The sequence below is a fragment of the Leptolyngbya sp. Heron Island J genome (assembly GCF_000482245.1).
Lineage (GTDB): Bacteria > Cyanobacteriota > Cyanobacteriia > Phormidesmidales > Phormidesmidaceae > Leptothoe.
Map to the genome: position 1 here is coordinate 1 of NZ_AWNH01000010.1, position 48,347 is coordinate 48,347.

Genomic DNA, 48,347 nt, shown 5'->3' on the forward strand with positions numbered 1-48,347 from the left:
TTTGGGACTATGAAATTCTCGGTCTCCTATCACCAATGTTGGATAGGGTTTCAATAATTTTAGAGCGATTTTTAAGACTCGTTTTTGGGTCCTCAGATTACTGTTGCCTATATGGTCTAATAGCTCCCAATAGAGCGGTAATGCATGAGTCCCCCATACCAGGGTCACCATAAACAGATTACGTCCTTTCCATTGCGTTCGGTCTATCGCAATCAACCAATACCCATACTTCTGATGCGTCTTTTTTTTAGCTGACGACGATGCTCTCGATTGAGACGATGCCCCGTTTGAGCTTGTCGAATCCAATATTTGAGCAACGGAAACCACAACACTTTAAGGCTCAAACGAGGCAGGACTAAAAACCGTTGCAGGTTCCGTTTTCGACTCGCATATTTGATCGGTTGAGGAAATAGACTGGCTAAGGCTCCAAGAGTGACTTGACGATGCGCTTGTATCAAAAGTAACACTAATTCCAGCGTTAGATACTGCTGCTCGTTCAGATGCTTACGGCAAATCGTTTGGTATACTTGAGGCAACATTTTATTTTTTGTGGGGGATCCATAGTCCCCTATTTTTTTGCCGTTTTATTTTCCCAAATCATTGCCAACTATAGGCTTGAAGTTCCTTGTCACCGTCTAAGATTTCAGGCACCAAATAGCCATAGCTTTAGACCGGTTGATCTCTTAAAATCAGCGATCGCAAAAATTTTGCCTGGACAACTAAGTTAAACAGATGTTTAATGCTTAATGGATTAGTTTTAGTTTGATAGATCAATGGGATGCCGATAGCTTGGCTGACCGGTAGAATACAGAACAACTATCAAACGGATGATCAAATGGGCTCTGCAGCTGTTACAAAGCAGCGAATCTTAGATGCGGCTGAACGCGCATTCGGCACCTATGGTTTTTCTCAGACAACCCTCCGCAGCATCGTCAAGGATGCGGGAGTGAATCTGGCCTTGGTGAATTATCACTTTGGTTCCAAGGAAGAGCTGTATCAGGCAGTTGTTGCTCGTATGGCTGAACCCATTATTGAACGCCAGTTGGCGGCATTAAGTCAGATTAACCTTGCTGCCGAGAAACCATCTTTAGAAGCTGTCTTAGACGCCTACATCAGACCAGGAATAGACTATTTACTACAGGACCAACAGTTAGTATTAAAACGGGCAAATTTTTTTGCTCGGTATTTTATGGAACCGATATCCGTTCAAAAGCTGACCGAATACGAGTTTGCCGAGAGCGACGCTCGGTTTTTGGATATATTGCAACGAGCAGTTCCAGAACAGTCTCGCATACAGCTAACTTGGAAGTTAGATGCTATTGTGCTGCTCTTAGTACGAGCCATGGGGCAAATTGGACAGCCCCACGCTCTGATCAAAAGCTACTCCAAAACAGATATCAATGCAGCCATTGCTGAGCTAGTGTCTTTTTCTGCCTACGGCATAAAAGGAGAATAACCATGTGAGAGACCTAAGACCGATCAACAACAAAGAGACCCACCCATTCCTGATGATGAACTTTACTAAAAGCGGTGACATTACTCAGGTATTACCTTCGGGGCCGCTGATCTCAAGTCAGCCAGGGCAGTGGCATGGTATTCATTTAGGGTACTATCATCACCCTGCCTACGAAATCCCTAAAATTATCTCTAAACAACACCTTATTTTGGTACACCTGGCGGTATCAACTCAAGTAGACCAATATTTAGGGCAACAGATTCAGACAATCCACTTACACCCAGGTAGTGTTCTGATTATTCCAGCCTACACCCCTCACTACGCCACTTGGGACACCGAAAATTATTACTTACTCCTTAGCATTGATCCGGCTGCGTTGCTTAATACGGTGCAGTCTGCTGGCGAAGCTGAGCTAATGCCCCATTTTGTTACCGCCGATCCTTTAGTTCATGGCATAGGGTTATCGCTTAAAACTGAGCTGGAGTCAGACAGCTTAGGCGGACGGCTGTATGCCGATTCCCTATGTACAGCACTATTTACCCACCTGGTACGTCACTACACGACAAAAGCGACACTACCATTTCAGACGACTGGAGGATTACCACGCTATCAGCTACGACAAGTGCTTGACTATATAGACGCCTGTCTTAGTCAAGAGTTAGCCTTGGCAGACCTGGCCGCATTGGTCAACCTCAGTCCAAACCACTTTACACGGTTATTTAAGCAGGCGACTGGTTTTACCCCCCACCAATATGTGATTAAACAGCGAGTTGAAAGAGCAAAGCAACGTTTGCTAGAAGGTCGATTAACTCTGGCTGAGGTCGCCCTTGATGTAGGATTTGCTCACCAAAGTCATCTTAATCGCCACTTTAAACGATGGGTCGGGTTTACGCCTAAAGCGTTTCTCAATAATCAGTGAGAATGTGCAAAAAATCGGAGAAAGCGGCAAGATCTGCCCTTCAGGTTCACGGCATACTTTAACTGTCTGTTGATCTATCCATAATTCCATGCCCCACATTCTTCATCTCGACTCCAGTCCACGGGGAAGTCGTTCAACATCACGCGCTCTTACAAAAGAATTTGTATCCGATTGGATACAGGTCCATCCCCAAGATACGGTCACCTATCGTGACATTGGCAAATATCCTGTGCCTCCCGTTGATGAATCATGGATTGCCGCTGCTTTTAACAAAGCTAACACCCTGCCAACTGAGCTGACCGGTGCCCTGACGATATCTGACGAGCTAATTGCCGAATTATTACAGGCCGATCGCTATGTATTTGGCGTTCCTATGTATAACTTTAGTATTCCAGCTAATTTCAAGGCGTATATCGACCAGGTGGTGAGAATCCACCGTACTTTTAATGCTGCGTGGGAAGGGCTATTAACTAACAAAAAAATGCTGATCGTCACATCGCGAGGTGATAGCTATGGTGAAGGTTCAGCCCTAGCCAGCTATGACTTTCAAGAACCCTATTTACGAACAGTCTTTGGGTTTATAGGGATTACTGATATCACCGTTTTCCATGCAGAGAACCTAAATGAGGGAAAAGATTCTCGTCAACAGGCTATCGCCCAGGTTCGTCATGCCATGCAGCAACTCATAGTCAGCTGGTGAGACTGGCGAGCTCGTTAGACTATGCTCATCGTCATCAGGAGATTATTGTTCAATTTGGTCGATTTCCCCATCGCAACGACATTTTAGGTCGTCAGGGCACTGCAGAAGAAATTGCTTTTCTGCAACAGCCAGAGTCCCGTTTTTAGATCCTGGTGGCTGTTCATTTTTCACTGGTTTAAATTGCTTCAAATGTCATCATCAGCGTTGCCATATCATTGGTTGCCAACGTGATCTCATCACGCTGCTCAACCTCGCCTCTGGATGTATCAAATCCCTCCATTGGAGGAGTAACTGGGCTCGACGTACTTTCTGATTACTGCCACTAAATATCTTGACTACTGACGTTAGGTGACGAAGTTCATCATCGCTCAGGCGGACAACATACTTTCTTCTGCATGGACCTTTGGTGTGCTCCATACAGCTTACTCCAACATTCTTCTAAATCCCAATTCTTAGCTTTGACGTTGCACTAGTTTCCTAAAACACCTATTGAGCCAAAAATAAGATAGATGAGGTTTAGCTCCAGTACCAGATTTTTTCCCAGGACCGATCAAAGGATAGGAAGCCACCTAGCGTGATGCGAGCTGTCGAGCCTACTACGGGGGTGATTCGGTGCAGACACCGACCGGAGGAAAATACAACCAGATCTCCAATTTCAGGATGGAGCCGAACCGAGTGATACTATTCAGCGATTTGCTCTGGATCCCATCTGCCATTCGGTAATGTCGGCTTATTGGGGTTTTCCAAGGTCAGCGCATAAACAATAAGTTCCCCCCCCCCCCGATTGAGACAGATAAGGGAGTGATAAAGCTGAGAAGGGTACTTGTATCTGCTTGCCTCTCTAATGATTGGTAGGCAGATAGGAAGAAGTGATGTCGTGGTGAATACCTATGCCTTGTCCGTGATGGAGCGATCGTACCGTATAGGGAATATAGGAACGTCCATCAATACTACAAGGAATTTCTACAGGTCTTCCGCCTGAGATTTTTCCGAGCACCCTTTCGATCTCGTGCTGGGGATTAAATGACGGGTCGAATAGACGATCGATCATCTCACGGTATAATCGATTTTTATCAAGGTAAGTATCTAATGATTGACCTGTGGGGCTTTTCCCACTAGGCGTGAGAGAAACCCCGAGAACTCGAATGTTCTCACCGTCTATTTCCGATGAATTGGTTTGGAGCCACTCTAGATCGACTGCTCCGGACTCAGCTCGCGAGTCTGCCAACCGTGAACGTTTAGGACAGAACGCACGCCGAACGAGCAACACATCAATCTGATCGAGGTAGAGATCCTCAAGGGCCATGGGAAAGTCCTCAATTTGGGCAAAATCTATTTCAATCACCCTCACCATTCGTTTTAGAAATTCAGTAGCAATCATCGTTGTTCTTCTCGTGTGTGCTTCACTGGATTCAATTTTTGCAACAAAAACTCCCTCAGAGCTCTTTGTTTTCAATTCTTTTAGAGTTGTTTTCTCGCCACCTGAAGTGATTGCGATCTAATTTTTTCAAAAAAACGTTACTGTCCCACCATAGCAAATCGGCTTAGGTTAACCATCGAAATAGGCACATCATTTCTCTAATTGTCGAGGTTTAGAGACTTATTTTCTATATTGAGTGTGATTTTAATGTATGTACGGTGAGGCATATGAAAACATGCATCTATACAATACATTTAAAGGCTCTTTTGTATAAAAGAGCCTCGCATTTCATGTTTTGTATTGTGAAACACCCTATGTTTTACGTTTTATGTAAAATCAGTTTTTCTTGATGGATTGCCGATGTAGCCTTTTAGGTATAACGAAATGTGGCTTTTTGGAAATAATTGATTTGTTGGGCAGTGCGCTAATCCAGCCCTCAAATCAGACATGATGTTACAGAATCAATCTTTTTCTCTGTGGAAGGTGAACTTTTCCCTCGACACAGAGCAGAGATCGCTTGCACTATTCAAATCAAAGGAGAATATTATGGCGAAAGACATCACTGTTTTGCCAGGCGAAATCTATATTGTTACGGATCAAGATCGAGATTTTGGTACCGTTACAATTCAGCTTGGAGGTCAGCTTAAGATCTCAACAGCGGCTCAAGTCACTATCCAAAAGCTCATCAAGGAGACATAGAATCCAAGTCTGCCGGGCTAAGTAAGCTAGTTGTGCTTGCTAGTCCGTAAGTTTTTGCTGACTAATAAGTTTATTGACGGATATTTCTGTTTGCAGAGAAAGAACAACAGTTTCTGGACAGAGCTGTTGAGGTTTTGTGTTGCCGGAATCGGTATCAGTCAGAAATATCCTAGAACCCAAGTTTCTCAACAACAAGACATTAGACCACTAGTAAAACGATTAGGAGTTTAACGAACCAATGGAAATGCATTCTTTAATCGCTGAGGCGGTCGCCTTAGGTCAATCAACACCAGATATCGCCATTATGGGCGACCAGGGTAGTGCAGGCAGTCATGGGCAAGACGGTAATGCTGGACAGTCTGGAGTTGATGGAAGAAATGGTAGTTGTAATTGGAAGACTGGGTGTAGTGGTAGTTCAGCTGGCACAGGCGGCGGCAATGGCGGCAATGGTGGTGATGCCTCCAAGGGTCGCGAAGGAGGAGATGCGCTACCAGCTAAGATTTATGTTGGTGAACTCACCGGAACTATCTTTGTCGCTGGACGAGGTGGTAACGGTGGCGATGGTGGTGTTGGTGGTGCTGGCGGTGCTGGCGGCAAAGGTGGTAAAGGTGGCAATGGTGCCTCAGATGGTGCTTATCACACTGGCCCGTCTTCCGGTGGCAACGGTGGCGATGGTGGCGATGGTGGCGATGGTGGTAACGGTGGCAACGGTGGTAACGGTAGCCTCGTGGAAATCGTATATGGGAAGCTCAATGACAGTAGTGGATTTGTTCCTATCTCCGAGCCAAGCCAGCCAGGCAGTGGCGGTGCTGGTGGCGTAGGTGGCAGCGCTGGAGCTGGCGGTCAGGGTGGTAGCCCGAACGGTGGTAATGGTAGTCCGGGAGATACAGGTAACACGGGGGTATCTGGGCATAAAGGCTCCTCCGGTGGAACACCGAGTACCTTCAGTATTCGTCAGGGCACGTTAGCTACGCTGAGCTAGAAGCCACTTTATTGCTCTATTTGGAGGGTATCTCCTACCTGATTAGGAGATACTCACCCCCTACAATTTATTCAACAACACTCAGATATGGGTGTCCTAGCTTCGGAGAATGACGAGTTTTCAGTTGCTAGAAGTACAAAATTAACTCTTTGCAATCCCAACGGAATGGATTATGCTTTCTTATTCGGCTCGTCTTAGACGTAAAGTTAATCGTCTTTGCATAGCTACGGAAGGTCTTTCTGGCACAGTCGAGTCAGCAAAAAACTTGTGTCAAAATCTCCTGGCTGCCCCCCTGGGTGGCCAGAATTATCTTGCCGGTGCTTCAGCTCTTAATAATGATGGGGTGCCGCTTCAGCTTTGTCTTTCTTCCTCTAGACGCGGAATTGCACTGCGGGTGATTGGTGATCCAGGTACACATTACGACAACTTAGAAGCTCGCTACCAGTGTTCTCGTGAGACTCTTGAGCGCTGCATGGAGTTGGCTGATTCATCTTCAATCTCACCGCTTGTCACCAATACGCTGACACATCTAATTCCATCGTCAGAGGTGCAACGTGCCCAATACTCTAATGGCTTTATATGGATTGCTGCAAGTCCAGTCTTGCCAGGACTTGCAGTCTATATTGATACGGCTCCGCTGGGTAAGGCTGGGGCATGGAAAAAAATTGAGGAGTGGCTGAGTGAAGTACTGCCTTGTACTGATGAAGCTACTAGAATACTAGCAACACTCCGCCAGTGTACTGTTCCTGCAAGTGCAGGGCTAGAAGGCCATACAAAATCTAATTTGAGGGCAAAAGTTTACTTCCGGCTGACAGAGTCGCTGAGGCTTGAACAGCTTAATGTCGATCTGTTTGCTGATCGTCGGATCTTTGAATTTCTACAAATTGCCATGGGGCGTTTCGGCGTTGACCGTGATGGCTTGGTTCTCAGTGTTGGATTTAGAGTGGAAACTGGCGAACTTGCCGATGTCAAAGTAGATCTATGTGGCCATTGTCTTACCTATGAAAACAATGAGTGGCTTGAAATTATAAATCAGTTGAGCAGTCAGTTTGGGCTGACATCCCTGCCAGTTGATGCTGCTTTAAATGAATACGGTTGCCGAGTAGCGTTTATTGGATTTGGCCTTGATCGAGCTCAGAAATGTCGTCTTAATCTATATTTGAATGCAGCCGAATCCCAAGATGAACCGTTACAAGACGAACTTGAAGCTGCCCTTACCGACGGTGTTCGTTATTTATGCGCACTCCAAGACCAAGACGGACACTGGGCAGACTACCAACTACCTGTGGGTGTATCCGATCAATGGATCACTGCCTATGTTGGTTTAGCGCTAGCCAGAGTTGGAAACTATTGGAAAAATAAGACAGCACTTTTAGCTGCGGAGCGAGCCGCAGATTGGTTATGCTCAGAGCGTTCTTATCCTGCTGGTTGGGGCTACAATGCGACCACTGGACCTGATGCAGACTCTACAGCCATGGCAATTGGTTTGCTCAGAGAATTAGGACGATTGATTCAACCTGAAGACCAATCTTTTCTATATGACCACTGGCGGGTTGAAGGTGGATTGGCAACTTACGATGGTCCACAGGCTTGGGGGGTAGCCCATTGGGATGTTACTCCATTTGGGTATCTCGGTCTCAACTCAGAACAACAGAACGAGTTACGGGATAGCTTTATGACTGCGCTGAAAGCTAATCTCACAGAAAATGGCATGTGGAGAGCCTACTGGTGGCGCAACCCTTACTACAGTACGTTTTTGACTCTGGAAGTGCTGGCTGAGCTTGGTATTCAGGAACCTGAACAAGAAAGAGAAGACAATCGTTTTGAAGTTACCAATCCCTTTGATCTGGCTTGTGTGATCGGTATCCACCACCTACGGGCGATTCCATCGGATTGGCAGCGGTCTCCTTTACGTGGTCTTCTCAACTGGCAACAAAACGATGGACGTTGGCTAGGGCATCCCAATTTGAGGGTCACAGATGATAGCTGTTTTGAGCCTTGGGATAAACCAATCGGAGAGTACTACACAGATCATGCTGCGACAGTAACTACTGCCACCGTTATCCGTGTACTGACATCTATTCTGACAAAGTAGTAAGTGAGCATTATGCCTGGCATCTTTTACTCTCACTGATTTGTAAAGGTTACAATCTCTCATTTGAACATCATAATATCTAAAGATAAGGAACTTGTTTTAGATGCCTCGAAGAATTTTTAATCATGCGGATGACGATGCTGCTTTTCGTGAGCAAGGTTTTGTCATGCTTGACCTATTAAAGCCTACTGACATTCAATCTCTAAGTTGTTTCTATGAAGATGTCGATGGTCTGCATGACAGTGAATTTTCGGCAACGGTCCTAACGGATTGTTTTGATATGCGGCAGCGTGTGCATCAAAAAGTAAGCAGCGTTTTTCGCGAACGTCTGCTTCCTGTCCTTAATAACTACCGTATTGTGGTAGGGAGCTTTGCCGTAAAGAGGGCCAACAGCAATTTCAGCAAGGTAGGTCTCCATCAAGATTTAACATTTGTCAAAAATGAAGGTGAGGAAGTAGGCCTCAGTTTATGGTGTCCACTCTCAGAGGTGAATGCAGAAAATGGGTATCTGGGAGTGGTTCCTGGTAGTCACCGATTTAATAGCAACTATCGTGAGCCGTGCTCTCTGCCTTATCCAGAGCTGATCAATTTGATTGAGGAAAAATTCGTAACTTATATTCCTATGCGACCTGGTCAAGTGCTGTTTTTAGATAATCGTATGTTCCATTGTTCTCCTCGCAATACAACAGAACATAATCGGGTAGTTGCTGCCGGGATTGCAGTTCCTCGAGAATCTCAACTCATCTATTGTCATCGAGACCTTGAGGTTGATACCGACATTCTCGAGATCTATGAAGTTACTGATGATTTTTGGTTAAGCAATTTGGTTGGCGAACGCCCCCACGAGGGCTGTTGTATTGGCAAAGTGCCGCGCATCGTATCCAAATTAACAGTCGCTGATTTAGCAACTGAAACATCAAACGCTGTTCCTATCTAGATAGTTATATATGTAAACGCTCATATATTTACATCGCTTTCATTCTCTGCAGACCAAGGAATTTGTCCCATGACCAACCAGTCTTTAGCCAACAATCCCACCGGTCCAAGCCGCTCTCAGATTCCAGAGATCCGCTCTTTCCAGTTTGACAAGGCGGCTATTGGCGATATTAAGAGTAGTGTTAACTACTTTCGTGGCAATATTCAACTGCCGATTGATTTTCTCACACTAACGGGGCGAGAGGGACTTGAAGTCAAGGTCTCCGCTATGTACAGCAGCACTATTAAAAAACAGGTCACAACTTGGAACTCTGAAGCGCCCACAAGTGTACTTGGGCTTGGGTGGGATATGCCCCTCAATTATATTGAAGTCTATAAAGCAAGCAGCGGCTCTGTCACGTCCGATACCTATTATTTAGTTGCTAACGGATCAGCCAATCCATTGGTCAAAACGCAGCAAATTAGTAGCACTGTATGGGCTTTTCAAACTAGAAATTATGAGTTCTGGGATATTCAATACGATACTCTCAATGAGACTTGGCAAATCATTAAAGAAGATGGATTTGTTTACTCATATGGCAGCAGCAGCCACAGTAATGCTATCCAATACGGTGTTAAATGGGGTAACTGGATCGGTAGTAGTAATCAACTTGCCGGGCAGGAACAATATTGTGCGGCTTGGAACCTGGCATCGATCGAATCACCCTGGGGACACCGTGTCACTTACACCTATCATAATGTCGAGCAATCCGTTGGTTCTGGTGGCCAAAAATTTACTCAGGCATCTTATGTCAAAACTTTGGTTGATAGCTATGGCAGAACAATTACCTTCAACTATGGAGAAAAGTACGGAGTTAATAACCCAAGCCAGCTTGGCATTTTAGAATACCAAGCTGCAAATGCTCAATTCCCAGAGCCAAATGCGTATCAGGATAGGTATGAAACCCTATTTCTAGATTCTGTTGATGTTAGTAATGCCGATGGTCTCGAACTTTATCGATTGAAGTGTGTTTATGATTTTGTTAACACAGCAGTAACGAGTGATCCAGCATATAATCTGTTGTGGAAACGCTGCCTCAAGTCTGTTTATCAGTATGCTGCGGATGGAACGTCGTTGCCGGGAATGCAGTTTGAATATGCTGAACAGAACGAGGTGAACCCTGGAGCACTCAAGTCAGTTACTTACCCCTCAGGGGGGATTGCGCACATAAAATATAAGAAGAATTTTATTAACGCCCCAAAACGTGTCACAGTTACTAACCCTCTACCAGGTAGTACACCGGGTGTTTGGCATGGTGACGATTACGTTGTATTCACATTCTGTCAGCCAGATAAAGCAGGTATCAATGTGCTTGTTCGGTCTTGGGATGGTCGCTGGGTCGAGTCAGATATTACTGCTCCCAATATGAATGGTATTCAAGCCGATCCCAAGAGTGTAACAGTCCTGACTCAGACAGATTTTATTGCTGTGTCATTGCGAAATCAAAATGCGTCACAAGATGAGATTTATATCTATCAACGTGATAAAACAGGTTTTGGCGGTTGGACGCTTTATAATCAGCAACCGTTTCTATTGAGACTTAATGCCAATGCAGGAGCTTCTATAGTTACAGCTGGCACAGATTTTGTTATTGCTTACAACCAAGATTACGCTGTGAGTGCCATTCAAGGCTTTTCCTACAGTTGGAAAACACAGCAATGGACGTCGCCGAGTATAGGACCGGACATAGGTGGAGAGACGGGCGCAACAATTGCAGCGCTACAGAATTACTACATAGTGGTTCGCTATTTTCATGATCAACAACGAGCTGAGTTTCAGATTCTGTATCGTGACTTGGAAAATAATTGGCAACGTGCACAATCGTGGACAGTCAGTTCTTTTGATGTCGTGGAATCAGAAGGACGTTTATTGTTTGCTGTGGCTCCCAATCCGACCTATGTTGCGGTTACCCATGTAACTCTCTACGAAAGCAGTAAAATCTCCTATCGGATTGATAGTTTTGACTGGAATGAAGGGTTTGATGTTCTTAACGCTAGGAATCCAGCACAAGTCGATCTTGAGTCACCCATTGATAATGGAAAGTCTGTCTATAACGTCTTTAGAACCCTCACGACTGGATCGTTTGTTAACAATAATATTGCTAACCTCCGTAAACTTGGAGAATATGGCAACAATGCCGGTGTGCAGTGGGTCCAACAAGAATTTACTAAACCAGCGGCTAGCTCCACAATTCAGACAGCAGCTGGTGAAGATTTCGCCTTATTGTGCGAAACTGCAAATACCGTGCAAAAGAATCAACTGTTGACGTTTAACCCTAACTTTCCAACAGCGGGGTGGCAGTTCCCCTCTGTTACGAATACCGGTAGCTATCCAACTGCTAGCAGCAACTATCTGACGGTGGGCAAGACCATCTACCATCGCAACTTTGAAGGTCAATGGCTCCCAATGAGACAGGAACTCAGTAACCTCAGGGCAGAAGAAACTGTTCAAAATCAGGGGCCTAACTATATTGCCTATCAAGATACTGCTACAGCTGGTAGTAAGACTTATTTCGTCGCTCTTAAAAATGGTCAGGTATCGACACCCACTGAACTGCCGGGGGGTGCACAAAGAATCTATGTACCCACTGACGAAGCTTGCGTCGGTCCAGGCACAAATTTAGCAGGTCCAAGATTTCTGATCAGCTACGCGTCTACATCATTTTGTGATGCGGATAAGCTCTATTTGCAAAATCTGGATGAGGGAGATATCCAGGACTACGCATACGACTATCCAGTGGCCTATGTTGAGATTGAAGATGCCTATGACTCTGCTCAGTCTTTCTCTCAATCATACTTTTATGCTAATTCGAGCGATGCTCAAATTGGCTATAATACCCAAACTGGTCTAACCCAATACCCCCTCGTTTACGAAGTTCCTGGCATTCAATCAGCATCAGATTCACCCCCATCTACACAACCTGATGGTCGTAGTGAGCGCTATTTCTCAAATGGCTTGTCGCCACAGCGGGGACTGTATCCTACGACGTGGGTATACAACTATCAATATCTGCTCAATGGCATGCTTCTGGCTCAAAAGGACTTCGATGCCGATAACAACTTGGTATCGTCACAACTTAACTATTGGCAGGTGTTTACCAATGATGCTAATGCTAGCAGCAAACTTTACGGTGGCTATGCTCGCCTAATGCGCCAAACAGCGGTTATCGATGGTGTGATCAGCGATTCGACCAGTACATATGACGAGACAACTGGGGTGCAGCTATGGCAGGAACAGCAATATTATGACAGCGAAGGAACTGCTAAAAAACTGCGATCCGAGACGAAATATGCCTGGCAGGTACCAGCATATAAATCCACCTTCCTCAATCAACATATCTATACAGCTGTTGTAGAAGAAACACAAAGTGTGATTGACGACAATGCAGATACTCGTAATTACATCAACAGTGAGGTAACAACTTATCGAAATTGGGCTGAGCAGACACCAAGTATCCAATGTCTAAATAATGCTGGTGATAGCTGTAAGCTTGCCCCTTATCAAAAATATACGTGGACCACACCAGGGTCTTCGCCTCCTGAGTTTGATTTTTTGTTTGGTGCTGAGCGTCCAGGATGGTTGTTAACTACTGAAATCCTACAGCGATCGCAAACGGAAGGTGTGATTGAAGAACAACGGGATGTCAATGGCGTTTCTAAGTCATTCCTTTATGACCAGTTTGAACGCTACAAGGTTGCCGAGTTCCCAGATGGAAGTTTGACCGGAGATGAGATTAGTTATTATGGTTTCGAAAGCTATGAAGGTGAGACTGGCTGGGCATTAGGGGCTGGCGCACAGATTGTACCCAATGCAGAAGATACCGTTGTTGATGCCCATACCGGGTCGTATAGCTTGAAACTGAGTGCATCGACGACCGGCAACGCCGGTATTTCCCAGACTTTTCTACCTGCACGTCAAGGCATCAGCTATATCTTCTCTGCCTGGGTCAAGAAACCCGAGGGCTTTGATAAGGATAAAGGCAATAGCTGTTGGCAGATAGATGTGGCAGGTGGACAAACTATCACCCTTGAGTTTCCCGATACTGTTGGGCAATGGGTCTACGTTTATCAGGTTTTCAACGTACCAGACGATACTACTGGAGTTACGATTTCAGGAGAGAATTTCAATTCCGCTAGTGATATTCTGATTGATGACATTCGCTTCTCACCATTGAGTTGTCAATTCGAGGGGACCGGATACAATGTCCGCCTGTGGTTGCCAAATGCGGGGTTGGGGGCAAACGGTGAATCCGATCGTAAGGTCCATAGTCGATTGCTACAATCTGTAATCGAGACGAATAGTGCAGATCTAGTCACAAAACTGACTTCTCAGTATTTTTCACGGTCAGGCAATCAGGGCAAATTTGTACTCTCTGATCCTAACAAAGACGTGACCCTGCGAGCTGCTGCAGGGGGAAGCCTGTACACATTCAATCGAGGGTCCGAATGGCAACAGTTGTGGCAAGCACAATCTAATGTTTGGGTGGTGGAAGCAGAATATCTTACCCAAAAAACAGCTGGTCTTTCTGGCACTTTATCAATTACAGATACACGATATCGTTCAGACTACATGATCGATGTTGGTTTTGCGACGCTTGAGGCTGTCAGTCAACCACTCGGCATTCGCTTCGGTCAGCTGCTGGCTGCTCAATGGAACCCCAAAACATTGGTTTGGGAGCTACTCGATTGTCAAGATGAATCAGTGCTTGATTCAGTTTCAACAACATTGTTTACGATTCCCACCGAACCATTCAAAGATGAATTAGAGCAGGGGATTGTGAGCGACAACCTGCAAACCCTATTCGATATGGCCAACTATCCGCTGCCAGCCAATGCAACGGTCAGTCCTGGCAATGTCGCGAATCAAAGCTGGGTGCTGGCAAGTGCAACGGATCGCTTCCGCTATCAATTGTTAGAGGAGGGAGACTCTATCGGCGTGCATCGTGTGGCGGGTGACTGGACGGTGATCGTTGCCGATCGCATGGTGATCTTTCAAGTAGAAGGCCGATCAATATTCAGCTACGCAGCTCCTAACCTGTTAACCGAGGCGGCACCAGAGCTTTTCTTTGGAAATCATGTGGCTATTTCGCGCTTAGCCACTAGCTTGGCTCCACAGGTAGAAACGAGTTTCCAAGATTCCTGTGGTAATGAGATTCAATTACAAGCCCTTGCCGACAATCGTATGGTGGTGAGCCAAACTATTTGGGATAGTATGGGGCGCTCGGCGGTTCGAACCAAGTCTGCCTACATTACACCAGATGTTAATCCGCTGTTGACTTACTGTACCCAATTCGCCAGTCTCAACTGGACTACTGGTCAGATGACCGGCCTGGTGAACGATGCTTACCCAGATGATGAGGGTTTTCCCTATGCTCGCGAAAGATATGAGCCATCGCCCCTCGCCCGCGTGGTTGAACAAGGTGCACCCGGAAAGCTTTTTAGTATTGGAGCTCACAGCACAAGTATTGCATACACAGGAGACGACGAAAAATTCCTCAAAAATACGACCACCAACCCGAACGGTGATGTGTTCTTTGAACTTCAAAATGGCCTTGATCAAACAGTGTCCCGAGTTGCTATTGGTCAGGAAGACAATGTCGAAAATCAAACAATTTTTGATGATGCGGGTAACCCTGGGCAACAGCGTTCACCGAATTACTTCTCTCCCCCAACAGATTCTACTGCAGCTGATTGGGTTGATACACAAACATTCGATTATGGCGGGCGAGTCATATCTTCCCAATCGGGAAAGCAGGGCACGACTTACTATATCTATGATCCTGCAGGGAATCTACGCTTCATGCAAGATCCCCAAGGGGCACAATCTGGCCATTTCAATTATGTGAAATATGATGTGCTTAACAGATCGATTGAAACTGGCTATTTGGTGGGGCAGTGGGATGCTCAGACCCTTCAAAAATATGCTGACACCCAACCAGACTGGCCGTCAACGCCACTCACCTGGCGCAAGAAATATGATTACGATGGGGGACAAACTATTAAATTTGCCATTGGTCGAATCACCCAAGTACAAGTCAATAATACCGACGATGGTAAAGCTGATATTATTGAACAATTCCGCTATGACATTCTTGGAAATACGACGACTAAAACTATAATTGCTGAAGACTTCGACAGTGGCGTTCAACATTCTGTAGACTATGAATACAACAATCTCGGTATGGTCACCCGAATTATCTATCCTGCCACATCCGCTGATGAACGTTTTAGTCTTTACTATCGCAGCAATCGCTTACAACAATTAAGTGCGATCGCTGAAACGGCAGATTTCTCGCAGCCAATGGCCACTTTCTCTTATAGAGCCAATGGCCAGCCACTGGAAGAGACTATGCTTCTAGGTGATGAGTTAGTCAAGCAAACATTTGACTTTAACTCTCCTCTCTGGCTCAAAAATATTAAGCAAGAGAATTCTGCTAATGAAACCCTATTTGGTGAAACGTTGTCCTATACAGAAGGTGGTTTTAATGACGCTCAGTATTATGATGGTACGATCGCGTCTACAACCTTCACGGGGACATCGGATGACGCGTATAAGTATTCTTACAACAACCTTGGGGCGATCGAAAATGCTGACAACCAAAAACAAGAGCATGACACCCTCGGAGTTACGAAGAGTGTGGAATATGACGCCAACGGTAACTTTGACCTGTTTGTTCGTGGAGCTGTGGAAAGACAGTATAACTATGTCAGCGGTACCCAGAGAGTCCAGACCGTTTGCGATGTAGCTGATGACTCTGTGCTTGCCAGTTATAGCTATGATCAAAATGGTAATACCACAACAGCCAAGACGACAGCGTCTGGTTTGTCATCCGCACAGGATCTGACATTTACCTATGATCCAGGAATAAAGATGACAACTCAGATTGTCAATGCCGTTAGTGGAGGCAAAACTCTGGCGTTTCGCTATGGACATGATAACGGACGTGTTCAGAAAGATGTTTGGCAAAACTCACAATTGATCGAGAAGAAACTGTACATCCGAGACCTTAATGGGATGCCGCTATGTGAGTTAACAACCGATGTCAGTAGTCAAGTGACTGCTCCGACAGTTTACATCTACAGTCCAAGTGGTGTGATGATGATGCGCAGGGATGATCAGACCTATGGCATCTTGAAGGATCACCTGGGCTCAGTTCGAGTTGTTCTAGATCAAAAAGCAACTATCGTAGCAAAATACGATTACTTACCCTTTGGTATGCTCTCTGCTTTCGATGAACCATCAGAAGGGTTTATGTCGTATTTGTTTACAGGTCAGGAGTTTGATTGGGAGTGTGGACTTTACAACTATCGTGCTCGATTCTACTCGGCTGAACTGGGTCGTTTTTTAGAGGTTGATCCTCAGAAACAGTTCTTCAGCCCATATATCTATTCAGCAAATAACCCTGTGCTGTTTGTTGACCCAACAGGTTCAATTTCAACTTGGGCACGGGTATTGTTTGGTGTGGGAATGGCAATTGTAGGCGTAGGCGTAATTGTTGCAACAATAGCCACAGGAGGAGCCGCATCCCCTGCTGTGGCAGCTTGGGCCGCAGGCCTCGGTGCAAGTGCTACAGTAGCCAGTGCAGCTGGAACTGTAGCTGCTGTGGCAGTATCAGCCACCCTGGGAGCTGCATCTGGTGCTGCCCTCGGCAGTGCTTTCTATGCGTTAGGTACCAGTAATGAGGATTTCAGTTGGTCAACTCTCGGACAGCAAGCTGCACTTGGAGCGATCGCGGGGGCTATTACTGGCGGTGTTGGCCAAGGTCTGTCAATTGGTGGTCAGGCTATTGCCACAGCAGCGACCGGTATTAGCGAAACCGGATCACAGTGGGCTGCCTCATTGACAAACCAAGCATTGATCAGCCACGCAACTCGAACAGCCATTGTCGGAGGCCTATCCAGTGCTATTGCAGGAGCCACCGCATCAGGGGTCAGTGGTGCGATATCGAATGTTTGGGGTTTAACGGACTTGAGTCCTAGTGACATGGCCTTTTCCATCTTGGGCGGTTTGGGTAAAGGTGCAGTTAAAGGCGCAGGCGGTGGAGTTGGAGGAGCTGCATTTAGTGCACGCATCAAGGCTCCAGCTTTGAGAGTATGGGCATCACTGTCCACTAAACAAACAGCGGTAGGAGGAACTATAGGCGGTGTAGCTGGAGTAGCAACTGTAGGAGGAGCCTATGGATACCTGTATAACCGAGAGTTGGAGAGAGAAGGGGCATAGGATTGTGCCTGGTGTGTCAATGTTTTAGAGGAATGGAGAATGGACTATAAGCAAGATCTTGAAATGGGGGAAGGGTGTGCCGTTTGAGTTCTTCTTTCCCAAGACGTTTTACTATCGAGATGATTTGCTCTCAGAAAAGGCTAATAATACGCTGGTGGACGTTGCTCTTGCCTTAAGACAGGAGATTCCCAACTCGACCAGGCAGAACTTATATACAACCTTTGGTTCTGTCGCCAATTTATTAACGCGCGAGCCCTTTCACGCATTGCGTGACGCTCTACGCGATGAAGTTGTCTTATATCTAGAGCAAATCGAGACGCGATCGGATAAGCAATGGATGATTAGTGATTCATGGGTTAGTATCTCCTCTCCAGGAAATTACGAGCGGATGCACACCCATCCGGGAGCCTATATTAGCGGTGTTTACTACATTAAGGCACCGCCTGAGAGTGGCAAGATATTTTTCGAAAACCTGGAAGACAACTTATATTATTCAGGGCGTTCTCGGAGGGAGAATTATAATGTTGTTAGCTATGAACCGTGGAATCGTCGTCTTATCCTTTTCAATAGTAAAGTTCCTCATCATGTTGGGCAAAATCTATCAGATTCTGAGCGAATTGCTCTAAGCTTCAACGTTACAGCGTTATAGTTGCTGAAGTTAGGTCTGTCATTTCAATCGTTGTTACGGATGATTAGGTTATCTTTGCTTAATACAACAGCAGACAATATGATTGGAGCTAGCACGCTGACAATGGATAAACGCATTTGATGGTTACAAGTGATAAGTAGCTTTCAGAGAAGCTTTACAGTATTACATCAAGTATTCTGACTGTTGCCTAACTAATCGCTATAAACTGTTACCAATCAAATAATTGAGTTTACGATCGCTCGGCTGAAAAATCTTTCCTCCATCTGCCGCCCGAATCCGCAGGCTACCTCGGGTGCCGCCCCCGGCATAGCAGCTATCTAACACAGCGGTAACATTATCCGTATCCAGAGCCGACATTAACAAAAACAAGGTGCGCCCCATAATGTCATCCACCGTATTGATTTCATCATCGATGTCACCGGGGACAAAGGTGCTATTGAGGTCGTCATCATCGGCAGGTTCTGGGTCAATGACCTGTGGAGCCGTGGCCAGAAAACCGAAATAAGACCGCATCGCCGGGTTTGGTTGGCTTAATCAGATGGTCTTCAAAGGTGGTGAGAATATTATCGCGGGGTAAGAAAGACGCACAAGCTTTCTCTCTATTTAATTGAAACACACTTATAGCCTATGAGCAAGTTCCCTCAAGTATACTCACAGGGCCAGAAGGTGAGAGAATCTCTGTTAGATGAAAGCCAGCCGATTGGAAGATTTCCCTATATTCATTTTCAGTACGCTCTTTAGCACCAGTATCTATAATCATCAATTCTAAATCTAGAAGCTTATTGAAGCAAGGTTCATTTCCTTCAGGAATAACTGCTTGAATCACCAACAATTTACCGTCTTCTTTCATGCTTCGACGAATATTCTTGAGGATTCGAATGCAAGACTCGTCGTTGAAATTATGTAGGATTTGTGACAGTATATACGCGTCTCCATTAGTGGGGACAGAGATAAAAAAGTCTCCACTCACTATCTCACAGCGATTTGTAATACCCGCTTCTTCCATCAAGGTTCCAGCATCATTGACTACTTGAGGCAAGTCGAAAAGTATACCCTGAATTTGCGAATTCTCAATGAGTATTGGAGTAATAAGAGCACCATAGCTACCTCCTATATCAACGAGCGTTTCGACATCAGAAAAATCATAGGTCTCAAGAACCACAGGAACAATTGTGTTTCTTGTAAAATCAGTCATAGCGTTGCTGAATATCTTATTAGACTCAGGATTTTCCGCAAAATAGGCATAGGCATTCTCAGCCTGGTATAGATCTTCTAACGGTAGTTTATCAGTTTGGATGATGTCGAACATCTTTCCCCATGACTGCCAGCTCCACTCATCGCCTATGGCCATTGATAGAGAGCGCAAAGAGTGAGTGCTGTCACTCCTGAGATACTCAGCGTGCTCGTTTAATGAAAATTTTCTTGGCTCAACTTCAGTAAAAATATCAACACTAGCAAGCGCACGGAGTAATCGATATAATCTAGATGCTTTGGCACCTGTTAATTTTGATAGCTCGTCAACGTGTTTCTCGCCCTCTATTAGAAGATCAGAAATTCCTAAATGGGCCGCGACGTAGATAGCTTGAGACACCCAAGCCCCTGTAATTTTATGAATCATATCTGTTGCTACTGATTCTTCAAGTTTTTGAGAAGAACTTGACATAATTAATTCCTGAGTTTGCATGCTAAATACCTCATATATAGAACTAGTAGCATTTTAGAGAAGTCTTCCCTCTAAAAAACTTTGGATACAAATCACTAAAAGAGATAACTATTTTTTCTTCTGTTGAGTTATGGTTTGTTTCAACACTTGAGTGCTTATTCTAGGGTGAAACAGCGTGCTAAAAGGCTTCACTCGGTGCATTACTTCTAGAAAACACTGATGTGCATATTCACTTTCAACACTGAGCGATAACACTCGTTCCATATACAACTGAGTAAACTGAGTCGCTAAGGTTGGCGTTTTACCTTTTGTCTCAGGCCAGCGAAAATCTTCTCCTGTCGTCATATACCAAGATTTTGAAATTTCTCTGCTAAGCTTTTTCTGGAAGTCCTGAGATAAGCCAGCTAAAATCTGGTTATGTTGCTTTGACGAGCGGTGTTTCAAACAATAGTCTAAGATTAAGGCAGCGGAGGCAGCTACTGTCATGCCCTGTCCATAGACCGGATTAAAGGAGCAAACAGCATCACCCACAATCACGAAGTGACCTGGAAATCTAGAGCACTTCTCGTAGTGGCGCAATCGATTCGCCATTCCTCTATAGGCACAGATACTAGAAACAGGCTTCGCCTCTTTAATGGCTTTAGATAGGACCGACGAATGTAAACCTCTAGCAAACGAGAGAAACTCAGACTCCTCGGTAGGCGGATAATCTCGGCCAGCACCAGCTAGAGTAACAATCCAACGATCATTTTCTGCTGGATAAATGACCGCACTTCTAGTACTAGGGGACTTTGCATCCACGTATAAACACTTCCACTCAGAACTTAAGGAGTCTGGGCGTTCATACCAACGACTAGCATAACCAGAAAAAGAGTCCACAATTGTTTCTTGCGGCACTGGATAGCCGAACTCTGCTAGCCACTTTGGCGCAGAGGAATTTCGTCCGCTTGCATCAACTATAAAATCACTATGTAGACTTATTTGAGACTTATTATGAAGTTGAACTCGTACGCCATCAACATTGGTCTTATTGACATCCATGAGTAGTCCGACGACACTTGCTGACGGCATAAAGACTATAGAATCATTAGCTGCTAATCTACGGCGGATAATTAATTCCAATAAATTTCTGCTGCACGCTAATGTAGTCAGCCCGGACGTAAATTGAGGTGCGCAACCACCCGTTCCTAGCCACTGCACGTCCGCAGTCCAGTCAATGACAGGAACATTTGCCTTAAGCAAATCGGCTTCGATACCAGGAAAGACTTGTTCTAAAATCTGTTGACCACGCTTGAGAAGCACGTGTACATGGTGTGACTGCGGCACACCTCGCCTATGGTAAGGTTCTGAGACAAGAATATCACGCTCAACAATAGTTACTTTGTCAAAATACTTGGTCAATATCTGAGCTGATAGAAGACCTGCAATACCACCACCAATCACAATCGCGTGACTAAAGAGGCGATGGCTATCTGTAGATATGGAAACTTTGGACTGAAGCATACTATGTCTTATACCAACACTTTTCTACAAAATAACTCAAGCTCTTCACCTTTCCGTTGTGCTTACGAATGATATATGATAAAAAGTTCAGAAAATCTCTAAATTCTCTTGAGCGCTAAGCTAACGCCGTCAGCGATGGGTAGTTGGGACAGCACTATTCGCTTATCGTCTTGCAACTTTTTATTAAGATCTCTAATAGCTCTAGTCTCCTGATCTTGAATAGATGAATCAACAACTTTACCCAGCCATAGAGTATTATCGATCATTATAATTCCACCTGAGCGGACTAGCTGCAAACATAGCTCGTAATATTCCGCATAGTTTTCTTTGTCTGCATCTATAAACGCAAAATCGAAAGTTCCCTTCTGCCCAGATGCTAGTAACTGATTGAGAGTCTTTATTGCTGGAGCTAGCCGCAAATCGATTTTATCGATAACGCCTGCCTGTTGCCAGTATTTCTGAGCGACTAAAGTATCTTCTTCACTTACATCACAAGCCACAATCTCTCCGTCCGGGGGTAAGGCTAACGCTACACAGAGCGAACTGTAGCCTGTGAACACACCTATGTCTAATGTTCTCTTTGCTTTCATTAGCTGTACTAGAAGTGCCATAAAATGACCCTGTTCGCGTGCAATTTGCATTACACCCATGGAGTGCTTAGCTGTTTCTTGCCGTAGATTGAACAAAGCTGCGTGCTCCTGTGGACAGATAGACAGCAGATATTTATGAAGGCTCTCATCTAAGCCAATAGTAGAACCGGCAGTCTGAATATCAAGATCTATCATTAGTAATCTCTCCATTACTTAAGATTGTATTTAAAACGAAACAGTCAAATAATCTTCAACTACATAAATTATTGAACGATATCACTCCAAAATCTTTCAGCTTTTTCCTTTTTACTAACAAGTTTCTACGATCATAATCTTCCTGCTATAGAGTCTAGACCTGTTGCGAAATCAGCAGTTAAAATAGCAAGGCTGCCGCTTTTCAGTTAAGTACAACATCCCTATGCTAGACATCAAACGAGCGCTCAATAATGGCCGTGTGATGTGCGTCTTGACTAGCTCTAATCGGGCTGCTTTCGAGCAGTTGCTGCTAAGCTTCAGCGCTGCTTACGAGGAAGCGCACCCGGTCCGAAGACCCGAAGACGAGCGGTTGGTGGCGGCAGACAACCTACCCTCAAACGCACGCCAGAGAAGTTGTTCTTCGTGCTTTTCTACATCAAAGTTATCCCACCTTTGATTTGGTTGGATTGCTGTCCGATGTTGACCGCTCTCAGTCCAATCGCTGGCTACACAAGCTACAGCCGATACTAGAAACTGCGCTTGGCAAAGAAATGGTACTGCCCGAGCGTCGAATTAAAAGTATGGCTGAGTTCATAGAACGCTTTCCTGAGGCAGAAAGTGTTATCATAGACGGCGTAGAGCGTTCAATTCAGCGACCCTAAAATAAAGAACGGCAACACCGAACCTACTCAGGGAAGAAGAAGCACAACACCCGTAAGCAGATAGGTGCCTGTGGCCCAGACAAGGGTGCTCTAGTGCTTACTCCGACGCACGACGGCAAGTTCCACGACAGATATCTGCTGGACTGTACCATTCTGGTTGAGCATATTCCTAGTGAGATTCCGAGTCAAGGAAACCTGGCCTTCAAAGGATTAGAAGAAGAGTATGAGAACATTCGCCTACCGCATTTTGCCAATGGAGCAAGTCTCAGTCAAGTCATTACTACTGGGCTGAAGACATTTTATATCAGACAGTAAGAACTTGAAAGAGTATAGGAAAATCCTGCAAGAAATAATTCTCATTCTGTAGATAATGGGAATAGATTCGACATCTGAAAGCTATGCGTATCTTAGATAGAACAGAAATTACACCTTCTAATTCTGAAAGCGAGAGTGCATTAGATAATTTTGTCAGTTTCCCAAATAGTGTTAAGGAATACTTTCGTCAGCGAAAGAAGAGCGAAAGTATTCCTGGACTCAACAAGCCCCATATATGGTCAGGAAATCTTAGAGATATTGAGAAAAGCGGTGGAATAAATAATTTTCTTCCAGCATTGCATAGAAGTTACGGATCTGTAGCTAAGTTTTGGATGGGCCCATGGGATCTATGTGTATCGCTGAGTGATCCGGACCATATCTCACAGATTTCAAAGCTTCCTTATACGCCAAATTCATTGCAAAAACCGATGAAGTGGATGGGAAACGTTTTCTGGGTTGGTCGCTCTAGCGATAATATCGAAAGTGTAAGGCACGCGCGCGCTAAGCTAACGCCACTATTAGAAAGCTTGTTGACTTATTTATGCGAAAACGAGAAATACATACTCCATATGCTAGGTCGTTGGCAAGAAAACCGATGCCCTATCGATATAAAAGAAGATTTGAGCAAATCCATGTTTCAGACAACAGGAGTATCTATAATAGGAGAACAATTCGAACAATTTAGCAAAGAACTCCACCAATATCTTTCGTATATAGTCCAGGGAACACAAAACCGGGCAGAAGAGACATTTCCTCCTATTTGGAACCTTGATTACTGGAGATGGAAAATTTGTGTTTTTCGCATGCACCAGATAATAAGATATTTCGTCCGCAAAGAGCGAAAAAATAATGACACATATTTAAAAGAAAACTTTTTGTGCACGTTGGCATCTCAAAAAGACAAAGATGGAAAACCACTCTTTAAAGATAGTGAAATTCAGGGTTATCTAATTGACCTTCTTTTTGATTCAGGATTGCAGGCCACCCCTAGTGCTCTTACCTGGGTTTGTTATTCTATTGCTAAGAACCCAGATGTACAAAAAGCCATTCAAAATGAAATTGACTGCACCATAGCTCGTCGCTCTCCAAAGTGCAAGGATTTACAGAAGCTAACATACCTAAGTCAGGTTATTAAAGAGTCTATGCGTATGAACACACCCGTATCTTCTACAATGAGACGAGCTCATACAGATATAGATGTTGGAGGATATCTAATTCCTAAAGGAGCGAGTATTTGTATTCCCATTTGTGCCCTCCATCAAAGCCAGAGCCTTTGGGAAAACCCAAAGGATTTCAAACCAGAACGTTTTGATAGTTCTGCCATCAAGAAGCAACATCGTTATGCTTACTTGCCATTCGGCTTTGGAGAAAGAGGTTGTATTGGAGCAAGATATGCAGTTGCTGAAATGCAATGGGTTATCGCGATGATTTTACAGAAATTCTCATTTAGGCTTGAGAAAGAAGAAGATGTCATTTCTGAAATGAAGAATCTATCTTTGCAGCCTAGAGCTAGTTTGAGGCTGTTTATAGAACCAAGAAGTCAATAGACAGTTTCTTTTTATTAGATATTCGGACGGCCAGATAGGAGCTCTTATCCGATAAGACCCTTTGTTCCAAGGTATATAGGGTCGCTCTCTCAAATTTAGCAACCATTCGTTCAATTTATAGGTTTTCTAGAAACCTATAAGATTCCATCGCTATTGTTGACGTTTCTCAGGTTTTACAATGAAGGAAATTCTAGCATTCATACAAGCTAAGCAGCATAACTTCTCTCGTCTCCCGTTATTTTCATTTTTAAGAGATACAGGAATACCACCAAGAGACAGATTGAATTTTGGCCCTAGCTTTGCTGTCTTCGCAATGAATTTCAAGGAGCTCAATTCTCATATCTTATACAAAGAGTGCTCCGAGAATAATGAGATACAACGAATGATCAACCAGCATGCCAGAGAAGATGCTTTGCATTGGGAATGGATCCTAGAAGATTTTGACAAGCTCGGTTTTAATTCTGAATCAACTATAAACGATGCTTTACGGTTATTTTGGGGAGCAGAAACAAAAGCTTCAAGACAACATTTCTACGATATGGTGCGCCTTATTTATGAGTCAGAGCCTGTCTTTGTGTTGGTAATAATAGAAGCGATTGAAGCGACAGGAAATGTCTTCTTTAGTGCGCTTACTAGAGTAGCGAAAGAACTTCAAGTCGTAACTGAAGAGGACTATCGGTACTATGGAAAACATCATCTATCGGTAGAAACCGGACATGCTATAGGTACGGCAGATATAGAAAATATACTGGATTCAATCTCTTTAACTAATGAAGAGATTGAAAAAGCATTTATCCTAGTTGATAAAATATTTTCAGGTTTTTCTGAGTTGCTCAACGAATATCACACTTATGCAAAGACACATGCACCTGCTCGTTCAAGTATTGCGAGCATTTGAAAGTATTTTACGAATTGAAGACTACAAGAGCGGTATATGTACGAATCAATAACTGCGTTCTCGACACGGTTTATTTCCTGGATTCCTATGGAATTTTTATTTCTCCTAGCTGCTGGTTGCTTAGGGTTCAGGTTATATTCATTTGTTAGATGGAAATATGTTGGCAATCAATTACCAGGCCCACCATCAGATATGTGGTTCGGAAACCTCAGAGAAATCAAACAATACGCGGGTTTCTTTGATTATCTGCCGAGCATGCATAAGCAATACGGAAAAATATTCAGATTCTGGATGGGGCCAACCAACTTAATAGTATCAATCAACGACCAGGAGATTCTTGCAGAGACAGTTCCTCTTCTACACCAGCGTCCTGAAACAGCGAGAAAAGAACTGGGATGGCTAGGTAAAGAAAGTCCTACATTTAAGTGTCACGAAGAATTGCGAGAGATTAGAACAACGATCATGCCCTTGCTAGTAGGAAAATCTCTTGATTATCTATGCTTAGTTGGTCGAGGTCGTATGGAGAAGATGTTAGATAATTGGGCAATTTCTCCTCATGGCATTCGAGCTGAAGATGTACTAAGAGACACAACCTTTGACATCATCGGCGTTACGCTATTTGGCCAAGAATTTATCAGTACAAGTTTAGGACGGTCTTTTAGAAGTCTGTTTGTAGAGGTAATGAGAGAAGCTCACCCTAGATCTCAAGAAATAATTCCTGCTGTTTGGGATTATCGTTATTGGCGGTGGAAACAAAAGATCAGAAAGCTTCACAGCTGCGCAGAAGAGTTGATCAAACAGCGTAGATGTTCCTCTAAGACTTCGAAAAGAAAAGATTTATTATCATTGCTTCTCAATGAAAAAGATGAAAACAGAGAACTTCTCTTTTCAGATGAGCAAGCGCGTGCGACAATTGTGACTTTTGTGTTTGCTGGGTTCGATACTTCTGCTGCCTCTCTAACATGGATTCTTTACTTGCTTGCGACACATACTGATGCTCAGAGAAAAGCTCAGAGAGAGATCGACTGCATACTAGCTGGCAGACCTCCACAGCTTGAAGATTTAGCGAGCATGAGCTATCTCACTTGTGTAGTTAAAGAGGGACTGAGAATGTATCCTCCTGTGCCTGAAGCACTTAGAAAGATTGATTTCGATATTCAGAGAGAAAAATACTTCATTCCCAACGGTGCTACTCTTGTAATTCCTATATCCACACTTCACGCAGATGCCGAAAATTGGGAGAAGCCTTATTCGTTTGTGCCAGAACGTTTTGATTCTATGCATGAGCGAAAGCAACCTCGCTACAGCTATCTTCCATTCGGAGCAGGCCCGAAAAGCTGCATGGGAGCAAGATTTGCAATGACAGAAATTCGCTTAATGCTATCTATGATTCTACAACGATTTTCAGTTGAACTAGCTCCAAATCAAGATGTTGTTCCCGAGATGTATTCAATCATACTACAACCCAAGTACGGCCTGAAGATCAATGTTATCCCTAGAAAAGCCGACATGATGAATGTTTAACGTCACTGATGAACACGTCGTAGTTAGCTGAAGCTACTAGATAGAAGAAGCAGAATCGGAACAAATGAAAGAGTAGATTTGTGTTTTGCCGTTGAGAGATTAGAAAGTGGAACTTTTTCTAGTTCTGCTGGATTTTGTATTTCTCATGTCTAAGCGAGCATCGACAATTCTACGCTTCTCGGTTGCTTTTCAACCGAAGCCGACGGGTTAGGTACTGGTGCCGCTTGATGGGATGATTCGGCCAAAACGCTTATGATGCAGGAATTTTAGCATTTTTGAGAGAAAAACGCTAAAAGCCTTACTCCGCAAACTTTTCAGGCGTTTTTTTCACTAGATGGAACCAGTACCGACGGGTTACGATATTCAGTTTCCCAAATTTAAAAAACCGTGGAAACAATCCCCTTAGCTGATCTCGGCTGGAAATAGTTCAGGATGCTCCACAATCATCTGGTCTAAATAGCGTCGGAACGCTTTTCTATCGGAGACGAGGTGAGGATAATCGATGTCTTCTGGAACTGCAATATAGATCGTCTTATCCCCAGCTGTCGCTCGTTGGCGGCGAGGTTTCATGACTCTTCCTCCCTAAATGCTCATCTCCTTCTATTTTTCAAAGCACAAACTATGTCAGAACCAGAAATTTTTGAACAAAAGGCTCCGCGTCAATCGAGCCATATAAACTCGATGCAAGACTTACTTGCAACATTAACTGGATTCTGGGTATCCCAATCCGTCTATGCAGCGGTAGAACTGGGGATAGCTGATCTCCTCAAGGATGGTCCGAAACACGTTAGTGAGATTTCAGCAGTAACCGAAGCTGATTCAGGTGCTCTTTATCGACTAATGCGCAGTCTAGCCAGCGTAGGACTATTCACTGAAACCAAAAGAGAATGCTTCGAAATAACATCCGTAGGGACATGCCTTCAGGCTGACCATCCTAACTCTTTAAGAACAACAGCACTTTTACTTGGAAGGGAGCAGTTTAACCCTTGGGCTGATATTGTCTATAGTATTAGAACAGGGAAGTGTGCCTACAAATATCGCAAGGGCATGAGCTTCTTCAAACATCTAGAACAGGACGATAACGCAGCTACAACATTCAATGAAGCCATGACGGACTACATTCGAAATGTAGGTTTTTTTGTAGCAGAATCTTATGATTTTTCAAGATATAGTACAATAGTCGATGTTGGTAGTGGGCATGGTATTCTTTCTTCATCCATTTTAGATAGAAACCCTAAACTGAAAAGCATTCTCTTTGATACGCCTAATGTTATAGAATCAGCCAAGGAATATACTAGCGGTGATAAAACAGTAGGAAGGCTTGAATTTATTAGCGGAGACTTTTTCGAGTCTGTACCACAAGGAGGTGATATATATATTCTCTCAAATATTGTTCATAACTGGAATGACGAACGAAGTACTAAGATACTGAGAAATTGCTACGACGCAATGGTAGAAAATGGAAGATTGCTGCTCGTTGAGGTTGTTCTCCAGGCTGAAGAACAACCTCTCTTTTGTGATTTCTTGGATCTACATATGCTAGTGATGCTTGGTGGTAAAGAGCGCACTGAAGATGAATACAAAAATCTTATTTCCTCTAGTGGATTTGTGTTGAAGAGCATCATTGAAACCAATTTTTATCCAAGCATAATTGAGTGTGTGCGTGTATAAAGAAAAGAGAAATAGCTCTTGTTCGTGGGGGTCTTTCAATGAAAAAGGATGAGCTCAATTACGTTACCGATAAAGGAATCCAGATACATCGATCTACTGTTGAACTATCTATAGACAGAGCGCTAGACAGCGTTATATCAAGAATAGACAATCAACGAGGGGGATTACTCAAAAGCAGCTATGAGTATCCTGGTCGGTATAGTCGATGGGCGATAGGTTTTGTCAACCCACCTCTGATGATTAGTACAAAAGAAAATACGATTTCAGTTTCTGCCCTTAATGGGAGAGGAGTAGTTCTTGTACCTTGTCTAGCGCACTATTTAGAACTAATATCAGAGCTCAAGACTGTGAACTCTACCAAAGATAAGTTTGTTTGTCAGGTTAGTAGCCGCCATACGTTCTTTGAAGAAGAAGCTCGTAGTCGCCAGCCCTCCATCTTTACGGCAATTCGAGACATAATGAATACCTTCTTCAGCCTAGAAGATGAACATTTAGGACTGTATGGGACTCTAGGCTATGATTTGATTTTTCAATTCGAACCGATTGAGAAAGATCAGGTTCGTCCTGATAATCAGCGAGATTTAGTTTTATATCTGCCAGATGAACTTGTTATCGTAGATAACTGCGCACAGAGAGCATTTAAGTTACAGTACGAGTTTAAAACAAATTATGGCAACACCATCGGGCTACCTCGTTCTGGTGAAATAATTTCCTTTAAAGGAAAACGAAAACAGCTCTCTCACAGATGTGATCATGCACCAGGAGAATACGTAAACCATGTAGAAAAGGCACTCGAATGCTTTCGGCGAGGTGATGCATTTGAGTTTGTGCTGAGTCAATGCTTCTTCCAACGCTACTCAGCTCGTCCATCTACCTTATTTCAAAAACTTCAAAGCATCAATCCGAGCCCTTATAGTTTCATTTTCAATTTAGGTGGAGAATATCTCGTGGGCTCCTCTCCTGAAATGTTTGTTAGGGTAGAAGGTAGGCGAGTAGAGACTTGTCCAATCAGTGGAACTGTAAAGCGAGGAAGGAATGCGATTGAAGATGCTGTTCAAGTACGTCAATTACTCAATTCTGCAAAGGATGAGGCCGAATTAACGATGTGCACGGACGTTGATCGAAACGACAAATCGCGTGTTTGTGAACCTGGTTCTGTGAAAGTTATTGGACGTCGCCAAATAGAATTTTACAGCCATGTTATTCACACCGTTGACCATGTTGAAGGTGTTTTGAAGCCAGACTTAGATGCTATTGATGCGTTCCTCTCTCATACTTGGGCTGTCACGGTGACAGGTGCTCCAAAAAAGGCTGCTATTCAATTTATTGAGAAGCACGAGCGTAGTCCTCGTCGGTGGTATGGTGGAGCAATCGGCTACTTTAAATTCAACGGTGATTTGAATACCGGATTGGTTTTACGGACTGTCTACTTACAAGATGAGATTGCTGAGGTGCGTGTCGGTGCGACACTGCTCTATGATTCTATCCCTCAGCTAGAAGAACAGGAAACTATGCTGAAAGCAGCAGGAATAATACAAGCGCTAGAATCCTCTGAAGATAGGCTGGATACACAGTCTGTAAAACTGATACAGTCGCAGTCACAACCAGCGCAACTAATGTCAAACACAAAAGCCCTAAAAGTGTTATTAATTGATCATGAGGACTCTTTTATTCATACCCTAGCGAACTATTTCCGGCAGACGGGTGCTAGTGTGACAACGATTCGGCATGGATTCCCAGAATCATACTTTAACGTATACAAGCCAGAATTAGTCGTTCTATCTCCAGGACCGGGCCGTCCACATGATTTTCAAGTTGAACGAGCAGTAGAATACTGTGTGCGGCGCTCTATTCCATTGTTCGGCGTATGTCTAGGGCTTCAGGGTATCGTTGAAGCCTTTGGTGGTGAGCTAGACATTTTAGAGAATCCTTGTCACGGTAAATCTTCTCTAATCTCCGTGGATTTAAGCTCTGATCTCTTTAAGGGATTACCTCATACTTTTGAAGCTGGTCGATACCACTCTCTCTATGCGGTACCTAATCAGATGCCTGTATCGCTTAAAATAACGGCACGCTCAGCAGATAATGTTGTGATGGCAATAGAACATAAAACGCTGCCAATCAAAGCCGTACAATTCCATCCTGAGTCAATTATGACAGTATCGGACAATGCAGGTCTGACTATTATCAAAAATATGACGGATGTTTGTGTACGATCACCCAGCCGCTCCTGCATATCCTGACATGGTTCAACCTGGGTTCGATCAGAGTAGCGCTCTTAATTAGACCTTGCTAAATCATTGAAGTCCTGCTGAATAGTCTGTTTAAGGGTCCATATCTGACTCAGAGACTCTGATCGAACTACGCACTTACTATTCCTTTTAACATGAAATACAACTGCTTTTTTCCTCTTATACTCAGCGTTATAGTTCTGTTCTCAACTCCCCTGCTGGGCTATGACTTAGGTGATATGTATGCTAGCTCATCTGTGCAAAAAATAAGCACAGTAGAGTTTCGGCAGTTAGCCGACAAGATTTCTGCTGGTTGGAGCGAAGGCAATGCTAAGAAAGCTGCCTCTGCTTTTTCTGAAGATGTTGTTTTTTTCGAAACAGTTGACAACTTAAAATTCTCAGGACGTGAAGCGATTTATCAGTATTCCGGAGGAGACGATAGCAGTTCAGTAGATATGAATATGAGCTGGCATAATCTTGTTTTTGATGAAGAAAAACAGCTCGGATTTGGTGAATTTACTTTCCAACTCAATTCTAGCTATCAAATTCATGGTGTAGCAAGCATGACAGTACTTAATGGTTTGATAAGCAGTTGGCGTCAGTATTATGTTGAATCACCACTACCTTGGAATGGATTTGTTGATATGGGGGTATAGCATGGATCCTGACGAAAACATGTCATAGGCTGAAATTCTTTACCAGCAATTGTTTCAAGCATCGATTTTGAAAGTAGCCCAAAAAGTACTAACAAACAGACAAAACCAGGCTTGAATTTAGTACATTTGTTTTTATCTCTCAGTTTTTAGTCGCAGAGTATGGTTACCACTCTGCTTAAAAAAATAAAAGTGTAGTTGACTTACTTAAGTGTCGTTCTATTACCCAAAGAGTAGGTTTTTATTATAGGACACCTCGATTAATTCAAAAATAGAGTCTCAATATGAGATCGTGGTTACGGATTCGAGTTGGCAGGGAGATATCTCATGGGACAACAAGGATTTTGGGATTTTGAGACCTGTCACCAAAAACTGGAGTCCCAAAAGGATCTGTTGACTTGCCTGGACGAGATGATTCCATGGGATGAGTTTCGACCGATGTTAGGAAGCGTGTATGCCAAGCCCCGTAACCGTAAAGCGGGTCGTCCCCCAATCGATGTCATCGTTATGTTCAAGCTGTTAATCCGGCAACAGCTCTACAATATTAGCGATGATGAGCTGGAATACCAAGTGAATGACCGACTATCCTTTATGCGGTTTCTTCACCTGGGACTTGAAGACTCGGTCCCAGATGCTAAAACAATGTGGTCGTTCCGAGAACGCTTACGCAAGGCTGAGCTAGTGGAGCCATTGTTTGAGCAGTTTGGGGCATACCTGAACGCGACAGGCTACCAAGCCCAGTGTGGGCAAATTGTGGATGCGACGTTAGTTCCGGTTCCTAAACAACGGAACACTCGCGAGGATACTGCCACCATCAAAGCAGGCCAGGTGCCGGACGCTTGGCACGATAAGCCGCATAAGCTATCGCAAAAGGATGTCGATGCCCGTTGGACCCAAAAGAATGGGACATCTCATTATGGCTATAAAAACCATATCAATCGAGATGCGGGGCATGGGTTTATTCGTCGTTACACGGTCACCGAGGCCTCGGTTCATGATTCTCAAGTCTTGGGTCAGCTGCTGGATGCAGACAATGCCGATGATGAGCTTTGGGCCGATAGTGCCTATCTCTCGATAGCCATTGTCACGGTGTTAGAGATGATGGGCTTTGAAAGTCATATCAACGAACGTGCCTATCGCAATCGTCCTCTGAGTGAGATGCAGATAGCCGATAATCGTGAGCGTTCAAAAACGCGTGCCAAGGTTGAACATGTGTTTGGCGCAACGGTCAATGAGATGGGAGGCAAAGTTATTCGGACCATTGGGGTGGTGAGAGCCGAAACCATGCTCGGCCTCAGAAACTTGGCCTACAATTTCAAACGCTATGTCTTCTGGCAAAAACAAGACATGGCGGAAGTCACTGCCTAAACGACATGATTAGCAGCTCTAAAATGGACAAAATGAATAAGGCTTGTCCATTTGGAAACTTTCAACCTATAGAAAAGGCTGACTTTTCCTACTAAGTCGGGTTTGCTAGTTGCCATCCTTCAACCAAGTCCTGTAACTTTGCCCATCCTTTCCAAAGGACTTGAATCCCGATAGGCGTTTTCCGTCGATGTTCTAAATAGCCTCCCAAGCGAGCAATCGATTCAACCGCCCACTGGACCGTCAAGGTCTTGGGTAAACGAGTCGCCTTTGCTTTGAGGACCTGAATTTGAACTGGTGAGAGAACAGTCTCAGCAGGCAGCTGTGGTTGAGTGCGTTTTAAGTAGGTCAATCGCAACACATCAGCAGCAATGGCACACAAAAAGCCCAGTAAGTATCAAACGTCAAGTACAAAGCGTGTTGCGACAGCTATATAGACGTGCGTAGTCGTGAATATGAGAACGTTTAGATAACGCTGGCAAATGAGATTAAGACGACAGCTAGGATCGTTAAATTACGGCGGTCGTTGTTGGCTAGCATCAGCGTTGTTCTTATTCTGCTTATTGGCAGCCGCTTGTTTACGGTAGCTATGGGCTTTGATCTCAACAATGAGGGCATGATGCACCAGCCGATCAACGGCAGCCACGGTCATCATGTCATCGGTGAAGATATGGTGCCACTGGCTGCAGGGCTGATTGGCCGTGACCAGAAGACTTTTGTGTTCGTAGCGGTGAGCAATCAACTCAAAGAGCACGGAGGTTTCAGCTTCAGACTTTTTGACATAGCCAAGATCATCGATGACCAGGAGATCGTAGCGGTTGAGCTTTTTGAGAAGAGCAGGTAACTGTAAGTGAAGCTTGGCCTGTTGGAGTTGCTGAACGAGCGCAGTGGCCGAGCAGAACTTGGCGCGAGCCCCGAGATCAATGATGGCATAGGCAACAGCCGCTGCAAGATGAGTCTTAGCTCAACCATAACTATGTCTTCCTAAGAATTGGATTGTGGAGTGGAGCGCGACGGCTTTACAGCCTGACGTAAGCGTGTGATGAGTGCGGCATCATCGACGATAAGGTAGAACCCTGCAGGCCGTCGAACCACATCATCGGAGCTTAAAAAGCCATTCTGTATACGATTGTAGATCCAGAAAATCGGGACCCCCAGATGGGTGGCTAACCCTTGAACGGTCCACATACCATCCATTTTTTCTGCTCCTTTATGCTGTGATACTTGGCTCGGCCATTGCTGTTGACGGCGAATCTTCATAACACTGGAGGCTTTGAACTGTAGGTTACGTGCTGTGCGGAACCCAGCTTGATTCAGGGCTTGGGCAATTTGTAGATCAGTTTGGCCCTGCCGCCATAGGCGTTCAGTCAGTTTTAAAATGGCATCATATTGCGTGGCATCGGCCTGACACCAAATGGGTGGAGTCACAACGCCTTCCGAAAAATGACCACTGGCCCAGACAATTTTGACGTGGACTTGATCTGGCGCAATTCGTTTCAAAATGACACGAGCAATGAGAGAACGGAGCAGTTGTTTACGCTGTTCACTGGTCAATTGTTCACTAGACCAGATCTGTGGCAAGTGCTGATTAAGATCAGAAAATTGTTGTCTAATCTGTGATGGAATTTGATTGACAACAGTTTTTTGAGTAAATCGATGGGCGGCTTCTTGGGCTGTTTGCAACGCTTGCAATTGAGTTTCCCATTGTTGTTCTAGAGCTGCAGCCACTAATCGATTATCGGGGTCAACTTGTTCATAACGTCGTCTGGCTAAATCAACGTCGTATTGAGCTCGTTGAATCTGTTGTTGATGATAGTGTTCTAACCGACTATGTTCTTGATTTTGTTGGCTAATAACGTTGTCTAAAGCATCCAGTTGTGCCGGTGCAATGGCTTCAAAAAAAGCCTGAACCACAAACGTTTCAACCGGAGGTCCATCTAGATGAGCACACATGGGTTCGCCAAATGTTTTTGATAACCCTTCACAGGCATGCCGTACACCTGGCTTATAACAAACTTTCATACGTCGCCCACAACAACCACAGGTAGCCAACCCCTGTAGGAGAGCCGCTCCCTGGCGAGGAACTCCGCGTTGCCCACCCGATTGCTCAAGATATCGCTTTTTGAATATCTACTTCATCCGCCGAAATGATCAGTCGATAGGGCGAGACAGACTGCTTTCGATACTGTAACCATCTTCGTTTTACCCATTTGTACAATGTACTGTCTGGGGCTTCAAGGGTCCGTGCTAAATCGGGTAACCACCACTTATGTTCAGTTAAGCTCTCTGTTTTAACTCCCTTCGGTTGGCGTTGATATATCCCCAACCGACGCATTAGCTGGAGTACCCCGGCAGCTTTGAAGGGCGTGTGATGCCTCGGCGGATGAACGTCTTCTTGATTCAATTGATTCGCAATTTCAGTCGCATTAAACCCGTCTGTCACTAGGGTGCGAAACGCTCACACAATTGAGGATAAAAACTCAGAGATGCTCACCTGGCCACTGGACGAATGGTTTGATGCTCAGTCACCACACCGCCTGTCCATTCAATGGTCACCTTGACTTTTTCACTTGACGAATAATTTCTTTACGCTGGGCTTGAGTTGTTGTAGAAGCGTCCCAAAGTTTTGGAATGTCATGGGCCAATTGTTCAATAGCCGTGCGTTCTACAGTCGACCATTGACAAGGTTGTTGTTGGCAAAATCGTTGATACTCTTCCTGTAATTGTTGCTGTACTGTCGATTTTTCTTCCCACGCTTTAGCGAGTTGTCGCGCGACTAGACGATTTTCAGGTTCTACAAGTTGATAGTGACGACCCGCGCGTTCAGCCTCAATGGTGGCTCTCTCTAACCGTTGCTGCCAAACGGTGTCCAGCTCTTGACGAGCTGTTTCCAATTGGGTTGCAGCTTGGAGGGAGAGTTCTAAGGCGGCAGGTTTCAACGCCGCTAAGACCTGCGTGGTAATAAATTGATTCAAGGCTTGCCCAGGGATTCGCTGACACTGTTGTCCCGCATAATCGCTGAGCAAGCGATTGCAGACATATTCATGGGTCTGACCGTGACCACTATAGTGGACGGTCATGCGACAGCCACAAAACTGACAGACTAACAAACCTGATAACAACGCAGACCCATGACGGGCAGCTCTGATGGTTTCGGCCCGAGATTGATTGGCTCGTAACTGTTCCAAATTTTGTTGGTACTGTTCCCAAAAAATGTAAGCCGGTAACCGGTCTTTGATAAGGGCATGCCAATCGTCTGGCGCACTGGCCACACGACCCGTCCTCGGTTTGCCAAGTTGTTTCTTACGCGGATCTATTTGACGCCGACCATAGGCATAGGCACCTGCATAGGCTGGATTTTTGAGCATATTTTGCCAGGTTATTCGGTTAGGTTTGTGCCATTCCAACTCTCCTCGGTTGTTACCGATACGAACTCTGACACCCAGTTGAATTTCCTGACTTACCAAATACCGAAGCACCCCATTGAGGGTACCAATTTCCTGAAACTTTCGAAAAATTAAGCGAACAACCTGTTGAACTTGTTCATCGGGGTCCAAAATAATCTCACCCGACGGTCGACGCAGATATCCAATCGGTGGGTCAAACCGCAGCTCTCCTCGTTGCGCTTTGTTAAGCTTACCGATGAGCATACGTTGTTTTAAGATGTGGAGCTCAGCTTCACTCATCGTGCCCTTGAGACCCAGTAGTAACCGGTCATTGTATTGACTTGGGTCATACAGACCGTCGAGGTCTGCTATCAGTGTTCTAAAGAGGACACAGACTTCTAAAAGTTGATGCCAGTCTTTGGACGAGCATGCCAGACGAGACATCTCGATGCCTAGAATTAACCCTACATGGTTAAGACTGACTTCGGTGACTAGACGTTGAAATCCAGTACGCCCTTCTGCGCTTGCTCCCGATTTTCCCAAATCCTCGTCAATGACTAAAACCTGGTCTAATGGCCATCCCAACTGTTGAGCTTGATTAACCAAGTCGTATTGTAAACGAGTCGATTCTTGATGGTGATTAACCTTCTGTAGGGTGGATTGCCGGACATACATGACTCGCATTCCTCGTGGGTAGATGACTGGGCTGTCAGGTATTGGTCCACTAAGGCCACTAGCCGTAACAGCTTTTCAATTCCAACGATAGGGGCAGAACTCAGCTTGAAGCGGATGACGGCATTGTAGTTGGGTGTTCTCGACGACCCATCGATATGGAGCAGGGACAAACCCCTCTCCTAGTTTTGTTGTGACTTCTAGAATACGATGATGAGCGTGTTCTATCAGCTCTCCTAAGATTCCTATTATACGCTTGGTCCGCTAACACTTTCTCAAGCCTCACATAGGCCTCTAATACAGGTTCTAACACTGCTACTGCTGCTTTAATATCCGCCATATTGGCGGCACTAACAAAACAATTTAACACCATGCCTAAGATGTCAACAACGGTATGACGCTTACGACCCTTGACACACTTATGGCCATCAATCCCTTGGTCAGGACCTTTCTTCTCTGAGGTCCTCACGGATTGACTATCAATACTTGTCAAGCTCGGTTGCTCATCTCGCCCCTCTGCGAGTCTTACTAACTTTACCAAGTGCTCATTCATCTGGTCCCACAAGCCTATCTTGACCCAACGACGATAATAATCGTAGACGGTTGACCAGTTGGGCAGGTCATGGGGCATCGCACGCCATTTGATACCGTTATCGGCCCAATACAAAATGGCATTCACGATCTCTCGTAAGTTGACTTCTTGAGGATGACCGACACCTTGATGGACGGGAATTAATGGCTTAATCAAGTCCCATTCGTCATCGCTTAAATCGGAAGGATAAGAAAGACGGGGCATAGCCTCCTCCAGTGCTAACAACACTGCTGGTTATACAGGGACGAAAGAAGAGATATTCACTCCTTTACAATAATTCACGAACCCATTCTTACCTAAATCTGAGGGATAAGGAAGATGGTTCATAGCCTCCTCCAGTGCTAACAACACTGCTGGTTATACAAGGCCGAAAAGGGGGATATTCACTCCTTTACAATAATTTACGAACTCATTCTTACTTAAAATTGACCGTCTTTAAACCACACCACTTGAACAAGGAATGGGCAAACCCAATAGTCTGACGTAGCTTCTGTCTATATACCGACTTCAGCGTCAGTAGGGTCTCTATCGCTAAGTTGCTGTACGTATCCAATGCGCCCGGTTTGCCTGTCTTTTCTGTATTCTTCCATGTGGCTAAAACATCTTCCTCTAGTCAGACGAGAAGGCTACCTCGGCTAACTAATCTAGCGTTATAATCTAACCAGTTGCGAAGCTTGTAGTGAGATGTCATAGGTTTCGTTATTTGTTGTGGTAACTACAACTTACCAAGCTCTCTCTACCCTCCGCAGCCTCCTATCGACCGATTTGTGCAACAAAGCCCTGTAGGTAAGCACGTAGATGGTTGCATTCACTATTTTCAGCGAAGGCAATTGTCAGAGAACTATAATTTCAAAGAAATATAAATGAATATGCATCTACCGAACGGAGTAAACTTCGCGAAAGAAAATGAGAATCGAAGAATCCTGCAAAATCAGTCTTTAATATCCAGCAACTATACTGAATGGAACGGCGTTTATTGCGAATATCGAAAAAGTGTTCCTGGCGAAGTTCCTCAACATTTTTCTCAGCAGCATCTGATTATAATTAACACTGAAGTTGACGGAGAAACTCAGTACGAACAGAGACTAGGTGACCAAGTGAAGTATGAGCAACTGAGAGAAGGGGACGTTATTATAGTGCCAGCTAATGTTGAAAATGGAGCTCGTTGGTACGCAGAGCATTGCTATATCCTTCTCAGTATAGATGCAAATCTCTTCCAAAGCAGTGCTCTTAGACTGATGAATTCACGTGAAAGTTACCTCATTCCTCACTTTGCCAAACCCGATTCCTTTTTGTATGGTATTGGATTAGCGCTCAAGCAAGAGCTTGAATCTATGAAAGAAGTGAATCAACTTTATATTGACACTTTGATAGAAACAATGATTGCGTATCTTATCAAGAACTACACAACTTGTTCAGAGTATGTAAGGCACTGCGGCAACCCATCAAAGATCAAGGTACGAAAAATTATTGATTATATCAATGATAACCTTTGCGAAGATATATCACTGGCTGAGCTAGCTGGACTAGCTAATGTGACACCAAACTATTTTTCTACTATGTTCAAAAAAACTGTTGGGATTTCACCTCATCAATACATTCTTCGATGCAAAATTAGCCGAGCCAAACAACTACTTAATAATCATGATCTTTCAATTGCTCGCATAGCTCAAGATCTTGGTTTCTCTCATCACAGTCATCTAACTTACCATTTTAAGCGCTTGGTGGGTATCACGCCTAAGTATTTTCGAGATAACTTTTAGTAATATAAGAATTATGTATTGACAACAGTCCATCCATAGTATCAAGCGAAGATAGCTTCTATTACATGGTCCAGAATAAACTGACGGATGACTGGCACAAACAACTGAAATGCACCCCTAATTTTGGACGGTAAAATCAGGTGACATCGAGTCTGGACTCATATATATCAATCTGAGACACTCGACTATTCCGCCCTCCACTTTGTTTCAAATTCGCTGGGTGTCATACAGTCCAAAGAAGAATGAATTCTCTTCTTCATATACACCTCGTCTAAAAACTCTTCTATTCTGTTATACACCTCATTAAAGTTGCGATAGTCTGACAAGTCAACCTCCTCTTCTTTAATGGTTCTCATGAGGCGTTCAGCATAGCCATTTTCATAGGCTTTACCCACACCTGTCATAAATATTGGCCACCTGTTCCATGGGAATTGAATATATGTCGAGATGATGATGCAATAGCCATTTTTTAGAGTTCTTTCAAACTTAACAGTCAAATTTAACAGCAGCCAACAGTTAAGGGATGGCTGAGATCTTGTCCCAGTCTCAAGCGGGGTTGGCAAATTGGCAAAAATCTGCAAAAACGGGCGTAACCAAAAGTAATGATATGCCATCTAAAGCAGCCCAAGTCACTGTCCAGGCGTGCCAGTCCGATGGCATACTGCTGGAGAAATATGTATACACCCCCGGCGGCATTAACCCCCTGCCCAAGCACACCCATGTCGAATACCAGTTTGGGTTGAGCTTTGACTGTCAGGGTGAGTATTTCTATCGTGGTGCTTACCAGGCGATTCCTCCAGGCAGTTTAAGCATCATCCATTCTGGTGAGGTGCATGCGCCCAGCGATCGCACTTTTCTACCAAACCCGGCTCATTTTGCCATGGCCCATATCGAGCCGATGTGGCTACAGCAAGCGGCGGCAGAAATGGCCAACCGGCCCAGCAGCGAGCCTTTTTTTCCAGCTGTTTTAATCACTGACCCTGAGTTAAATCGATTATTTCTAAATCTACAGTCGGGTAGACACCCGTCCAAACTTGAGCAAGAGACGGCACTGTGGGAGTTTCTCATCTATTTGATTGCACACTATGCCTCGAACCAAACCACTGTCTCATCCATTAAGTCAGGTCACCCAGCAGTGGAGCAAGCTCGCGATTATCTCCATGGCCATTATGCCGATGATATTTCCCTTGAAGACATGGCTGCGATCGCAGGCTTAAGTCGATTTCATTTTTGCCGTGTGTTTAAAAAAACGGTGGGGATTACCCCTGGGGCCTATCAAACCCAGCTACGCATCGACCAATCCAGAAAGCTTTTAGCCCAGGGGTTCTCCATCGCCACCGTTGTCGAAATGACCGGATTCTACGACCATAGCCACTTTGGCTGGCACTTTAAACGTCAGGTAGGAACAACTCCTGGCAGCTATGTCCGCAAGATTGTACTAAAAAGATAGCAATATCTTCCTAGTTTTTTGAGTAATGACGTTTGTAACATTTAACTGTCATTAACAATTAAAAACACCTGGATCGAGACGGACCCAGTCTTTGCACCCAGTCTTTAGAAGATTATGGCTAATATCAATCGTCGCAAGATTTTGGCGACAGGTACCGCTGCCGTTGCTGGCATGGCTACTGTTGCTGCCAGTCAGGCTAACGCTAATACCCTCAATCCAGTTGAACCTGCTGCCGCTAATCCAGACGGGAGATTTGTCGGCAAGGTGGTACTGATTACTGGAGCAACCTCTGGCATCGGTGAAACAACGGCCAAAGCCTTTGCCAGAGCTGGGGCTCAGGTGGCCTTTAACGGACGTCGGGCCAATCTGGGACAGCAGGTAGAAAGCGATATTCGGGCTGCCGGTGGAGAAGCTACGTATATGCAATCGGATGTGCGCGACCCACAGCAGGTAGAACAGTTTGTAAATGCCACCGTTGAACGATATGGCCGCTTGGATATCGCGTTCAACAATGCGGGTATCTTCATGACCCCGATTGAAATTCAGGACATGGAGCTTGCCAACTATCGCGACATGATTGCCACCAACCTGGACGGAGTGTTTTACTCCATGCGTTATGAGCTACCTATCATGATTGAGCAGGGTAGCGGCATCATTATCAATATGGCGTCTGTTGCTGGGCATCGAGGCTTTGCCAACACCCCCCACTACAATGCTAGTAAGCATGGTGTTATCGGTCTGACGAAAGCTGCCGCCACCGCTAATGCCAGGCGTAATATTCGCATTAATTCCATCTCACCACTCGCGGTGGATACTCCCATGCTGCGGCGTTCTTTTGAATATCAAGGGTTAACCTATGAGCAAATGGCCCCTAACTTTGTCACGCCTCGGATCATGACCACAGAAGAGATGGCTGAGGCCGTCATGTTTTTGGCTTCAAATGAGGCAACCGCCATCAATGGCATGGATCTGGATGTGACTGGCGGACAGCTGGCTTAAAGGATGACCTTTGAATCAACCTTTCTCTAGGAGTTAGCCATGAAATCTCTGTTCTTTGGAGCCCTGGCGGCTGTCTTTGTCACCGCTGTCACCCCTGCAGTTGTTCACAGTTCTCCAGCAATCACACTCTCCCAAAATCTAGCCTCAACTGCAACTGCCCAAGCGATGGATAAGGCTGCGATCTCAGCGATGATCAACGGTGTTGCTACCTTTGCCGACCAAAACGACTTTGTGCGTATCGAAACGTTCTACGCAGATGAGATCCAGGTTGACTATAGGTCGCTATGGGGTGGAGAGGTGCAGACATACACACCAGAGAGTTTAATGATGGCCTGGGCTGGTGTGCTTCCCGGTTTTGACCAGACCTATCACGATATTTCTAACATTCAAGTGCAGCTAGCAGACGCTCGGGCCACTGCCACTGCCGATGTCATCGCCGAACACTACCTGGGGGAAGGCTTTTGGCAGGTGACTGGTCAATATGAATACCGCTTTGTCAAACAGGCAGACCAGTGGCAAATTACCCACATGACTTTTAATCTGGTAGACGAGGTTGGCGATCGCAGGCTGGTTACCCTGGCGTCAGAAAGAAGCAAAATTGAGCCGAGTAGCTATCGGCAACAGCAGCAGACTGAGCAAACTGTGAGGGATTTTCTCACCAGCTTAGAAACTAAAGATATGGATGCCTTTGCCGCTGTCTGGGCTGAGGATGCGGTCCAGGATATGCCATTCTCTCCCGAGGGATTTCCAAAGCGGTTAGAAGGGCGAGATCATCTGCTTCAGCACTATGCTGCCTGGCCTGAGATTAGCGGCAGGGCTAATTTTACCGAGGAGCTGGTGTTTTATCCGATGGCAGACCCGACTATGGTGTTTGCTGAGTGGCGCGGTGTGGTCGATATTCTGTCCACCGGACGACTCTATGAACAACGTTATGGCGGGCTTTTTCATGTGGTCGATGGCCAGATCCAGCTATTTCGTGAATATTATGATCCAATTGTTTTCAGAGTTGCTTTTGGCCTTGATGAAGGTAGTACGGCAGATAATTAAGCCTGCTGGTCAAAGAAGGTGCGAATATTTTGGTGTATGGTGAGCGATGATTCTGTCATCTCACCATACTGATGTCTCATCGTCCATTTCGACCGTTAAGGCTGCACCGTGCCGGAGACCGCGAACAATCACGCCATGCCACCTGGCTAGAGTTGTTTTTTGATTTGGTATTTGTCTTTGCGATCGCAGAACTGGCCCATGTTCTCCATAGCAATTTAAGCTGGTGGGGTATCGCCAGTTTTGCCGGGTTATTTATTCCCGTATGGTGGCTCTGGATTGACTTTAGCTACTATGCCGATCAATTTGATGTAGAAGATGGTTTCTATCGGTTGACCATGTTTGGCATCATGCTAGGCATGGTAGTCATGGCACTTACCATTGAAGATGTATTACACGGTCACTCAGAGCGGTTTGCCATCATCTACACGGCGCTGCGGCTGGTGATTATTTGGCTATATATCCAGGCCTGGCGGTTTTTACCCGAAGCGAGAGAACTCACAGCTCGCTACACGATTAGTTTCTCAATTGCATTTTTGTTTTGGCTAACCTCAATTGCTGTTCCCGAACCAGCTCGATTTTTGCTGTGGGCCATTGCCCTCGCCATTGAAATTAGCAATGGCCCCATCACCTATGTCACCATTCGCTCTGTTCCCACCCAAAATTCCCACATGGATGAACGGTTTGGTCTGTTCGTCATCATTGTGTTGGGAGAAGCGATTGTCTCTGTGGGGACAGGAGTCTCTCAAACAGACTGGCAGTGGGCCGCAATTTTAACCGGGGTCAGCGGATTTTTAATGGCCGTTAGTCTATGGTGGATGTACTTTGAGCGGGCTGATGAAACCACAATCAATCAAGCGTTACGCGGTGGTCGCCTGGCCTTGTTTCGCGCCTATATCTACGGCTACAGTCATGTGCTGGCATTTATGGGCATTGTGGCCACAAGTGTTGGCATTCAGTTTGCCATCGAGGCCAACTCAGAACATGGGTTTATTGCCGAACAGCGTACGGTCCTCTGCGGGGGTATTGCTTTATTTCTGATTGGGGTGACCCTGCTACAGTGGGCCTCTCCTTGTTCCTTGCCTCGCCGTGTGATTTTGGCACGCATCGGTCTGGCGCTGCTGACCGTGGGCGTATTGCCGTTGGCACTGTCGCCCCTGGCCATAGTGATACCGCTGACGAGCTTGTTAATTGCCCTCAATGCCTGGGATGGGGTGCCGATTACCAAAGCTTGATTGAGTGTTCTACGTGTTCAACACTGTTTGGGCAGTAATGGTTAAGTCAGGAAAAACAACTGATTTGAGCAGTTGTTGGCCTGTGTGATTTTTTTCTTGGTAAATGTTGTTAACCAGGGTGAGGACCGTGACTTGAGCACGGTGCGGATGTTCAATGATCCAATATTCTGGGATGCCCCAGTCCTGATATTGCTGGCGTTTCCATTCGTAGTCACGACGATAGTTAGCTATCATCGGTAGTCAGTTCTAGATCATTCAGTTAAATCACGGAGTAGATAGAAAGTATAAAATTCAGCTTATTTTGATTTTAGGTTTGCTAATTTTAGGTGGCTGGTGCAAATCCGCTAATTCCTTTGCTGCTTTGAATCATGCAGGCTAATCCTCCCAAAACCCAGGTTTTTATTAGCTATCGCAGTCGAGAACCAGATGTTGCGATCGCACAGCAGTTTCATGCTCAACTCAGTGGGGCTGGCCATGAGGTATTTATGGCCGCAGCCAGCATTCGCCTTGGGGATAATTGGCCCCAGCGGGTGAACACGGCACTGGAGCAAGCCGATTATTTCATCCTGTTACTTTCGCCACAGTCGATTACCAGTGAGATGGTGATTGAAGAAGTACGGCAGGCAAAGCATTTGCACGATACCCAGGGTCGGCCTGTGATCTTGCCGATTCGGGTGAATTTGCCCATGGATGCCCCGCTGAATTACGACCTGCGGGGCTATCTCCAGCGGATTCAGCAGGGGCACTGGGAGTCAGAACAGGATACGGCTCGGTTGCTAAGGGAAATTCTGGAGCTCATTGGGGAAAACGTTGCTCCCCCACTTGTGGATGCGGGTGCTCAGGAATTAACGCCTGCGCCTGCGGTGATTGAAACCGCTGAAACTCCGCCCTTACCCGTGGCCGAGCCGGAACTCCCCGGCGGGCAGGTTGACCTGGCCTCAAAGTTCTATATTGAGCGCCCTCCCATTGAAAAACGGTGTTACGAAGCCATTGTCAAACCAGGAGCCTTGATTCGCATCAAAGCGCCCCGACAAATGGGCAAAACCTCCTTGATGGCGCGCATTTTGCACCATGCAGAGGCAGAAGGCTGTGTCAAAGTGCCCCTCAGCTTTCAGATCGCGGACAGCAAAATTTTTAAGGATCTCGATCAGTTTCTCAAGTGGTTTTGTGCGGTGGTCGGACGGCGGTTAAAACGTCCCAATAAGCTCAATGACTATTGGGATGGTTTCTTTGGCAGCAAGGATAACTGCACTGCCTACTTTGAAGAGTACTTACTAGCGGATCTAGATAAACCGTTGGCTCTGGGTCTGGACGAAGTGGATCTAGTATTTCAGCATCCAGAAATTGCCTCTGACTTTTTTGGTATGTTGCGGGCCTGGCACGAAGATGGCAAAAACCGAGATATTTGGAAAAAGCTGCGGCTGGTGGTGGTCCATTCCACCGAAGTGTATATTCCGATGAACATCAACCAGTCCCCCTTTAATGTGGGATTAGCTATTGAACTGCCGGAATTTACCCCAGACCAGTTTGAGGACCTGTCCCAGCGTCATGGGTTGAACTGGCAGGCGGATGATTTACGGCCTATCCAAGCCATGATTGGCGGGCATCCCTATTTGGTGCGCGTGGCCCTATACAACCTGGCTCGACAGGATATGACCCTGGCCGATTTGCTGCAGTCAGCCCCGACAGAATCCGGTCCCTATGGTGATCATTTGCGACGGCACCTGTGGAATTTAGAACAACGTCCTGAGTTAGCCGAGGCAGTCAAACGGATTGTGGCCACAGACAGTCCGGTACGGCTGGACTCAGTAGAAGCGTTTCAACTGCACAGTATGGGGCTGGTAAACCTGGAGGGTAATACCGTTAGCCCCCGTTGCAATCTATATCGGCAATATTTTAGCGATCGGTTAGGCCAATGAGTCATTCATCCTTTGGTGCCACAGATGTGTTTCAAACCGGCGGCAGTTTGGCGGCAGATGCGTCTACCTATGTCGAGCGTGCCGCCGATGACGCCCTCTACGAAAGAATTGTGGCTAGAGAGTTTTGCTATGTGCTGAACTCTCGACAAATGGGCAAATCAAGCCTGCGGGTGCGAACAATGCAGCGGTTACAGGCAGAGGGCTATGGCTGTGCTGCCATCGATATTACCCGCATCGGCAGTCAGCAGGTGGACGCGTCTCGCTGGTATGCGGGACTGATTCGCAGTTTGGCCAGCAGCTTTGAAGCGACTCAACCGATCAATCTGCGCCAGTGGCTACGCGAGCATGAATATCTCACCCCGGTTCAACAGCTGGGGGAATTTATTGAGTCCGTTTTGCTAGTGGAGATTACTGACCCCATTGTCATTTTTATCGATGAAATTGACAGTGTGCTCAGTCTCAACTTTCCCACCGATGATCTGTTTACCTTTCTGCGGGCCTGTTATAACCAGCGGGTGGATAACTCGGCCTACAAGCGGTTAACCTTTGTGTTGTTGGGTGTGGCCACTCCAACAGATTTGGTGCAGGATAAAACCCGCACTCCGTTTAATGTTGGCTACCCAATTGAGCTGCAAGGGTTAAGTTTTGAGCGAGCTCAGCCGCTAATAGCGGCGTTATCAACCCATGTGGCTAACCCCGATGACGTAGTGCAACGGATTTTAACCTGGACCGAAGGGCAGCCGTTTTTAACCCAGAAGCTGTGTCAGCTGGTCAGCAGCCATAGCGAATCTGGAGTGTCGCTGCCCCCGGAAACGCTGGATGAGATTGTGCAGCAGCGGATAATCAGTAACTGGGAAGCTCAGGATGACCAGGATCATCTGCGGACGATTCAGGCCAGACTGTTGCAGGATGATAATAAGATGGGTCTGTTGTTGGGGGTATATCAACAGATATTGCAGCAGGGGAGTTTGCCCTATGACAGTAGCCCAGAGCATATGGAGCTGCGGCTGTCGGGGCTGGTGGTGGCCCATCAGGGACAGCTCAAGGTTTATAACCAGATTTATCGCAATGTTTTTAATGAAGACTGGGTTAATCGGGCTTTAGATCGGCTGCGGCCCTATGCTGAATCGATTTCAGGGTGGCTGGCTGCGGATCGTCAAGATGAATCGCGTTTGTTGCGAGGGCGAGCCTTAGCCGATGCCCAAGCTTGGGCCATTGGCAAAAGTCTGAGCACCCAGGATTATGAGTTTTTGGCGGCTAGCCGCGAGCTGGATGTGCAGGAAATGCAGGTGGCGTTGGTCGCTCAGCAAGAAGCCAATGAGCTTTTGGAAGCGACTAACAAAAAAGTACGAAATCGTTTAGGGATTAGCTTTATTGGATCAGCTACGGTTATTTTTCTGGCGTTGGTAGGAGGTGGAGTGGCCTTGAGAACCCTAGCCAGTGCTCGGGCTGACACCGCTGAGGCAAAACAAGCAGAAAGTACTGCTAGACAGGCAGTAACTTCTGCGAGGCGAGCAGAGGCAACAGCAAAGCAGGCAGAGGCAACAGCAAAACAGGCTGTAGATGCGGCAGAGGCAGAACTTGAAACGATTGAGGCGAAAGCTCAGCAGGAGTTGACAGCGGCTAATAAGCAGGTGAGTGAGGCTCAGCAGTTGGTTGCCCAGGCAAGAACAGAACAGGAACAGGCTAATGCAGCGGCGGCTACGGCCCGAGCGGCCCGAGTTCAGGCTGAAGCAGATATCGTCCAGGCAAATCAAGATTTAGCCAGAACTCAAGTCGGTGTGGAGCTCGAACGTCGGAGTGCTAACTTGCTGCGATATCAGCCAGAACGCTTTTTTGAAATTGAAATTTTGTTAGAAGCTCTGGAGCTAGGTCAGGCGTTAAGGAACCAGGTGCCAGAAAATCTGAGGAATAAGGAGCAACCTAAGCTGAAGAACTATCCTGCAGTGAGTCCTATTCTCTCTTTACGACAGGCTGTGAATCAGGTCATGCAGGTTAACAAACTCCAAGGGGGTTTCCCTAGATTTAGTGACAATGGTCAGCGCATTTCCACCTATTCATCCAGCGATAATACTAGCTGGGTCCACAGCCAAGATGGTCAGAAACTCTTTTCACTCCAAGGGCATTTCCTCAACTTTAGTGAGGATGGTCAGCGCATTCTCACCTCTTCACTCAGCGATAATACCAGTTGGGTCTACAGCCAAGATGGTCAGGAACTCGCTACTCTCCAAGGGCATTCCCCCAGCTTTAGTGAGGATGGTCAGCGTATTCTCACCTCTTCACCCAGCGACAATACCAGTTGGGTCTACAGCCAAGATGGTCAGGAACTCGCTACTCTCCAAGGGCGTTCCCCC

37 protein-coding genes and 6 pseudogenes are annotated in these 48,347 nt (G+C 45.4%); 26 read left to right on the top strand and 17 right to left on the bottom strand.

Annotation, left to right across the window (positions count from 1 at the left end):
* A pseudogene (locus N836_RS41865) lies at positions 1-539 on the bottom strand (IS4 family transposase); the annotation flags it as partial.
* A gap of 296 nt (positions 540-835) precedes the next feature.
* On the opposite strand from N836_RS41865, the gene N836_RS41870 reads away from it, so the two are divergent.
* The 4 genes from N836_RS41870 to N836_RS74340 all read left to right on the top strand — a co-directional run bounded on the left by N836_RS41870 (position 836) and on the right by N836_RS74340 (position 3,221).
* Positions 836-1,456 carry a TetR/AcrR family transcriptional regulator gene (locus N836_RS41870; protein WP_031291420.1) on the top strand — a complete coding sequence of 207 codons (621 nt, stop codon included), beginning with the start codon at positions 836-838 and terminating at the stop codon, positions 1,454-1,456.
* A 52-nt stretch (positions 1,457-1,508) separates the two neighbouring features.
* Positions 1,509-2,375, top strand: coding sequence for a helix-turn-helix transcriptional regulator (locus N836_RS41875; protein ID WP_031291421.1), 867 nt, complete (start codon positions 1,509-1,511; stop codon positions 2,373-2,375).
* A gap of 88 nt (positions 2,376-2,463) precedes the next feature.
* A complete protein-coding gene (locus tag N836_RS41880; RefSeq protein WP_023070509.1) occupies positions 2,464-3,075 on the top strand; it encodes an FMN-dependent NADH-azoreductase in 612 nt (203 codons plus the stop codon).
* On the top strand, positions 3,072-3,221 hold the full coding sequence (locus N836_RS74340) for a DUF924 family protein (protein ID WP_023070510.1): 150 nt from the start codon (positions 3,072-3,074) through the stop codon (positions 3,219-3,221). The genes N836_RS41880 and N836_RS74340 overlap by 4 nt, the downstream gene beginning before the upstream one ends.
* Positions 3,222-3,591: 370 nt before the next feature.
* Here the strand turns inward: N836_RS74340 and N836_RS78115 are convergent.
* Positions 3,592-3,741 (bottom strand): annotated as a pseudogene (locus N836_RS78115) (2OG-Fe(II)-dependent halogenase WelO5 family protein); the annotation flags it as partial.
* Between the two features lie 175 nt (positions 3,742-3,916).
* Entirely contained in the window at positions 3,917-4,456 is a 540-nt protein-coding gene (locus N836_RS41885) for a 2OG-Fe(II)-dependent halogenase WelO5 family protein (RefSeq protein WP_023070512.1), read from the bottom strand.
* A gap of 585 nt (positions 4,457-5,041) precedes the next feature.
* On the opposite strand from N836_RS41885, the gene N836_RS76270 reads away from it, so the two are divergent.
* The 6 genes from N836_RS76270 to N836_RS41915 all read left to right on the top strand — a co-directional run bounded on the left by N836_RS76270 (position 5,042) and on the right by N836_RS41915 (position 18,116).
* Positions 5,042-5,194 (top strand): hypothetical protein, encoded by a 153-nt coding sequence (locus N836_RS76270; RefSeq protein ID WP_161634919.1) that lies wholly within the window; start codon positions 5,042-5,044, stop codon positions 5,192-5,194.
* Between the two features lie 238 nt (positions 5,195-5,432).
* Entirely contained in the window at positions 5,433-6,176 is a 744-nt protein-coding gene (locus tag N836_RS77820; RefSeq protein ID WP_023070514.1) for a hypothetical protein, read from the top strand.
* Between the two features lie 172 nt (positions 6,177-6,348).
* The gene (locus tag N836_RS41900) at positions 6,349-8,271 is read left to right on the top strand and encodes a hypothetical protein (protein WP_152532032.1); all 1,923 of its coding nucleotides are present in this window, start codon (positions 6,349-6,351) and stop codon (positions 8,269-8,271) included.
* 103 nt (positions 8,272-8,374) lie between these two features.
* Positions 8,375-9,208 carry a phytanoyl-CoA dioxygenase family protein gene (locus N836_RS41905; protein ID WP_023070516.1) on the top strand — a complete coding sequence of 278 codons (834 nt, stop codon included), beginning with the start codon at positions 8,375-8,377 and terminating at the stop codon, positions 9,206-9,208.
* A 69-nt stretch (positions 9,209-9,277) separates the two neighbouring features.
* Positions 9,278-17,467, top strand: coding sequence for an RHS repeat-associated core domain-containing protein (locus N836_RS41910; RefSeq protein ID WP_023070517.1), 8,190 nt, complete (start codon positions 9,278-9,280; stop codon positions 17,465-17,467).
* Between the two features lie 58 nt (positions 17,468-17,525).
* A complete protein-coding gene (locus N836_RS41915; protein ID WP_023070518.1) occupies positions 17,526-18,116 on the top strand; it encodes a TIGR02466 family protein in 591 nt (196 codons plus the stop codon).
* A 198-nt stretch (positions 18,117-18,314) separates the two neighbouring features.
* On the opposite strand, the gene N836_RS41920 is transcribed toward N836_RS41915, so the two are convergent.
* From N836_RS41920 to N836_RS41935, 4 genes are all read right to left on the bottom strand, one after another.
* Entirely contained in the window at positions 18,315-18,629 is a 315-nt protein-coding gene (locus N836_RS41920; protein ID WP_023070519.1) for a hypothetical protein, read from the bottom strand.
* 112 nt (positions 18,630-18,741) lie between these two features.
* Complete coding sequence (locus N836_RS41925) at positions 18,742-19,800, bottom strand: methyltransferase (RefSeq protein ID WP_023070520.1); 1,059 nt, start codon at positions 19,798-19,800, stop codon at positions 18,742-18,744.
* Between the two features lie 87 nt (positions 19,801-19,887).
* The gene (locus tag N836_RS41930; RefSeq protein WP_023070521.1) at positions 19,888-21,282 is read right to left on the bottom strand and encodes an FAD-dependent oxidoreductase; all 1,395 of its coding nucleotides are present in this window, start codon (positions 21,280-21,282) and stop codon (positions 19,888-19,890) included.
* A 98-nt stretch (positions 21,283-21,380) separates the two neighbouring features.
* Complete coding sequence (locus N836_RS41935) at positions 21,381-22,067, bottom strand: class I SAM-dependent methyltransferase (protein ID WP_031291425.1); 687 nt, start codon at positions 22,065-22,067, stop codon at positions 21,381-21,383.
* A 458-nt stretch (positions 22,068-22,525) separates the two neighbouring features.
* Here N836_RS41935 and N836_RS72750 point away from each other — a divergent pair, with 458 nt between their 5' ends.
* The 5 genes from N836_RS72750 (at position 22,526) to N836_RS41955 (ending at position 27,013) form a co-directional block, all read left to right on the top strand.
* The gene (locus tag N836_RS72750) at positions 22,526-22,729 is read left to right on the top strand and encodes a DDE transposase family protein (RefSeq protein ID WP_023070523.1); all 204 of its coding nucleotides are present in this window, start codon (positions 22,526-22,528) and stop codon (positions 22,727-22,729) included.
* A 93-nt stretch (positions 22,730-22,822) separates the two neighbouring features.
* The gene (locus N836_RS75565) at positions 22,823-23,044 is read left to right on the top strand and encodes a hypothetical protein (RefSeq protein WP_023070524.1); all 222 of its coding nucleotides are present in this window, start codon (positions 22,823-22,825) and stop codon (positions 23,042-23,044) included.
* Between the two features lie 83 nt (positions 23,045-23,127).
* Positions 23,128-24,591, top strand: coding sequence for a cytochrome P450 (locus N836_RS41945; RefSeq protein WP_023070525.1), 1,464 nt, complete (start codon positions 23,128-23,130; stop codon positions 24,589-24,591).
* A 178-nt stretch (positions 24,592-24,769) separates the two neighbouring features.
* The gene (locus tag N836_RS41950; protein WP_023070526.1) at positions 24,770-25,489 is read left to right on the top strand and encodes a hypothetical protein; all 720 of its coding nucleotides are present in this window, start codon (positions 24,770-24,772) and stop codon (positions 25,487-25,489) included.
* A gap of 87 nt (positions 25,490-25,576) precedes the next feature.
* Positions 25,577-27,013 carry a cytochrome P450 gene (locus N836_RS41955; RefSeq protein WP_161634920.1) on the top strand — a complete coding sequence of 479 codons (1,437 nt, stop codon included), beginning with the start codon at positions 25,577-25,579 and terminating at the stop codon, positions 27,011-27,013.
* 402 nt (positions 27,014-27,415) lie between these two features.
* On the opposite strand, the gene N836_RS76280 is transcribed toward N836_RS41955, so the two are convergent.
* A complete protein-coding gene (locus tag N836_RS76280) occupies positions 27,416-27,583 on the bottom strand; it encodes a hypothetical protein (RefSeq protein WP_023070528.1) in 168 nt (55 codons plus the stop codon).
* Positions 27,584-27,634: 51 nt separating this feature from the next.
* Here N836_RS76280 and N836_RS41960 point away from each other — a divergent pair, with 51 nt between their 5' ends.
* From N836_RS41960 to N836_RS41975, 4 genes are all read left to right on the top strand, one after another.
* Entirely contained in the window at positions 27,635-28,684 is a 1,050-nt protein-coding gene (locus tag N836_RS41960) for a methyltransferase (protein WP_023070529.1), read from the top strand.
* A gap of 38 nt (positions 28,685-28,722) precedes the next feature.
* Positions 28,723-30,927: an anthranilate synthase component I gene (locus tag N836_RS41965; RefSeq protein WP_023070530.1), complete on the top strand. Its 2,205-nt coding sequence runs from the start codon at positions 28,723-28,725 to the stop codon at positions 30,925-30,927.
* Positions 30,928-31,070: 143 nt separating this feature from the next.
* The gene (locus tag N836_RS41970) at positions 31,071-31,571 is read left to right on the top strand and encodes a nuclear transport factor 2 family protein (protein ID WP_152532033.1); all 501 of its coding nucleotides are present in this window, start codon (positions 31,071-31,073) and stop codon (positions 31,569-31,571) included.
* Positions 31,572-31,895: 324 nt separating this feature from the next.
* Positions 31,896-32,936, top strand: coding sequence for an IS5 family transposase (locus N836_RS41975; protein ID WP_023070532.1), 1,041 nt, complete (start codon positions 31,896-31,898; stop codon positions 32,934-32,936).
* 91 nt (positions 32,937-33,027) lie between these two features.
* Here N836_RS41975 and N836_RS41980 read toward each other — a convergent pair.
* The 7 genes and pseudogenes from N836_RS41980 to N836_RS74345 form a co-directional block, all read right to left on the bottom strand.
* Positions 33,028-33,327, bottom strand: a pseudogene (locus N836_RS41980) (IS4 family transposase); the annotation flags it as partial.
* Positions 33,328-33,447: 120 nt separating this feature from the next.
* Positions 33,448-33,894 (bottom strand): annotated as a pseudogene (locus N836_RS0136895) (ATP-binding protein); the annotation flags it as partial.
* Positions 33,895-33,917: 23 nt separating this feature from the next.
* Complete coding sequence (locus tag N836_RS41985; protein WP_023070536.1) at positions 33,918-34,955, bottom strand: hypothetical protein; 1,038 nt, start codon at positions 34,953-34,955, stop codon at positions 33,918-33,920.
* Positions 34,956-35,040: 85 nt separating this feature from the next.
* Positions 35,041-35,376: a hypothetical protein gene (locus N836_RS77370; protein ID WP_023070537.1), complete on the bottom strand. Its 336-nt coding sequence runs from the start codon at positions 35,374-35,376 to the stop codon at positions 35,041-35,043.
* Positions 35,377-35,485: 109 nt separating this feature from the next.
* Positions 35,486-36,994, bottom strand: a complete 1,509-nt coding sequence (locus N836_RS41995) for a recombinase family protein (protein WP_023070538.1) — start codon at positions 36,992-36,994, stop codon at positions 35,486-35,488.
* Positions 36,995-37,094: 100 nt separating this feature from the next.
* Positions 37,095-37,787 carry an IS5 family transposase gene (locus N836_RS42000; protein ID WP_023070539.1) on the bottom strand — a complete coding sequence of 231 codons (693 nt, stop codon included), beginning with the start codon at positions 37,785-37,787 and terminating at the stop codon, positions 37,095-37,097.
* Between the two features lie 232 nt (positions 37,788-38,019).
* Positions 38,020-38,274, bottom strand: a pseudogene (locus N836_RS74345) (transposase); the annotation flags it as partial.
* A 172-nt stretch (positions 38,275-38,446) separates the two neighbouring features.
* Here N836_RS74345 and N836_RS42005 point away from each other — a divergent pair.
* Positions 38,447-39,346: a helix-turn-helix transcriptional regulator gene (locus N836_RS42005; RefSeq protein WP_023070540.1), complete on the top strand. Its 900-nt coding sequence runs from the start codon at positions 38,447-38,449 to the stop codon at positions 39,344-39,346.
* Positions 39,347-39,531: 185 nt separating this feature from the next.
* Here N836_RS42005 and N836_RS78120 read toward each other — a convergent pair.
* Positions 39,532-39,756: pseudogene (locus N836_RS78120) on the bottom strand (integrase core domain-containing protein); the annotation flags it as partial.
* Between the two features lie 197 nt (positions 39,757-39,953).
* On the opposite strand from N836_RS78120, the gene N836_RS42010 reads away from it, so the two are divergent.
* From N836_RS42010 to N836_RS42025, 4 genes are all read left to right on the top strand, one after another.
* Positions 39,954-40,796, top strand: a complete 843-nt coding sequence (locus tag N836_RS42010) for an AraC family transcriptional regulator (protein ID WP_161634921.1) — start codon at positions 39,954-39,956, stop codon at positions 40,794-40,796.
* A 114-nt stretch (positions 40,797-40,910) separates the two neighbouring features.
* Complete coding sequence (locus tag N836_RS42015; protein ID WP_023070543.1) at positions 40,911-41,795, top strand: SDR family NAD(P)-dependent oxidoreductase; 885 nt, start codon at positions 40,911-40,913, stop codon at positions 41,793-41,795.
* 39 nt (positions 41,796-41,834) lie between these two features.
* Entirely contained in the window at positions 41,835-42,842 is a 1,008-nt protein-coding gene (locus tag N836_RS42020; protein ID WP_023070544.1) for a nuclear transport factor 2 family protein, read from the top strand.
* A 71-nt stretch (positions 42,843-42,913) separates the two neighbouring features.
* Entirely contained in the window at positions 42,914-44,074 is a 1,161-nt protein-coding gene (locus N836_RS42025) for a low temperature requirement protein A (protein ID WP_023070545.1), read from the top strand.
* 9 nt (positions 44,075-44,083) lie between these two features.
* Here N836_RS42025 and N836_RS42030 read toward each other — a convergent pair whose 3' ends face one another.
* On the bottom strand, positions 44,084-44,308 hold the full coding sequence (locus N836_RS42030; protein WP_023070546.1) for a Uma2 family endonuclease: 225 nt from the start codon (positions 44,306-44,308) through the stop codon (positions 44,084-44,086).
* A gap of 134 nt (positions 44,309-44,442) precedes the next feature.
* On the opposite strand from N836_RS42030, the gene N836_RS42035 reads away from it, so the two are divergent.
* On the top strand, positions 44,443-45,993 hold the full coding sequence (locus N836_RS42035) for an AAA-like domain-containing protein (protein WP_023070547.1): 1,551 nt from the start codon (positions 44,443-44,445) through the stop codon (positions 45,991-45,993).
* Positions 45,990-48,347 (top strand): AAA-like domain-containing protein (locus N836_RS42040; protein WP_023070548.1); only part of this gene is annotated, 2,358 nt, incomplete at its 3' end. The genes N836_RS42035 and N836_RS42040, both read left to right, overlap by 4 nt.

Excerpts from the sequence above, each read along its gene's own strand:
- N836_RS41870 (WP_031291420.1), top strand. The coding sequence starts at position 836 with ATGGGCTCTGCAGCTGTTACAAAGCAGCGAATCTTAGATGCGGCTGAA.
- N836_RS41910 (WP_023070517.1), top strand. The coding sequence starts at position 9,278 with ATGACCAACCAGTCTTTAGCCAACAATCCCACCGGTCCAAGCCGCTCT.
- N836_RS42015 (WP_023070543.1), top strand. The coding sequence starts at position 40,911 with ATGGCTAATATCAATCGTCGCAAGATTTTGGCGACAGGTACCGCTGCC.
- N836_RS41900 (WP_152532032.1), top strand. The coding sequence starts at position 6,349 with ATGCTTTCTTATTCGGCTCGTCTTAGACGTAAAGTTAATCGTCTTTGC.
- N836_RS41965 (WP_023070530.1), top strand. The coding sequence starts at position 28,723 with ATGAAAAAGGATGAGCTCAATTACGTTACCGATAAAGGAATCCAGATA.
- N836_RS41885 (WP_023070512.1), bottom strand. The coding sequence starts at position 4,456 with ATGATTGCTACTGAATTTCTAAAACGAATGGTGAGGGTGATTGAAATA.
- N836_RS41880 (WP_023070509.1), top strand. The coding sequence starts at position 2,464 with ATGCCCCACATTCTTCATCTCGACTCCAGTCCACGGGGAAGTCGTTCA.
- N836_RS41950 (WP_023070526.1), top strand. The coding sequence starts at position 24,770 with ATGAAGGAAATTCTAGCATTCATACAAGCTAAGCAGCATAACTTCTCT.
- N836_RS41875 (WP_031291421.1), top strand. The coding sequence starts at position 1,509 with ATGATGAACTTTACTAAAAGCGGTGACATTACTCAGGTATTACCTTCG.
- N836_RS41945 (WP_023070525.1), top strand. The coding sequence starts at position 23,128 with ATGCGTATCTTAGATAGAACAGAAATTACACCTTCTAATTCTGAAAGC.
- N836_RS41935 (WP_031291425.1), bottom strand. The coding sequence starts at position 22,067 with ATGATAGATCTTGATATTCAGACTGCCGGTTCTACTATTGGCTTAGAT.
- N836_RS41975 (WP_023070532.1), top strand. The coding sequence starts at position 31,896 with ATGGGACAACAAGGATTTTGGGATTTTGAGACCTGTCACCAAAAACTG.
- N836_RS41955 (WP_161634920.1), top strand. The coding sequence starts at position 25,577 with ATGGAATTTTTATTTCTCCTAGCTGCTGGTTGCTTAGGGTTCAGGTTA.
- N836_RS42020 (WP_023070544.1), top strand. The coding sequence starts at position 41,835 with ATGAAATCTCTGTTCTTTGGAGCCCTGGCGGCTGTCTTTGTCACCGCT.
- N836_RS41995 (WP_023070538.1), bottom strand. The coding sequence starts at position 36,994 with ATGTATGTCCGGCAATCCACCCTACAGAAGGTTAATCACCATCAAGAA.
- N836_RS76280 (WP_023070528.1), bottom strand. The coding sequence starts at position 27,583 with ATGAAACCTCGCCGCCAACGAGCGACAGCTGGGGATAAGACGATCTAT.
- N836_RS42030 (WP_023070546.1), bottom strand. The coding sequence starts at position 44,308 with ATGATAGCTAACTATCGTCGTGACTACGAATGGAAACGCCAGCAATAT.
- N836_RS41985 (WP_023070536.1), bottom strand. The coding sequence starts at position 34,955 with ATGAAAGTTTGTTATAAGCCAGGTGTACGGCATGCCTGTGAAGGGTTA.
- N836_RS41920 (WP_023070519.1), bottom strand. The coding sequence starts at position 18,629 with ATGCGGTCTTATTTCGGTTTTCTGGCCACGGCTCCACAGGTCATTGAC.
- N836_RS42025 (WP_023070545.1), top strand. The coding sequence starts at position 42,914 with ATGTCTCATCGTCCATTTCGACCGTTAAGGCTGCACCGTGCCGGAGAC.
- N836_RS41925 (WP_023070520.1), bottom strand. The coding sequence starts at position 19,800 with ATGCAAACTCAGGAATTAATTATGTCAAGTTCTTCTCAAAAACTTGAA.
- N836_RS42000 (WP_023070539.1), bottom strand. The coding sequence starts at position 37,787 with ATGCCCCGTCTTTCTTATCCTTCCGATTTAAGCGATGACGAATGGGAC.
- N836_RS76270 (WP_161634919.1), top strand. The coding sequence starts at position 5,042 with ATGGCGAAAGACATCACTGTTTTGCCAGGCGAAATCTATATTGTTACG.
- N836_RS77820 (WP_023070514.1), top strand. The coding sequence starts at position 5,433 with ATGGAAATGCATTCTTTAATCGCTGAGGCGGTCGCCTTAGGTCAATCA.
- N836_RS41930 (WP_023070521.1), bottom strand. The coding sequence starts at position 21,282 with ATGCTTCAGTCCAAAGTTTCCATATCTACAGATAGCCATCGCCTCTTT.
- N836_RS42035 (WP_023070547.1), top strand. The coding sequence starts at position 44,443 with ATGCAGGCTAATCCTCCCAAAACCCAGGTTTTTATTAGCTATCGCAGT.
- N836_RS42010 (WP_161634921.1), top strand. The coding sequence starts at position 39,954 with ATGCCATCTAAAGCAGCCCAAGTCACTGTCCAGGCGTGCCAGTCCGAT.
- N836_RS41905 (WP_023070516.1), top strand. The coding sequence starts at position 8,375 with ATGCCTCGAAGAATTTTTAATCATGCGGATGACGATGCTGCTTTTCGT.
- N836_RS41970 (WP_152532033.1), top strand. The coding sequence starts at position 31,071 with ATGAAATACAACTGCTTTTTTCCTCTTATACTCAGCGTTATAGTTCTG.
- N836_RS42005 (WP_023070540.1), top strand. The coding sequence starts at position 38,447 with ATGAATATGCATCTACCGAACGGAGTAAACTTCGCGAAAGAAAATGAG.
- N836_RS41960 (WP_023070529.1), top strand. The coding sequence starts at position 27,635 with ATGTCAGAACCAGAAATTTTTGAACAAAAGGCTCCGCGTCAATCGAGC.